The 55,914-nt window shown below is 67.4% G+C and carries 59 protein-coding genes and 1 tRNA gene (1 of these 60 cut by a window edge); 31 read left to right on the top strand and 29 right to left on the bottom strand.

Features of this window, described 5'->3' with window-relative positions:
• Window positions 1-52: 52 nt before the first annotated feature.
• Window positions 53-508, bottom strand: a complete 456-nt coding sequence (locus tag BM282_RS05450) for a DUF6789 family protein (protein WP_089877685.1) — start codon at window positions 506-508, stop codon at window positions 53-55.
• A 114-nt stretch (window positions 509-622) separates the two neighbouring features.
• Entirely contained in the window at window positions 623-841 is a 219-nt protein-coding gene (locus BM282_RS05445; RefSeq protein WP_089877682.1) for a DUF1328 domain-containing protein, read from the bottom strand.
• 111 nt (window positions 842-952) lie between these two features.
• On the opposite strand from BM282_RS05445, the gene BM282_RS05440 reads away from it, so the two are divergent.
• From BM282_RS05440 to BM282_RS05415, 6 genes are all read left to right on the top strand, one after another.
• Entirely contained in the window at window positions 953-1,816 is an 864-nt protein-coding gene (locus BM282_RS05440; RefSeq protein WP_175501395.1) for a YihY/virulence factor BrkB family protein, read from the top strand.
• 95 nt (window positions 1,817-1,911) lie between these two features.
• Window positions 1,912-3,303: an MATE family efflux transporter gene (locus BM282_RS05435; protein ID WP_089877676.1), complete on the top strand. Its 1,392-nt coding sequence runs from the start codon at window positions 1,912-1,914 to the stop codon at window positions 3,301-3,303.
• Window positions 3,304-3,457: 154 nt separating this feature from the next.
• Window positions 3,458-4,516: an ABC transporter ATP-binding protein gene (locus BM282_RS05430; protein ID WP_089877673.1), complete on the top strand. Its 1,059-nt coding sequence runs from the start codon at window positions 3,458-3,460 to the stop codon at window positions 4,514-4,516.
• A gap of 70 nt (window positions 4,517-4,586) precedes the next feature.
• On the top strand, window positions 4,587-5,342 hold the full coding sequence (locus tag BM282_RS05425) for an SAM hydrolase/SAM-dependent halogenase family protein (protein WP_089877670.1): 756 nt from the start codon (window positions 4,587-4,589) through the stop codon (window positions 5,340-5,342).
• A gap of 44 nt (window positions 5,343-5,386) precedes the next feature.
• Window positions 5,387-6,091: an HAD family hydrolase gene (locus tag BM282_RS05420; protein WP_089877667.1), complete on the top strand. Its 705-nt coding sequence runs from the start codon at window positions 5,387-5,389 to the stop codon at window positions 6,089-6,091.
• Between the two features lie 34 nt (window positions 6,092-6,125).
• Entirely contained in the window at window positions 6,126-7,043 is a 918-nt protein-coding gene (locus BM282_RS05415) for a phosphotransferase family protein (protein ID WP_089877665.1), read from the top strand.
• A 136-nt stretch (window positions 7,044-7,179) separates the two neighbouring features.
• On the opposite strand, the gene BM282_RS05410 is transcribed toward BM282_RS05415, so the two are convergent.
• A tRNA-Arg gene (locus BM282_RS05410) sits at window positions 7,180-7,254 on the bottom strand.
• Between the two features lie 107 nt (window positions 7,255-7,361).
• Here BM282_RS05410 and BM282_RS05405 point away from each other — a divergent pair.
• The 3 genes from BM282_RS05405 (at window position 7,362) to BM282_RS05395 (ending at window position 9,563) form a co-directional block, all read left to right on the top strand.
• A complete protein-coding gene (locus tag BM282_RS05405; RefSeq protein ID WP_089877662.1) occupies window positions 7,362-8,285 on the top strand; it encodes a geranylgeranylglycerol-phosphate geranylgeranyltransferase in 924 nt (307 codons plus the stop codon).
• Between the two features lie 192 nt (window positions 8,286-8,477).
• Window positions 8,478-9,089: an RAD55 family ATPase gene (locus BM282_RS05400; protein ID WP_089879418.1), complete on the top strand. Its 612-nt coding sequence runs from the start codon at window positions 8,478-8,480 to the stop codon at window positions 9,087-9,089.
• A gap of 51 nt (window positions 9,090-9,140) precedes the next feature.
• A complete protein-coding gene (locus BM282_RS05395) occupies window positions 9,141-9,563 on the top strand; it encodes a CoA-binding protein (protein WP_089877660.1) in 423 nt (140 codons plus the stop codon).
• Window positions 9,564-9,599: 36 nt separating this feature from the next.
• Here the strand turns inward: BM282_RS05395 and BM282_RS05390 are convergent, their stop codons facing one another.
• The 5 genes from BM282_RS05390 to BM282_RS05370 form a co-directional block, all read right to left on the bottom strand.
• Window positions 9,600-10,580: a PLP-dependent cysteine synthase family protein gene (locus BM282_RS05390; RefSeq protein ID WP_089877657.1), complete on the bottom strand. Its 981-nt coding sequence runs from the start codon at window positions 10,578-10,580 to the stop codon at window positions 9,600-9,602.
• 98 nt (window positions 10,581-10,678) lie between these two features.
• Entirely contained in the window at window positions 10,679-11,044 is a 366-nt protein-coding gene (locus BM282_RS05385) for a DUF5798 family protein (protein WP_089877655.1), read from the bottom strand.
• Window positions 11,045-11,121: 77 nt separating this feature from the next.
• Window positions 11,122-12,180, bottom strand: coding sequence for an ABC transporter permease (locus BM282_RS05380; RefSeq protein WP_089877652.1), 1,059 nt, complete (start codon window positions 12,178-12,180; stop codon window positions 11,122-11,124).
• Window positions 12,173-14,023: an ABC transporter permease gene (locus BM282_RS05375; protein WP_089877649.1), complete on the bottom strand. Its 1,851-nt coding sequence runs from the start codon at window positions 14,021-14,023 to the stop codon at window positions 12,173-12,175. Before BM282_RS05375 ends, BM282_RS05380 begins: the two co-directional genes overlap by 8 nt.
• Window positions 14,020-15,090, bottom strand: a complete 1,071-nt coding sequence (locus BM282_RS05370; protein WP_089877647.1) for an ABC transporter ATP-binding protein — start codon at window positions 15,088-15,090, stop codon at window positions 14,020-14,022. The genes BM282_RS05375 and BM282_RS05370 overlap by 4 nt, the downstream gene beginning before the upstream one ends.
• A gap of 107 nt (window positions 15,091-15,197) precedes the next feature.
• Between BM282_RS05370 and BM282_RS05365 the strand changes: the two genes are divergently transcribed.
• Window positions 15,198-15,410 (top strand): hypothetical protein, encoded by a 213-nt coding sequence (locus BM282_RS05365; RefSeq protein ID WP_089877644.1) that lies wholly within the window; start codon window positions 15,198-15,200, stop codon window positions 15,408-15,410.
• Between the two features lie 62 nt (window positions 15,411-15,472).
• Window positions 15,473-15,625, top strand: a complete 153-nt coding sequence (locus BM282_RS18420; RefSeq protein WP_175501393.1) for a hypothetical protein — start codon at window positions 15,473-15,475, stop codon at window positions 15,623-15,625.
• 6 nt (window positions 15,626-15,631) lie between these two features.
• Here the strand turns inward: BM282_RS18420 and BM282_RS05360 are convergent, their stop codons facing one another.
• Window positions 15,632-16,498: a 3-hydroxyacyl-CoA dehydrogenase family protein gene (locus BM282_RS05360; RefSeq protein WP_089879415.1), complete on the bottom strand. Its 867-nt coding sequence runs from the start codon at window positions 16,496-16,498 to the stop codon at window positions 15,632-15,634.
• 143 nt (window positions 16,499-16,641) lie between these two features.
• On the opposite strand from BM282_RS05360, the gene BM282_RS05355 reads away from it, so the two are divergent.
• From BM282_RS05355 to BM282_RS05340, 4 genes are all read left to right on the top strand, one after another.
• Entirely contained in the window at window positions 16,642-17,661 is a 1,020-nt protein-coding gene (locus BM282_RS05355) for a DUF7409 domain-containing protein (protein WP_089877641.1), read from the top strand.
• Window positions 17,662-17,950: 289 nt separating this feature from the next.
• On the top strand, window positions 17,951-18,850 hold the full coding sequence (locus BM282_RS05350) for a class 1 fructose-bisphosphatase (RefSeq protein ID WP_089877638.1): 900 nt from the start codon (window positions 17,951-17,953) through the stop codon (window positions 18,848-18,850).
• Between the two features lie 72 nt (window positions 18,851-18,922).
• Window positions 18,923-20,704, top strand: a complete 1,782-nt coding sequence (locus BM282_RS05345; protein WP_089877634.1) for an acyl-CoA carboxylase subunit beta — start codon at window positions 18,923-18,925, stop codon at window positions 20,702-20,704.
• Between the two features lie 135 nt (window positions 20,705-20,839).
• A complete protein-coding gene (locus BM282_RS05340) occupies window positions 20,840-21,196 on the top strand; it encodes a DUF5658 family protein (protein ID WP_089877631.1) in 357 nt (118 codons plus the stop codon).
• A gap of 134 nt (window positions 21,197-21,330) precedes the next feature.
• Here the strand turns inward: BM282_RS05340 and BM282_RS05335 are convergent, their stop codons facing one another.
• From BM282_RS05335 to BM282_RS05320, 4 genes are read right to left on the bottom strand one after another with little or no spacing between them, the layout of a single operon-like run.
• A complete protein-coding gene (locus BM282_RS05335; protein ID WP_089877628.1) occupies window positions 21,331-21,897 on the bottom strand; it encodes a PH domain-containing protein in 567 nt (188 codons plus the stop codon).
• Window positions 21,894-22,499, bottom strand: coding sequence for a PH domain-containing protein (locus BM282_RS05330; protein WP_089877626.1), 606 nt, complete (start codon window positions 22,497-22,499; stop codon window positions 21,894-21,896). The genes BM282_RS05335 and BM282_RS05330 overlap by 4 nt, the downstream gene beginning before the upstream one ends.
• A gap of 46 nt (window positions 22,500-22,545) precedes the next feature.
• Entirely contained in the window at window positions 22,546-23,007 is a 462-nt protein-coding gene (locus BM282_RS05325; protein WP_089877623.1) for a DoxX family membrane protein, read from the bottom strand.
• 43 nt (window positions 23,008-23,050) lie between these two features.
• Window positions 23,051-23,500 carry a MaoC family dehydratase gene (locus BM282_RS05320; protein WP_089877620.1) on the bottom strand — a complete coding sequence of 150 codons (450 nt, stop codon included), beginning with the start codon at window positions 23,498-23,500 and terminating at the stop codon, window positions 23,051-23,053.
• A 133-nt stretch (window positions 23,501-23,633) separates the two neighbouring features.
• On the opposite strand from BM282_RS05320, the gene BM282_RS05315 reads away from it, so the two are divergent.
• The 9 genes from BM282_RS05315 (at window position 23,634) to BM282_RS05275 (ending at window position 33,381) form a co-directional block, all read left to right on the top strand.
• The gene (locus BM282_RS05315; protein WP_089877617.1) at window positions 23,634-24,311 is read left to right on the top strand and encodes a PGF-CTERM sorting domain-containing protein; all 678 of its coding nucleotides are present in this window, start codon (window positions 23,634-23,636) and stop codon (window positions 24,309-24,311) included.
• Between the two features lie 45 nt (window positions 24,312-24,356).
• The gene (locus BM282_RS05310; RefSeq protein WP_089877614.1) at window positions 24,357-25,979 is read left to right on the top strand and encodes a hypothetical protein; all 1,623 of its coding nucleotides are present in this window, start codon (window positions 24,357-24,359) and stop codon (window positions 25,977-25,979) included.
• A 69-nt stretch (window positions 25,980-26,048) separates the two neighbouring features.
• Window positions 26,049-26,900 (top strand): HpcH/HpaI aldolase/citrate lyase family protein, encoded by an 852-nt coding sequence (locus BM282_RS05305; RefSeq protein WP_089877612.1) that lies wholly within the window; start codon window positions 26,049-26,051, stop codon window positions 26,898-26,900.
• A 244-nt stretch (window positions 26,901-27,144) separates the two neighbouring features.
• Window positions 27,145-28,446 carry a glutamate dehydrogenase GdhB gene (gene gdhB, locus BM282_RS05300; RefSeq protein WP_089877609.1) on the top strand — a complete coding sequence of 434 codons (1,302 nt, stop codon included), beginning with the start codon at window positions 27,145-27,147 and terminating at the stop codon, window positions 28,444-28,446.
• Between the two features lie 117 nt (window positions 28,447-28,563).
• Window positions 28,564-29,820 (top strand): Glu/Leu/Phe/Val family dehydrogenase, encoded by a 1,257-nt coding sequence (locus BM282_RS05295; RefSeq protein ID WP_089877606.1) that lies wholly within the window; start codon window positions 28,564-28,566, stop codon window positions 29,818-29,820.
• Between the two features lie 112 nt (window positions 29,821-29,932).
• Window positions 29,933-30,676 carry a DICT sensory domain-containing protein gene (locus BM282_RS05290; RefSeq protein ID WP_089877603.1) on the top strand — a complete coding sequence of 248 codons (744 nt, stop codon included), beginning with the start codon at window positions 29,933-29,935 and terminating at the stop codon, window positions 30,674-30,676.
• Window positions 30,677-30,785: 109 nt separating this feature from the next.
• Window positions 30,786-31,700, top strand: a complete 915-nt coding sequence (gene pyrB, locus BM282_RS05285) for an aspartate carbamoyltransferase (protein ID WP_089877601.1) — start codon at window positions 30,786-30,788, stop codon at window positions 31,698-31,700.
• Window positions 31,700-32,164 carry an aspartate carbamoyltransferase regulatory subunit gene (gene pyrI / locus BM282_RS05280; protein WP_089877598.1) on the top strand — a complete coding sequence of 155 codons (465 nt, stop codon included), beginning with the start codon at window positions 31,700-31,702 and terminating at the stop codon, window positions 32,162-32,164. The genes pyrB and pyrI overlap by 1 nt, the downstream gene beginning before the upstream one ends.
• 344 nt (window positions 32,165-32,508) lie before the next feature.
• Complete coding sequence (locus tag BM282_RS05275; RefSeq protein WP_089879412.1) at window positions 32,509-33,381, top strand: hypothetical protein; 873 nt, start codon at window positions 32,509-32,511, stop codon at window positions 33,379-33,381.
• A 268-nt stretch (window positions 33,382-33,649) separates the two neighbouring features.
• Here the strand turns inward: BM282_RS05275 and BM282_RS05270 are convergent, their stop codons facing one another.
• From BM282_RS05270 to BM282_RS05215, 12 genes are all read right to left on the bottom strand, one after another.
• A complete protein-coding gene (locus BM282_RS05270; RefSeq protein ID WP_089877597.1) occupies window positions 33,650-34,378 on the bottom strand; it encodes a ThuA domain-containing protein in 729 nt (242 codons plus the stop codon).
• Between the two features lie 92 nt (window positions 34,379-34,470).
• Window positions 34,471-35,280, bottom strand: coding sequence for an enoyl-CoA hydratase/isomerase family protein (locus BM282_RS05265; RefSeq protein WP_089879409.1), 810 nt, complete (start codon window positions 35,278-35,280; stop codon window positions 34,471-34,473).
• A gap of 65 nt (window positions 35,281-35,345) precedes the next feature.
• Complete coding sequence (locus BM282_RS05260) at window positions 35,346-36,356, bottom strand: mandelate racemase/muconate lactonizing enzyme family protein (RefSeq protein ID WP_089877594.1); 1,011 nt, start codon at window positions 36,354-36,356, stop codon at window positions 35,346-35,348.
• A 3-nt stretch (window positions 36,357-36,359) separates the two neighbouring features.
• Window positions 36,360-37,307, bottom strand: a complete 948-nt coding sequence (locus BM282_RS05255; protein WP_089877591.1) for a 1,4-dihydroxy-2-naphthoate polyprenyltransferase — start codon at window positions 37,305-37,307, stop codon at window positions 36,360-36,362.
• 59 nt (window positions 37,308-37,366) lie between these two features.
• A complete protein-coding gene (locus BM282_RS05250; RefSeq protein WP_245758311.1) occupies window positions 37,367-38,308 on the bottom strand; it encodes an FAD-dependent monooxygenase in 942 nt (313 codons plus the stop codon).
• A gap of 2 nt (window positions 38,309-38,310) precedes the next feature.
• Complete coding sequence (locus BM282_RS05245) at window positions 38,311-39,537, bottom strand: ABC transporter substrate-binding protein (RefSeq protein WP_089877588.1); 1,227 nt, start codon at window positions 39,535-39,537, stop codon at window positions 38,311-38,313.
• A gap of 214 nt (window positions 39,538-39,751) precedes the next feature.
• Window positions 39,752-40,669 carry a 1,4-dihydroxy-2-naphthoyl-CoA synthase gene (locus BM282_RS05240; protein ID WP_089877585.1) on the bottom strand — a complete coding sequence of 306 codons (918 nt, stop codon included), beginning with the start codon at window positions 40,667-40,669 and terminating at the stop codon, window positions 39,752-39,754.
• A gap of 115 nt (window positions 40,670-40,784) precedes the next feature.
• Window positions 40,785-41,255, bottom strand: a complete 471-nt coding sequence (locus tag BM282_RS05235) for a hypothetical protein (protein ID WP_245758310.1) — start codon at window positions 41,253-41,255, stop codon at window positions 40,785-40,787.
• A 45-nt stretch (window positions 41,256-41,300) separates the two neighbouring features.
• Window positions 41,301-41,555, bottom strand: coding sequence for a hypothetical protein (locus BM282_RS05230; protein ID WP_089877581.1), 255 nt, complete (start codon window positions 41,553-41,555; stop codon window positions 41,301-41,303).
• Window positions 41,556-41,629: 74 nt separating this feature from the next.
• Window positions 41,630-43,396 carry a 2-succinyl-5-enolpyruvyl-6-hydroxy-3-cyclohexene-1-carboxylic-acid synthase gene (menD, locus tag BM282_RS05225; RefSeq protein ID WP_089877578.1) on the bottom strand — a complete coding sequence of 589 codons (1,767 nt, stop codon included), beginning with the start codon at window positions 43,394-43,396 and terminating at the stop codon, window positions 41,630-41,632.
• A gap of 16 nt (window positions 43,397-43,412) precedes the next feature.
• A complete protein-coding gene (locus tag BM282_RS05220; protein WP_089877575.1) occupies window positions 43,413-44,762 on the bottom strand; it encodes an isochorismate synthase in 1,350 nt (449 codons plus the stop codon).
• A 119-nt stretch (window positions 44,763-44,881) separates the two neighbouring features.
• Window positions 44,882-45,475, bottom strand: coding sequence for a sulfite oxidase-like oxidoreductase (locus tag BM282_RS05215; protein ID WP_089877573.1), 594 nt, complete (start codon window positions 45,473-45,475; stop codon window positions 44,882-44,884).
• A gap of 182 nt (window positions 45,476-45,657) precedes the next feature.
• On the opposite strand from BM282_RS05215, the gene BM282_RS05210 reads away from it, so the two are divergent.
• The 3 genes from BM282_RS05210 (at window position 45,658) to BM282_RS05200 (ending at window position 48,001) form a co-directional block, all read left to right on the top strand.
• Window positions 45,658-45,867, top strand: a complete 210-nt coding sequence (locus tag BM282_RS05210) for a ribbon-helix-helix domain-containing protein (protein WP_089877571.1) — start codon at window positions 45,658-45,660, stop codon at window positions 45,865-45,867.
• A gap of 68 nt (window positions 45,868-45,935) precedes the next feature.
• Complete coding sequence (locus BM282_RS05205; RefSeq protein WP_089877568.1) at window positions 45,936-46,214, top strand: UPF0058 family protein; 279 nt, start codon at window positions 45,936-45,938, stop codon at window positions 46,212-46,214.
• A 131-nt stretch (window positions 46,215-46,345) separates the two neighbouring features.
• Window positions 46,346-48,001, top strand: a complete 1,656-nt coding sequence (locus BM282_RS05200) for a rhomboid family intramembrane serine protease (RefSeq protein WP_175501391.1) — start codon at window positions 46,346-46,348, stop codon at window positions 47,999-48,001.
• 39 nt (window positions 48,002-48,040) lie between these two features.
• Here the strand turns inward: BM282_RS05200 and BM282_RS05195 are convergent, their stop codons facing one another.
• The 3 genes from BM282_RS05195 to BM282_RS05185 all read right to left on the bottom strand — a co-directional run bounded on the left by BM282_RS05195 (window position 48,041) and on the right by BM282_RS05185 (window position 50,225).
• Entirely contained in the window at window positions 48,041-48,664 is a 624-nt protein-coding gene (locus BM282_RS05195) for an METTL5 family protein (protein ID WP_089877563.1), read from the bottom strand.
• Entirely contained in the window at window positions 48,664-49,065 is a 402-nt protein-coding gene (locus BM282_RS05190) for a hypothetical protein (RefSeq protein WP_089877561.1), read from the bottom strand. The genes BM282_RS05195 and BM282_RS05190 overlap by 1 nt, the downstream gene beginning before the upstream one ends.
• 224 nt (window positions 49,066-49,289) lie before the next feature.
• The gene (locus BM282_RS05185) at window positions 49,290-50,225 is read right to left on the bottom strand and encodes a lamin tail domain-containing protein (protein WP_089877559.1); all 936 of its coding nucleotides are present in this window, start codon (window positions 50,223-50,225) and stop codon (window positions 49,290-49,292) included.
• Between the two features lie 130 nt (window positions 50,226-50,355).
• Here BM282_RS05185 and BM282_RS05180 point away from each other — a divergent pair, with 130 nt between their 5' ends.
• A complete protein-coding gene (locus tag BM282_RS05180) occupies window positions 50,356-51,309 on the top strand; it encodes a transcription initiation factor IIB (RefSeq protein ID WP_089877556.1) in 954 nt (317 codons plus the stop codon).
• A 131-nt stretch (window positions 51,310-51,440) separates the two neighbouring features.
• Here BM282_RS05180 and BM282_RS05175 read toward each other — a convergent pair whose 3' ends face one another.
• Entirely contained in the window at window positions 51,441-53,141 is a 1,701-nt protein-coding gene (locus BM282_RS05175) for a flippase activity-associated protein Agl23 (RefSeq protein ID WP_089877553.1), read from the bottom strand.
• A gap of 94 nt (window positions 53,142-53,235) precedes the next feature.
• On the opposite strand from BM282_RS05175, the gene BM282_RS05170 reads away from it, so the two are divergent.
• From BM282_RS05170 to BM282_RS05160, 3 genes are all read left to right on the top strand, one after another.
• Window positions 53,236-53,526 carry a hypothetical protein gene (locus tag BM282_RS05170; RefSeq protein WP_089879404.1) on the top strand — a complete coding sequence of 97 codons (291 nt, stop codon included), beginning with the start codon at window positions 53,236-53,238 and terminating at the stop codon, window positions 53,524-53,526.
• 60 nt (window positions 53,527-53,586) lie between these two features.
• The gene (locus tag BM282_RS05165) at window positions 53,587-54,021 is read left to right on the top strand and encodes a universal stress protein (protein WP_089877550.1); all 435 of its coding nucleotides are present in this window, start codon (window positions 53,587-53,589) and stop codon (window positions 54,019-54,021) included.
• 356 nt (window positions 54,022-54,377) lie between these two features.
• Window positions 54,378-55,914, top strand: the 5' portion of a protein-coding gene (locus BM282_RS05160) for an alkaline phosphatase PhoX (RefSeq protein ID WP_089877547.1). It continues 749 nt past the right edge of the window; only the first 1,537 of its 2,286 coding nucleotides appear in the window; its start codon is at window positions 54,378-54,380; the stop codon falls past the right edge of the window.

Below are 55,914 nucleotides of genomic sequence, written 5' to 3'. Positions count from 1 at the left end.
CGGTCACATTATAAGTGCGAAGGCCGTCCTCAACTTCCGAGAACTGTCCGGGTCAGCCACGTAGTTCCGTCCCGTCGCCGAACACTTCGGTCGCCGGTTCGCGACCGGCCAGTCGGGCGTACACCGCTCCCGTGACGTAGCCGTACGCGAGGTGTGCGACGAGGGTAAGGCCGCCGAACGCGAACACGATTGCGCCGGCGAGTTCGCCGCGGCCGAGGACGACGAACGGTATCCAGAGGGCGACGCCGAGCGCCATCCCTTTCAGCGCCGGGTCGTCGCCTGGGATGCGCTCTTCGAGAGCGACGAACAGAAGCGGCCACGCGAGGACGCCCGCGGTGACGAACAGGAGGAAGCCGACGGTGGTGCTGTCGGGGACGCCCACGAAGCGTGCGACGACCTCGAACATGCCTATCTGCGACCGCGTCTCTACTTCGAACAAGAGGAGCAGGACCGTCAGGACGGTCGTTCCCGAGAGTCCGCCCGCGACTGCGGCGAGTGGTCGGTTCATTGGCTCTCGGTTCACGGAACGCCCGAATAAGCCTGACGGCGCGAGGAGAGCGCGGAGGCGAGACATCAGACGACGACGACGGCGGACGGACCGCGTCGCCTCCTGCGGGCCGAGCTAGAGGAAGAACGTGAGGATGGCCAGTACGAGGAACACCACGATGAGGAGTCTCGCGGCGCTCATCGACAGTCCCGCGACTCCGCGGAATCCCGCGAGCCCCGCGACGATGGCCAGCACGATGAACGCGATGGCGAGTGGGAGCAGTCCTCCACCCTGCAGGGGGACTGCGAGCGACGCGACTGCGACACCGGCCGTGAGCGCTGTGAGTGCGGTCATTGCACATCAGTAGACCCTCGGCCGACACATAACCGTTGTAGCCGTTCGGGAGACAGTCACCGAACGCGACAGCTGCGACGGTTGATACACGGCCGCGCCGTACCGCGACGTGTGCCCCGCGTAGAGTCAGTCGTCAGAACGTCGAAAGCCGTCGTCGCCGTCAGCCACGAGAAGAACGTCACGACGCTCGCGGCCAGCCTCGCGTACTACGTCTTCAACGCGTTCGTCCCGACGCTGTTTCTCCTCGTGGTCGGAATCGCCACGTTCGGAAGCGTCGAGACCATCTCGCAGGGGCTCTCGCGCCTCGTCGACGTCGAACCGACGCAGTTCGAACGAATCCTGAAGATGGTCGGCGCGGAGACGTCCGCGCGTCTCCGAGCGCTGTCGCTGGCCGTCGCTATCGTCGTCTGGAGTTCGCTGAAGAGCCTCCGGTCGATTCAGGACCTGTTCGCCGAGGTGTACGGGACGCGGCGAGAGACGTCGTTCTGGGGGCGTATCCGCGACACGATACTCGTCTTCGTCGGCGTGACGACAGCGCTCATCGTCGTCTCGTTCGTCTCCGTCGGCCTCTCCATCGCCCTCCCCGGTGGCTGGTGGTCCGTCGCGAGTGCGCTCCTCATCCTCGCGTCGCTCGTCCTGTTTTTCCTCCCGATGTACTACCTCTTTCCCGGCGTCGACCAGACGCTGACGGAGGCGCTCCCCGGCGCGTTCATCGCGGCAGGCGCGTGGACCGTCTCGGGCGTCGTCTTCCGCGTCTACGTCACCCTCTCGGAGAGCGTCCAACTGTACGGGCTGGCCGGTGCGCTCCTCATCTTCCTCTCGTGGCTCTACTTCGGCGGCGTCGCCATCCTCGTCGGCGTCGTCGTCAACGCGGTTCTCTCCGGCCGCGTCGACGCCGACTTGGACTGGCTTCCGAGCGTTCCGAGCACACCCGGGACGGTTTCGGACGACGACGAGAGCGAGGCGAACCCCTGAGCGGTCACCGAGGCGGATAGTAGTCATATGTCGTGATAGTTCACTGAATAGACAACCGGAACGTATTACTACACCGAATCTGTCACTTCGGTATCGTGCTGGACGTGTCCACCGAGGACATCACCGACGGACCGATTCCGCGGACGTTGGTTCTCCTCGCTCTCCCCCTCGTCGCGCAGAACTTCGCCCTCGTGGCCCAGCAGGTGATAGACACCTTCTGGCTCGGTCGGTTGGGGACCGACGCCGTCGCGGCCGTCGGCCTCGTGATTCCGCTCGGTGCGCTGTTGACCATCCCCATCACCGCCGTCTTCGTCGGGAGTCAGGTCACCGCGTCGCAACGCGTCGGTGCCGGCGACGACGCTCGGGCCCGACGCCTCCCCGTCCACGCCGTCGTCCTGATGGCCCTCGTCTCCACCGTCCTCGTCGGCGTCGTCTACTTCGCCGCCGAACCCGCGCTGAGGCTCCTCTACCCGAACACCACCGTCGTCGCCGCGGGCGCGACGTACATGCTCGGGTGGAGTCTGTCGCTCGTCATGTCCAGCGTGAGCGACGGACTGGAGAGCGGGTTCGTCGGCTTCGGCGACACCCGCGCGGCACTCCTCGTGAACCTGACCGCCGTCGGACTGAACGTCGTCTTGGACCCGTTCTTCATTTTCGGCCTGTGGGTGTTCCCCGAGTGGGGCGTGTTCGGTGCCGCCATCGCCACCGGCGTGGGCTACGCCGGCGGCGGCCTCCTCGCTCTCGGCATCGCCCTCCGCGGCCGAACCGCGTTCTCGCTCTCTCGGGACGCGTTCTGGTTCGACGCCGGGGCGTTCGCGGACATCGTCCGCACGGGGACGCCCATCGCGCTGAAGAACGCCGGACGGCAGGTGGCCCGCGCGGTGATGATATCTCTCGTGACGCTCACGGGCGGGGCGGCGGCGCTCGCGGCGTACACCGTCGGCGCGCGCCTCGCAACCGTCGCGTTCGTCCCGATTCAGGGACTCTCCGCGGCGACGACGAGCATGGTCGGGCAGAACGTGGGTGCCGACGCACCAGAGCGTGCCGCGGCGGCCACCCGCGTCGGCGTCCTCGTCGGCGCCGTCGGATTGAGCCTCGTCGGCCTCACCCAGTGGGCGATGCCGGACCTCATCGCACGGACGTTCATCCCCGAAATCGGCGCGGAGACGCTTTCTCTCACCGTCGACTACCTTCGCATCCTCGCGTACGGCTACTGGGCGTTCGCGTTCATCTACGTCATCGAAGCGGGGTTCAGCGGGGCCGGACGCACCGACCTGAGCATGTACTCGACGCTCGTGCAGTACTGGGCGGTCCGCCTGCCCATCGCCCTCGTCGGCGTCTACGTCCTCGGGATGGGCGTCCACGCCGTCTTCTGGGCCGTCACGCTCTCGAACGTCGCCGCCGCCGTCGGCCTGTTCGTCTTCTATCGCTACTCCGCGAGCCGCGGCCTGTTTCGAGCGGCGAGCAACGCGGCGTCCGCCGACTGAGTCGAACCTCGACGCCGACGGCCGAGAGACGGCGTTCCGTATTCGACGCCGTTATCTTCGGGTGGTGAGTGAACAGAGACGATGTCGGCCCACCTCGGTCCACGCTCGCTCTCCGACGCCGCGAGCGTCGGCCATTCGAGGGAGGAGAGACGCCGTGGTTGACCTCGAACTCGACGCCGTCCGGAAGTCGTACGGCGGAGCGGCGGCGCTCTCGGAGGTGTCGCTGTCGATTCGAGACGGCGAGTTCTTCACGCTCGTCGGCCCGTCCGGGTGTGGCAAGACGACGACGCTCCGTCTCGTCGCCGGACTGGAGACGCCCACCGACGGCGTCGTTCGGTTCGGCGGCGAGAACGTGAGCGACACGCCGACGGAGGACCGCGACGTTGGACTCGTGTTTCAGAACTACGCGCTGTTCCCGCACATGAACGTCCGCGAGAACGTCGCCTACGGGCTGAAGTTCCGCGAGCCTCCCGCCGGAGCGACCGTCGAGGAACGCGTCTCCGACCTCCTGTCGATGGTCGACTTAGCGGGGATGGGCGGACGCGACCCGGACGAACTCTCGGGCGGCCAACAGCAACGCGTCGCCCTCGCCCGCGCACTCGCGCCCGAACCTCGCGTCCTCCTCCTCGACGAACCGATGAGCGCGCTGGACGCCCGCCTCCGCGAGCAACTCCGGCGGAGCGTCAAAGAGATTCAACAGACGCTCGGCGTGACGACGCTGTACGTCACGCACGACCAAGAAGAGGCGCTCGCCGTCTCCGACCGCGTCGCCGTGATGAACGGCGGGCGGGTCGAACAGGTGGGGACGCCGCAGGACGTCTACCACCGCCCCGAGACGGAGTTCGTCGCCACGTTCGTCGGCGACAACAACGTCTTCGAGGGCGAGGTGGTCGCGTCGAGGGACGAATCGACCGTCGTCCGCGTCGCCGACGCCCGGTTCGAACTCCCGCCGTCGGCGGCATCGACGGGCGACAGCGTGCGGTTCTGCGTCCGCCCGGAGCAGTTCTCGGCGGTCGAAGCCGCGTCCGGAGCGTCGGGCGCGGCGACTCCCAACCGACTGACCGTCGAGGTGGAGACGACAGAGTTCCTCGGCGAGGCGACGCGCCTGTACTGTCGGTGGGCCGGTCGGCGGGTGGTCGCGCGACGGCAGACGGTGCCCGAGGCGGACCGCCTCGAACTCGGGTTCGAGCCCGCGGCGGCGACGCTCCTCTGAGCGGTTCGAGACGACGTCTCGGCCGACGGTCGAAACCGACATGGTGGACGCTTCCCGAGAGCACCGTAGGATGATCACGCTGTCTTCTGACTTCGGGACGCCGTACCCCGCCGCGATGAAGGGCGTGTTGCTCAGGCGAACCGACGCCCGCCTCGTCGACGTGGCGCACGACTTCCCCAGACAGGACGTGCGAGCGACGGCGTTCTGGCTCCGAGAGGTGCTCCCGTACTTCCCGGCGGCGACGCACCTCGTCGTCGTGGACCCCGGCGTGGGCACCGACCGCGCCGCCATCGTCGTGGAGGCGGCCGGACACACCTTCGTCGCCCCCGACAACGGCGTCGTCGTCCCGGCCGTCCGCGAGATAGCCGGCGACGACTTCGACGTGTACGAGGTGGCGTACGACGACGACGGGACGGCGAGTAACACGTTCCACGGGCGCGACGTGTTCGCCCCCGCGGCCGCGGACGTCCACGACTCGCCGACCATCGCCGGCGTCGAGCGGTTCTCGCCGACGGAGAAGTTCGTCGACCTGACGTTTCCGACGCCGACGGTGGACGAGGAGACGGCGACGGGCGAAGTCCTCGTCGTCGACGACTTCGGCAACGTCGTCACGAACCTCCCCGGGCGACTCCTCGACGGCCTCGACCGGGCGTCTGTCGACGGTGAGGTCGTCCCCGTCCGTCGGTCTTACGCCGCCGTCGACGCCGGTGACCGCGTCGTCACCGTCGGCAGTCACGGCAACGTCGAGTTAGCGGTCAACCGCGGGCGCGGCGACGACGCGTTCGGTCTCTCCGTCGGCGACAGGGTGACGGTCGACCACGCGTGAATCACGGGCGAGTCGCTTTTGCTCGCGTCGGCCCTAGACCCGTCGTGACACGATTCGACGCCGTCCTGTTCGACTTGGACGGGACGCTCTGCCGGAACGACCAGACCGGCGCGGACATCTACTTCGGCGCGTTCGACCGGGCGGGAATCGACCCCTTCGGTCGCCCCTCGGACCTCTGGTCGACGCTCGACGGGCCGCCCGCCGCGGACCCGAGAGAACGGCTCGACTACCTCCGCGAGGGGTTCCGCTCGGTCGCAGAGCGACACGACCGCACCGGCGTCGACGCGGGCGCACTCGCTCGGGGATTCTCCGAGGTGGTCGACCACAGCGCCGTCTCGCTCCTCGCGGGTGCCGGAGACACGCTCGCCGCCGCGCGGGAACGCGCCCGCGTCGGTCTGGTGACGAACGGCCCCGAGCACCGGCAGGCGGTCAAACTCGCTTCGCTCGGCCTCGAAGACGCCTTCGAGGTGGTCGTCTTCGCCGGTGATATGGAGCGCCGAAAGCCGCACCCGGACCCGTTCGACAGGGCCGTCTCGGAGCTCGGCGTCTCGCCGCCCGACGCGCTGTACGTCGGTAACTCCCTGCAGTACGACGTCGCGGGGGCGCAGAACGCAGGACTCCCCGTCGCGTGGTACGTCGGCGACGGCGGCGGTGACGCCGACGACGAAGACGCGGAGTCGTACGACCCCGACTACGTCCTCCGCTCACTCTCGGAACTGGTCGAGATACTGGACGGAGAGCACGCGTGACCCCCCCGAACCGCTCGGCCGGAGGTGCGCCGACGTGGACGAGGTGACGGCCGTCGTCGCCCGGGAGTTCCCGAACAAGCGCGTCGCGTCCGCGGTGGCGGCCCGTCGAGGGAACTCGAAAGACACCACCCTCGTCCACTTCGCCGACGGGTCGGGCGTCGTCGTCCAGTCGTCTGCCGACCGGGAGGCGTTCGAGACCGAACTCGCCCTCGCGCGCGCCGTCCGCGAGCGAACGTCGGTGCCGACGCCCGAAGTGCTCACGACGGGGGAGTTCGACGGCCGCACGTACGCCGTCGTCGAACTGGTGACGGGCGAGGACTTACACGAGCGATTCGCCGTCGTGGACGACGAGACGCGACGACGCCTCGCCGAACGGTTCGGTCGGTATCTCGCCGAACTCCACGAGACGTTCGCGTTCGAGCGGTACGGTCCGGTTCGCCGCGACGGCGACGAACTCCGGGCGGCGAACCCCTCGTGGCCGGCGTGGTTCGGGTCGCACGCGGAGGCCGGTATCGACGCGCTTCCGGCCGCGTTCGACGGCGTCCGCGAGGAACTCCGGCGGTGCGTTCGCGACGCCGACCTCCCGGCGACGCCGACGCCGCGACTCTACCCGTGGGACTTTCGCCCCGGCAACGCCGTGTACGACGGCGAGGGCGTCGCGGCGGTTCTCGACTGGGGCGCGCCGTTGGCGGCGGCGGCGGGACTGTCGGTGGCGAAAGCGGAGCACCTAGTGGCCGACTGGTACGTCGAGGACGAACGGTTGCGGGCGGCGTTCGAACGGGGGTACGACTCCGTTCGGACGTATCCCGACGTGTCCGACGTGTATCGGGTCGTCGCCGTCGTTCGCTCGGCGGTGGACTCGGGCGGCGTCGTGACCCGGCCGCGGTATCCGGAACTGGAAGGAGCGGCGGCGGTGGAGTTTCATCTGGGGCGGTTGCGGGAGTGGGTGTGAGAGAAGAGAGTACGTCGGTCTCGGGCGAGAGATGGGCGCGACAGGATTTGAACCTCGGTCGCTCACTGCGTTCGCTCCCTGATTCAAATCCCTCGCGGTAGATGATTCTCCGCTCACGTTGTTCGCGGAAGAATCATGGGCGCTACAGGATTTGAACCCGTGGCAACTTGGTCCGAAGCCAAGCACTCTGTCCAGACTGAGCTAAGCGCCCGCATTACATCGTAGCGGCCTACCCGAATTTAAACCCACGGATTCGTTTCGGTCGCGAAGTGGGAGACTCCGCGTCATTTATCTTTGCGGCACGGAGACGTACCGCGTATGCCACCCGCCGCAGAGTCCGGTTCGTCCGCGGACGACGGCGTCTCCGCGGACGACTCCGCCTCGGGCGTCGCCGAGACGGCGCGCGCCCTCCTCGAACTCACGCGTCCGGGGAACATCGTCTCGGCGGGCGTGCTGACGTTCACCGGCGCGTTCGTCGCCGCCGGCGTGTTCGGGACGCCCTCCCGTGTCCTCGCGGCGGTTCTCGCTACCGTCTTCGCCACCGGGGCGGGCAACGCCGTCAACGACTACTTCGACCGCGACATCGACGCGATAAACCGGCCGGACCGACCCATCCCGCGCGGCGCGGTCAGTTCGCGCGGCGCACTCGCGTTCAGCGTCGCGTTGTTCCTCGGAGCGGTCGTCTGTGCGGTGCTGTTACCCGTCGAAGCGCTCGCCATCGCCGTCGTGAACCTCCTCGCACTCGTCGCCTACACGGAGTACTTCAAGGGACTCCCCGGCGTCGGCAACGCCATCGTCGGCTACCTCACCGGGTCAACGTTCCTGTTCGGGGCCGCCGCGGTGGACCAACCGCTCGACGCCAGCGTGCTCGTCCTGTTCGGACTGGCCGCGTTGGCGACGCTCACCCGCGAGATAGTCAAAGACGTCGAGGACCTGGAGGGCGACAGAGAGGAGGGACTCCGGACGCTCCCCATCGTCGCCGGTGAGGGCGTCTCGCTCGGACTCGGGTTCCTCGCGATGATCGTCGCGACGGTCGCCAGCATCTACCCGTACGTCGCCGGCGCGTTCGGACCGGTCTACCTCGCGCTCGTCCTCCCGGCGGATCTCGTGATGTTGTCCGCCTGCGTTCGGTCGTTCGAGAACCCGAGTCTGGCGCAACGTCGCCTCAAGCAGGGGATGCTACTCGCGACGGTAGCGTTCATAGCCGGGCGACTCTTTATAACACCCGGCCCCGTCGCTTAGACCAGACACTGGTCGACGAGCGGGCATACGAACTGACAAGACCAAAACATCTCACTCGCAGACGATGGTCACAGAATCAAAAAGAATATTATCGGCACACAATATCGTTGTACCGTTTGATGACTCTCGGTGAGGTCACCCGCCGTGCGAACGAACGTCCACCAGTCGGCTGGCCGCCACAGAGGCACGCCCATGTATGACCTTTCACCGGCCGTCGATGCCGAGGTTCCGCCGGGAACGAACCTCCTCATCAGTGGCCCACCGCTGACCGGAAAACGGTCTCTCGCGCTCGACATCCTCGCGAGCGGAGCCGAAACGGGCGACGGTGCCATCATCGTCACCACCAAAGACGGGGCCAAGCGCGTCCTCGCGGACTTCGAGAAGCGCACACCGTACGAAGGCAAACCCGTCGCCGTCGTCGACTGCGTGACGCGACAGCAGGGCGTCGGCGAGATTCGCGACGACGACCGGATCAAGTACACCTCGTCGCCGGTCGACATGACCGGAATCGGGATCAAGCTCTCGGAGTTCCTGCAGGCGTTCTACCAGGACCGAAACATCGAGCAGAACCGCATCATGCTCCACTCGCTGTCGACGCTTCTGATGTACGCGGACCTCCAGACCGTGTTTCGGTTCCTCCACGTCTTCACCGGACGCATCCAGAGCGTGGAGGGACTCGGACTGTTCGCTATCGACGCGAGCGCGCACGACGAACAGACGATGAACACCCTCAAGCAGTTGTTCGACGGCATCATCACCACCTCCGAGGACCGCGAACCCGAGATTCGACTCGCCTCTCAGTGAGTCGGCGGCCGGTGCCGACAGTTTTTGCCCCCGGCGCGCGTCGGTCGATACATGACCAGTGACGACGAACTCAGACAGATACTCGACGCCGACACCGTCGCCGTCGTCGGCTGCTCGACGACGGCCGGAAAAGCCGCGCACGACATCCCCGCGTACCTCCAGCGCCACGGCTATCGCGTGATTCCGGTGAACCCGTTCGCCGACGAGATTCTGGGGGAGACGGCGTACGACTCGCTCGCAGACGTTCCCGAAGACGCCGAGATAGACGTCGTAGACGTGTTCCGGCCGAGCGAGGAGGCGGGCGGCGTCGTCGACGACGCCATCGACCGTCACGAGTCCGTCGGCGACGTGCGTTCGGTGTGGCTCCAACTCGGTATCACGGACGACGAGGCGGGGGAGAGAGCCGGAGAGGCCGGACTCGCGTTCGTGCAGGACAAGTGTATGAAAGTCGAGCACGCCCGGTTGCTCGACTGAACGCGGGCGCGTCGGCGACCCCGGTTCGACCCGCGCTCAGCCGTCCCAAGACTCGAAGTCGCCGTAGATACCCTTCGAGAGGTACCGCTCGCTGGAGTCGGGGAATACCGTCGCCACGCTGTCGTGGGGGGCGTCTAGCTCGCCGTCGCGGATTCGCCCGGCCACGGCGCGCGCGGCGAGACTCGCGGCGGCGGCGGACGACGCGACGAGGTGGCCCTCCTCGCGGGCGAGTCGCTGGACCTCCGCGTGGGCGTCTCGGTCGGGAATCTGGACGACTTCGTCGACGAGTTCGGGGTCGAACAGTTCGTTCGTCGCCGGGTCGTGCGTCCCGATGCCCTCCGTCTTGTACGCCTCCTCCTCGCTGTCGTCTCCTTTGAGCGTCGCGTACAGCGACCCCGCGGGTTCCACGGCGACGACGTGGGTGTCGGGGTTCCGTTCGAGGGCGTACCGAGCGATGCCCATGAGCGTCCCCGCCGTCCCGCACCCGGCGACGACGGCACCCACCTCGCCTTCGAGAGCGTCGAAAATCTCGGGTCCGGTCGTCGCGTAGTGCGCGTCGGCGTTCAGCGGGTTCGAGAACTGCTGGGGGACGACGGCGTCGTCCATCTCCTCGGCGATGGCGTGTGCGCGCTGAATCGCCCCGCCCATCCCGTCGTCGGTGGGCGTGTTCACCACCGTCGCGCCGAGCGCGCGCATCAGTTGCTGTTTCTCGACGCTGAAGCGTTCGGGCACGACGAACACCGCCTCGACGCCGAGTTGGCCCGCCGCGACGGCGATACCGATGCCCGTGTTCCCGGCCGTCGGTTCGACGACGGTGCCGCCCTCGGGGAGCGTCCCGTCTTCCAGCATCCGTTCGAGCATGTACTTCCCGATGCGGTCTTTGACGCTCGCGCCGGGGTTGAACGACTCCAACTTGGCGTACACCGGCACCTCGTCGGGCGACGCGTGAACCCGAACGAGCGGTGTCTCGCCGATGGTGTCGAGGACCGACGCCACCGGTTCTCGATGCGTAGTCATGCGCTGGCAAATGTTGCCCCCGTACCTCAAAGTTCCCATCGGCGCGTCGAGAGCGTCGAAGAATCAGCAGGACGCGCCGTCGCGTCGAACGGCGTCCGTCAGTTCGCGTTCGTCGTGTCTGCCGGTTCGTCGGCGTCGGCGTTGGCGTCGGCGTCTACGTCACCCTCCGAAGCCGTCGTCTCCTCGGCGTCGACTTTCAGCGTCGACCCGCGGCGCTCCGCCTCCGCGATGTGGGCGTTCGCCGTCACGCTCTCCACGTCGATGCCCTCCTCCTCGGCGAGTGCCTCCAGCAGCGCGCGCTGTTCGGCGTTCTCGACCTCCAGACGGTCGACGCGCGCCTTCGTCGCCTGCGTCGTCTCGCGCATCTCGGCGAGTTGGTCGCGGAGTTCGTTCAGTCGGGCGTACACGTCTTCGGCCATCTCGGCCACTTTCTGGAGCTTCTTCGCGGTCCCTCCGATTCCCATGCCCCACCGTGTGTGCCCGGGGTTTGTGTGCGTTCCGCTTCGGACGACGGGAGAGAAGAAGGCGAAGCGTCCCCGGTTCAGAGCGCGTTCGCGTCCACGTCGCCGACGAGCGACCGAAGCGCCACGTAGACGCCGACGCCGACGACGGCGTACGCGGCGACGACGAACGCCGCCGTCGCGTCCGTGCTCCCGATGGCCAACCGCGCGACGGTGTTGACGGGGTTGTTCGGGACGAGCGTCGTCCCGCCGAAGACGAACAGGACGCCGACGGAGTAGAGGAACTGCGCGGTGCGTCGCTCCGGCGAGACCAGCGCCACCGTCGCCGCGAGCGAACAGACGAGAAGCGAGAGCGCCCCCACGAGGACGACGACGGAGACGGGGTTCGCGATACGGGTGCCGTCCAGCGAGAGCAGCGTCATCCAGAGCGCCGCCTGCGCTGGCGCGAGGACGACGGCGGCGAGCAGTTTGCCGTCGACGATTTCGCGGAGCGACACGGGCGCGACGCGGAGGAGTTCGAGCGTCCCTCGTTCTCGCTCCTCGCTCAACGCGTCCACGGTGAGCGACCCGCTGATGAACACCGGCAGGAAGCACAGAAGCGGCACCAACACGGTGTAGGTGAAGCCGTAGTACGGACTCGAACTGGTCTCCGGCGGCACGTCGACGGGCCGCGTCTCCAGCCACGCCGACCGGTCTTCGCGTTCGGCGCGTTCGAGGTGCTGGAGCACCTCGCGGAGTTGGACGACGACCACCGTCGTCTGCACGTTCGAGTCCGGCACGGCCGCGGAGACGTACACCCGGCCGTCGCGCGACTCGCCCACGAGGACGGCGTCGATGCCGGTCTGTGTCGGCCGTTCGAACGCGCTCGTCGCCGTCGCTTCGTCCGGGTAGACGTGCGGGTCCACGCCGGTCACTTCGTTCGCGGCGGCGACGAGTTCGTCCGTCGCGTCGCCCGCGATGGCGACGTCAACCTCGTAACTCGCCGTCTGTCCGGGGTCGTACAGCGAGACCAGTCCCACGACGAGGAACGACGAGAACGCCGCGACGAACAGTTGCAGGACGAGAATCAGCACGATGGTCTTCTCGCGACTGAGCGAGGAGAGTTCGCGCTTCGCGATGGTCAGGCGCGGGTCAGCCAAGGACGCTCACCACCGTGAGGTTGTAGGCGGTGTGAACCGCCACCGCGACGAGGAACGAGAGGGCGTACCAGCGCCTCCCGCGGGCCGCGCCGACGGCGGAGATGCCCGCGGTGACGACGTGTAACGCGAGCGGTGCGAGCAACAAGCCGGCGGCGGAGAAGACGCCGATGCCGACGCCGGAGGGGCCGAGTGCGGCCTGTCCGAGCGTCAACTCCGGGAGGCCGACGACTTGCGCGACGGCGGTGAACTTCTCGCCGACGAAGAAGCCGAGGCCCGACAGTGCGCCGAGGAGGAGTGCCGTTCGCGTCGTCCGGGCGAACCGACCCTTCTCGAACGCCGCGAAGACGTGCAGGCTCTTTGCCGCCTCCTCGACGAGAGCGACGAGGAGGAGAAGCACCGGGACCGTCAGTTCGACCGGGAGGACGAACAGGACGGCGATGGCCAAGAGTTCCGCGACGAAGACGAACGGAATCGAGAGAAGCGAGACGAGGGCGACGTCGCGCGGGCGCGAGACGTGCGCGTCGAGGGCGTCTAAGAACTTCAGCGGCACCGAGCGCTGGGTGAACATGTCCTCCTCGCGGTAGACGCCGGAACCGAGGGCGAACAGCACGACGGCGCAGAGGAAGAACGGCCCCGTGGAGAACAGGAACTCGCCGAGGCTCACGCCCGCGCCCGACAGGTCGCGGACGACGAGCGTCAGCGGCGAGATGAGCGCGATGGGCGTCACCTGCGTGAAGATGGCCGGGACGAACGTGTAGGAGGTGAGAAACACCGATATCGCGACGGTGAGGAACGTGAGTTCCTTGAACGACCGAGCGAACATCGCGCCGACGAACGTCGCGCCCAAGAAGACGAGGCCGATGGGCAGGACGGCGGCGACGGAGACGACGCCGCCGCCGACGGCGACGGCGACGACGGCGGTGAGGCCGACGAGCGCGGTCAGATACGGGAGCGTCTTCCCGGCGACGATATCGCCCGGGGAGACGGGCGCGACGAGGAGGAGTTCCCCGCGGCGGTTGATTCGCTCGTTCAGCATCGTCCCGCCGTACGCCTGCACGACGAAGTTCATCGGCACGAGGAAGGCGAACGCGAGCACCAGCGACGCGAACGGGAACGGGGGGCTGATGTCGGCCGGGGAACCGGTCGATTCGCTCCCGAACGGGTTGATACCGCCGAGCGTCGGCACGGAGAGCGAGTCGTCGTCTCGGTCCGCGGCGTCTCCGTCGTCCGAACCGTCACCCGCACTCCTCGACGAGTCGGGTGTCGGACCCGCGGCGTCTCCGTCGTCGGAACCGGCGGACCCGGTCCGCCCGGACTCCGACTCACCGGCCGTCCCGGAAGAGGACTCCGCGGACGCTCCCGTCGTCGCCCCCGCGGGAATCGATGCGCCGCGTTGGACGTACTCCAAGGAGACGACGACGGGGAACGCCGCCGTCCGGTTCTCCTCGGCCAGCATCGCTCCCGTGTTGTACCGGCGGACGGCGTCGTTCAGTTCCGCGAGGGCGGCGCGACTCTTCTGCGAGTCGTCGGCCACGATGTAGCCGTCGCCGACGTACAGGTCCACGTCCGCCCTGTCGACGGTAGGCGGCCGTGCGTCCAACGCGGGCGAGGACGCGATGGCGTCGTAGTACGGACTCTCCGGCGAGACGCCGACGCGGTAGATGTCCCTGTCGAGGGCGACGCCGCCCGCGAGGGCACCCGTGCTCGCGACGCCACCCGCGAGGAGGAGGGCGACGAGTGCGAACGCGGCGGTTCGACGGTCTATCGTCCCGGCTGAGCGTCCGACCTCCCAGCGCGCGATGCGGCGAACCACGCGGAGGTGGTCCGAGAGCGACCGACTCACCGTGCGCCCCCGTCGTCGCGGGCGTGTCCCGAACGGTCGCCCCCGTCGCCGTCGAGAGTCTCCACGCCGCCGTCGGCCTGCGCGGCGACGGGGCGACCCTTGCCGTCGTCGCGCGTCTCGGGCGGACGACCGGCGAGGTCCAAGAAGATGTCCTCCAGACTGGGCTCTCGGGTGCGGATGTCGACTACCTCGCCGCCCGCCTTCTCGGCCGCCGACCGGACCGATTCGACGGCGTCCATGTCGGCGACGACGCTGCGGTACGTCTCCGGGCCGGCGGACGCGTCTGTGTCGGGGGTGGCGTCGACGGCGGTATCGGCGGCGACGTCGACGGCGTCGGTGACGTCGGCACCGACTACGTCCGTCTCCTCGACGGGGACGGTGGTGAACACGTGGTAGGACGTCTCGCCGTGTTCGGCGCGAATCTCCGGTACCGTCCCGCGGGCGATTATCTCGCCGCGGTTCATGATGACGACCCGGTCGCAGACGCTCTCGACGTGGTAGAGGTTGTGCGCGCTGAAGACGACGGTCTTCCCTCGTTCGGCGAGGTCACGCGTGAACTCCAACACGTAGTTCGTCGTGAGGGGGTCGAGTCCGGACGCGGGTTCGTCGTAGATGAGCAACTCCGGGTCGTTGACCAGCGACCGCGCGATGGCGACTTTCCGTTTCATCCCCTTGGACATGTCTCCGAGTCGCCTGTCGCGGTGTTCCAGTTCGAGTCTGTCGAGGGTGTCTTCGGTCCGTCGCGTCGCCTCCTCGCGCGGCACGTCGTACAGGTCGGCGAAGAACCGCAGATACGACCGCGCGGTCATGTCCTCGTACAGCGGCGACTCCTCGGGGAGGAAGCCGAGGTGACGGCGCATCTCCGCGTCGCCCGCGTCGTACTCGCCGATGGTCGCCGTCCCTTCCGTCGGTTCGACGAGTCCCGCGAGCATCTTCAGCGTCGTCGTCTTCCCCGCGCCGTTCGGTCCGACGACGCCGAATATCTCTCCGTCACCCACCTCGAAGTCGCTCCCGACGACGGCGGGGAAGTCGCCGTACGTCTTTCTGAGTCCGTCCACCCGTATCATGGGCGAGACGAAGGACGACCCCGGGTTAAGTGGTTCGCGCAGATATTCAGCGTTGATACTCAGCGCGCCGGCGAGAGGTTATGGGGGCGCGGTGAGAACGCATCGACGTGCCCGCAGACGACTATCTCGACCCGTGGACGGCGCTGTTCGTCGGCGGGTTCGTCGCCGCCCTGTTCTGGTTCGCCGCGGGCCTCGCGTTCGTCGCCGCGGGCGACGTGCTTCCGACCGTCCGCGCGTTCTCGCTCGTCTTCGTCGGTCTCGGCGGAGCGTTCCTCCTCGCGGGCGTCGTCGTCGCCGCCGTGCTTCGGGCGAGACGATGACGGACGGCCCCGAACTCGCTCGCCGACACGTTTTCGTGTCGCCGAAGTGACGATACACCCGTATGTCAGTGACTGTCGTACGCGACGCGGACGGACGGTGGCATCGCACGGACATCCTCGCCTGTACGGAGTCGTCGGTGCTGGAACTCGGCGAGGAGACGGAGACGGACCCCGACGAACTCGACGGCGAGCGGTGTTCGAACTGTACGTGGTGAGCGGCGTCAGTCGTACTCGTAGAACCCCTTGCCCGTCTTCTTTCCGAGGTCGCCCGCGTCCACCTTGCGCTTGAGCAGGTACGCCGGTTTGTAGCGGTCGCCGAGTTCCTCGTGGAGCGTCTCCGAAGCGTCCAGACAGATGTCGAGGCCGATGTGGTCCGCGAGCGTCAGCGGTCCCATCGGGACGTTGGTCCCGAGCGTCATCCCCCGGTCGATGTCCTCCTTCGAGGCGACGCCCTCGTCGTACGCGCGGATGCCCTCGTTCAACCACGGCATGAGGATGCGGTTCGTGACGAACCCGGGTTTGTCGTCGGACTCCCACGTCTCCTTGTCGAGAGCCTCGGAGAACTCGTGCGCCAGTTCGACGGCCTCGGGTGCCGTCTTCTCGCCGACGACGACTTCGACGCCCTTCATGATGGGGACGGGGTTCATGAAGTGGACGCCGACGACCTTCTCGGGGCGGTTCGTCGCCGCCGCGATGGTCGTGATAGAGAGCGTACTCGTGTTCGTCGCCAACACCACGTCCCCGTCTGTCACCTCGTCTACGTCCGCGAAGATGTCTCGCTTTATGTCCATGTTCTCGACGGCCGCTTCGACGACGAGGTCCGCGGCCGCGAGGTCCGCGAGGTCCGTCGTCCCGCGCACTCGGTCGAGGGCCTCGTCGGCCTCCTCTTGCGAGAGTCGCTCTTTCGTCACGAAACGCGAGAGAGAGTCCTCGATGCTGTCGAGGCCGCGGTCCACGTACTGCGTCTCGATGTCGCGCATGATCACGTCGTACCCGGCCATCGCCGCCACCTGCGCGATGCCGTTGCCCATCGTTCCCGCGCCGACGACGCCGACCGTGTCCACTTCGGATAACTCACGAACGTCCATGAACGTCACTGCGCGGGGGTCGGTTCTAAACGTGACGAACCGTCGGCGAATTCTGACCTTGTTTCACCGACGTGATGAGTTTCGAACATGCACGGAAACTCTCAAGTTGCAGAACGTGAAGGTAGTGCCCAACGGGTGAAAGCGTGAACGAAGGCACAGACGACGAGGAGGGGGTGGACGACGCGGGGGACGTCGAGGCGTCGTGGGACAGAGGCGACGAGGACGTCCGAGAGGCGGGCGACGGGGATGCGCCGGACTCGTGGAGTGCGGCCGCGCCCACGGAGAGCGACGGTGAGATTCCGCTTCCGTGGACCGTCGTCGACGACGAGGAGTTACGGGAGGAACGGCCCGAAGCGTTCGAGGAACTGCGGTTCGTCGGCCCGAAGACGGCCGCGGCGCTCCGCGACTCGTCCATCGACGTGGACGATATCTCGCGAAAGCGCGTCTCCTACCGCGACCTGACCGAACACGGGGTCCATCCGGGCGTCGCCGCGAAGATACGGCGCGAGCACTCGCTGTCGTGGTCGTTCGACGCCGAGGATTCGGACCTCTCGCGACGGTCCTCGCAGGTCAGAGGGTTGGACGACGACGAACGCGCGTGGGTCGCCGCGTCGTCGGGGTGGGCCGACGAGAGCGAGTCGGAAGCGGCCGAGACGGACGGGTCCGGCGACGCGACGACGGCCGAGTCCGCGTGGCAACAGCGAGGACCCGACGCTCCGAAGACGAACGCGCCGAACGGGGCGGGAACGTCGGAGGCGGACGCGGAGGCCGAGTGGCGGACGGCGGCGGCGACGACGGCCACCGACTCGCCCACCCGCGACGAGGAGGCGGCCTGGCGAGCGCGTTCCCCCGACGTCGAGTCGGGCGACGACGAGACGGCGGGCGAAGCGGCGTGGCGCGAACGAGCGACGGACCACGGCATCGAGGACGACGCCCGCGAAGAGACGGACGCGGAGGCGGCCTGGCGCGCACAGAGTGCGCCGACGCCGGTGACGGACCTCGACGACGTCGACGAGGCGTACGCCGACAGACTCGGCGAGGCCGGTATCCGGTCGGTCCGCCGCCTCGCCACCGCCGACCCAGAGAGCGTCGCCGACGCCCTCGAACTCGACCGCTCGCTGGTCGAACGCTGGTGCGAGGCGGCCCGTGCGCGCTTCGAGTGAACCGTCCGCGAGAACTATTTACTCTCCGAGTTAATTTTCGCCGTGTTTGCAGAAACTGCGTTTTCGGGCGCTCCAAACGCTATCTCCGCGAATCGTAGGACTGAACTATAGATTCTATTTAGCACCAGTTTTTTATACTTAGTGACCGGAATCAGAACTGATGAGAACGAGTGTTGCGTCCGACAGGATTCGGCTCAGCGGGTCGACCCCGCGGTTTCCGCGACGCCAACGACGCGACACGTCCCCCCTCGCACGCTCTGCGCTCGAACGCGGAGGTGCGCCCTAACCGATGGCTACGAAAGAGAACCTGACTCCGGCGGAGACGGTATCGAACGCGACGACTATCTCGCAGATTTTCGACGTCGTCGCCCGCGCGGCCCCCGAGGTTCGCGCCGGACTCCCCGGCCGCCGCGTCGCCGCCGAGGGAGAGAACCCCTCTGGCGAGTCGCAGATGGCCGCGGACGTGTTCGCCGACGAACTGCTCTGTGACCGCCTCGGCGACCTGTCCGGCGTCGGCGAGTACGCGAGCGAGGAACGCGAACACCCCGTCGACGTCGGAACCGGTCTGTCCGTCTGCGTCGACCCGCTCGACGGCTCTTCGAACCTGAAGCCGAACAACACGATGGGCACCATCGTCGCCGTCTACGACGCCCCCCTCCCGGCGACGGGCGCGGACGTCGTCGCCTCCGCGTACGTCCTCTACGGCGCGACGACGACGATGGTCACCGCCCGCGACGGAACGGTCACCGAGTACGTGATTCACGAGGACGGCGAGTACGAAGTCTGCCGCGAGGACGTACGTCTCCCCGACGACCCGTCGGTGTACGGGTTCGGCGGCCGCGTCCCCGACTGGGTGGACTCGTTCACGGCGTACGTTCGCGAGGTGGAGTCGGACCCCTCGATGAAACTCCGCTACGGCGGGTCGATGATCGGTGACGTGAACCAGGTCCTGACGTACGGCGGCGTCTTCGGCTACCCGACGCTCGCGGACGCCCCCGAGGGGAAACTCCGCGTGCAGTTCGAGGGCTACCCCGTCGCCCACATCGTCGAGACGGCCGGCGGCCGTTCCTCCGACGGGTCGCAGTCGCTCATGGACGTCGAGAAGGAGGACCTGCACGCGCGGACGCCGGTGTACGTCGGCAACGAGGCGTTCGTCGCCGGCGTCGAAGAAGCCCTCGCCGACGACTGAGAACCGACCGCCGACGCCGCCGGCGAATTCTACATAGAAAACCATTTTGAAGTACCCCACACAGTCCGGGGTATGAAGGTCCGAATCGGCGCAGACGCCTCCGACGACGAGGCGTCCGCCATCGCGGGTGCCCTCGCCCAACACCTCGCCGCCGCCGTCGAAGTGTACGCGGGCGACGACGACGAACCCGCGGCGACGGCCGAGGCACCGACGGTGGAGTACCCCCTCGAAGACGAGTTGGGACCGACAGACAGAGAGGCGGAACTCCGCGCGGAGATTCGCGATATCCTCGAAGGCGGCCCCGAGAAGTACCGCGACAGACTCTCCGAGTCGGGGAAACTGTTCGTCCGCGACCGACTCGAACTCTGGTTCGACTCGCGCGGCGCGTCCGCCGGAGAGGGGTCCGAACGGAACCAGATAACGTTCGAGGACGGCAAGTTCGCCCACTTCGACGGGTGGCACGAGAACAGCCCCGAAGTCGAGGACGCCGACGAGAACAACCGCCTCCCAGCGGACGGCCTCATCACGGGCGCGGCGACGTTCGAGGGCCGCGACATGCACTTCATGGCGAACGACTTCACCGTGAAGGCCGGGTCGATGGCCCGCCACGGCGTCGAGAAGTTCCTCCGGATGCAGCAACGCGCCCTCAAGAGCGGAAAGCCCGTGCTCTACCTGATGGACTCCTCGGGGGGTCGAATCGACCAGCAGACGGGCTTTTTCGCAAACCGCGAGGGTATCGGGAAGTACTACTACAACCACTCGATGCTCTCCGGGCGAGTCCCGCAGATATGCGTCCTCTACGGCCCGTGTATCGCCGGCGCCGCCTACACGCCGGTGTTCGCCGACTTCACCATCATGGTCGAGGGGATGTCCGCGATGGCTATCGCCTCCCCGCGGATGGTCGAGATGGTGACGGGCGAGAAGATAGATATGCAGGACCTCGGCGGCGCGCGGATGCACGCCGAGGAGTCGGGCAGTGCGGACCTGGTCGCCCGCGACGAGGCGCACGCCCGCGAACTCGTCTCGCAGTTGGTGACGTACCTCCCCGACGTGGCCGGCGAGAAACCGCCGAAATCCGAGACGGTTCCCCCGAAGTACTCGCCCGATGGCATCGACGAACTCATCCCCGAGGCACCGAACCGCCCCTACGACGTTCACGACCTGTTGGACAGAGTCGTCGACGCCGAGTCGGTCTTCGAACTCAAACCCGACTACGGGAAGGAGATAGTCACCGCTTTCGCCCGCATCGACGGCCGTCCGGTGGGCATCGTGGCGAATCAGCCGACGCAACGCTCCGGTGCCATCTTCCCCGACGCCGCCGAGAAGGCCGCGGAGTTCATCTGGACCTGCGACGCCTACGAGATTCCGTTGCTCTACCTCTGTGACACGCCAGGGTTCATGGCCGGGTCGCAGGTGGAGAAAGACGCCATCTTGGAGAAGGGCAAGAAGTTCATCTACGCCACGTCGTCGGCGACGGTGCCGAAACAGACCGTCGTCGTCCGCAAGGCGTACGGCGCGGGCATCTACGCGATGGGCGGCCCCGCCTACGACCCCGAGAGCATCGTCGCACTCCCGTCGGGCGAGATTGGCATCATGGGTCCCGAAGCGGCCATCAACGCCGTCTACGCGAACAAACTCGCCGCCATCGACGACCCCGAAGAGCGACGGAAGCGAGAGGACGAACTACGCGAGGAGTACCGCCGCGACATCGACGCCCACCGGATGGCGAGCGAAGTCGTCATCGACGAAATCGTCGCTCCCTCCGACCTCCGCGCCGAACTCGCCGGACGCTTCGCGTTCTACGAGGACGTGGAGAAGTCGCTCCCGGACAAGAAGCACGGCACCGTCCTCTGAGGAGTCTTCCCGAGGGGAGGGTGACCGCCACGCCCCGCGTAGGTAGACGTTTACCGAACGGTAACGTTCTCCTTATCGAGACTGTCTTCGTCTATGTGACAACTACTCAGGAGTACACCGCTCGACGGACGAGGTATGGCAGCGCCCAACGCTTCGAGGTCAGTCGCCTCTCTCGCTGGCTTTCTCGTCGTACTCGCGGACCGAGAGCGAACCCTCTGGGTCGCTGTCGCCGTCACGTACGTGCTCGACGTCACGCTCACCGCCTACGGACTCTCGCTCGGGTTTCAGGAGGCGAACCCCGTCGCTCGCGCGACGATGGTCGCCGTCGGTCCCCTCCCGGCGATGGTCGCGTTGAAGACGGCCGTCGTCGGCATCGCCGTCGTCTTCACGCGCGTCGCTCCGCCCGCGGGTCGACCGCTCATCCCCCTCGCCGTCGCGATGCCGTGGGGACTCGCCTCCGTGTCGAACTTCTACCTCATCTTCGGCGCCTGACGGCGGGATGCGCTCGCCGTCGGCCTGACCGCGTTCGTCGCCGTTGGTGCAGTCGTCGCACTCGCCGTCGCCCTCGGTTCTGTCGTCCTCGCCCGCTCGGTGTGGGGTTCTGGAGCCGTCTTCGGATATAAACGTCAGCGTCGCGTCTCGCGACCGGATTCCAGCGCCGTCCGAATCGCTCGGAGTTCGTCGCGGACGGCTCGCCACTGCTCGACGGACCCCGGGATGGGGTCGTCGGCCCGATGGACGAGACGGCCCACGAGGGTCGCGGCGCGTTCGGCGTCGGCGACGCCCGAGAGCGTCACCTCGTCGCCGCCGGCCACCTCGACGGTGACGGTTCCGTAGCCGAAGACGCCACCGAGGAGGGAGCGGTGGTACGAGACGTCCTGCACGCGGTCGAGTTCGACGCTCGTCACCCGTCTGGCCCGACGGCCGCGTTTCGTGTACACCGCGCGGTCGGTGACGAGGTAGGCCGTCGTGTAGACGGGGTAGACGACGCCGACGGCGAGTGCGAGGCCGACGAACAGTCCCGCGAAGACGGCGAGCGAGGGGAGTTCGAGCAGTCGCGCGACAACGACCCACCCCAGTGCGAGGGCGAACACCGACGCCGCCTGCGGCAGGACGCTCTCTAAGAGCGGTCGCTCGGACCACTCGACCCGTTCGCCGTCGTCCAAGGTGACCCAGTCGGCGTCGGTGCTCATCGGTCCGTGCTCGGTCTGTCGTCGGCGGTGTCCTCGAAGTGGTCCTCGGGCGTCGGTTCGTCGCGGAACGTCTCGTTCGGCGACGACGTCTCACGCTCGCTCTCCAAGAGCGACCGAATCTCCCGGAGTTCCGTCAGCACGTCGTCCAACACGGCGGCCTTGTCCGAGGGGGCGTCGCGGCTTCCCGTGGACCGCTTCACGTACCGGTTTATCTCTTCGGCCACCTCACGCGGGTTCTCGACGGACGAAAACTGCATCTCGACGCCGGACCCGCCCGCGGTACTGATGTCGACGTTGCCGAAACCGACGTACGACCCGAGGACGCCCTGACTGTACGAGGTGTTCTGCACCTTGTCGAAGCCCACCTTCTGCACGTCGCGCGAGAGGATGCCGGACTTGCGGTACAGTCCCGCCGTCGTGAGGACGTAGTGGGTGTTGCGGAGGGTGAGGTACGCCGAGACGACGATGGGAATGCCCACGAGGACGAACGAGAGGGGTATCCCGACGACCAGTGCGGGGACGATACTGGCGGGATGCGGCGTGTCCGACCAGACGACGTCCTCGTCGTCGTCCAGCGTCAGCCAGTCGAGTTCGGGTTCCATGCGCGGCGAGAGGACGCGCCGGGAGTTAATCGTTCGCCCGTGACAGTCAGGTCGCAGAGCGCGTCTCGACGGCGTCGACGACGACGGCCCACGCGAGTCCGGCCAACCCCACGTCGCGGACGAGGACGTCGCCGAACAGGCCGCCCTCGACGACGAAGACGACGGCGAGGTAGAGACAGGTCGCCGAGAGGGAGACGGCGGCGACGAGCGACGCAAACAGCGTGTAGCGGTCCGCGAGGAGGGCCAGACCGAACCCGACTTCGAGGACGCCGTTGACGAGCATGAACGTGAGGGGAGAGACGACCAGCCACGGTGCCAGCCAGTCGGTGACGTACGCCGTCCACGCCGTCGGCGCGACGAGTTTGTGGACGCCCGCGAGGAGAACCATCGCGCCGAGACTCACGCGGGCTATCGTCGACGCGCCGGATGACCGGTCGACGACGGCGGTGACGGCGGCGACGCCCGCAGTCGCGGCGCGACGGAGTCGCCGTCCGGTGTCGAGACTCATGCTCGAAGATACGACCCGAGAGAGAAGAGTCCGCGGGCGGCGGTCACTCAGCTTGCTTCAACGACAGCACAGTCCGGTCGAACTCGCAGACGAGTTCGTCGTCCTGGTTGAACACCTCGACGTGCATCGTGACGACGCCGCGTTCGCCGTCCGACGTCTCTCGTTTGTCCGTCACCGTCGACTGGGCGCGGACGGTGTCGCCGTGAAAGACCGGATGGGGGTGTTCGACGTTGTCGTACGAGAGGTTCGCGACGATGGTGCCGTCCGTCGTGTCGGGGATAGAGAGACCGACGGCGAGCGACATCGTGTAGAGGCCGTTGACGAGTCGGCGGCCGAACTGGGTGTCTTCGGCGAACTCGCGGTCCAAGTGCAACGGCTGTTGGTTCATCGTCATGTCCGAGAACCGCTGGTTGTCCGACTCGGAGATAGTGCGGCGTTTCTCGTGTTCGATGGTCTCGCCGACTTCGAACTCCTCGTAGTAGCGGCCGGTCATACGACTCCGTCTCGTCTCTCCCGAAAAACCGTGACGGTCTTCGGCGGGTCGGCCCCGCGGGGCCGCAAACACCTTTTCGCTCTCCTCCCAACGGTCGGGTACGCGAACGGCGACCCCGTTCGACCCGATACGCATGCACTCGAAAACTCTCGCCCTGTCTCTCGTCGTTCTCCTGAGTACCAGTCTCGTCGCCGGCGTCGCCGTCGCGGATGCGGAGGCGACGCTGGAGATTCGTCCCTCCGGTTCGGGGACGGCGACGTACGCGGCCACCGTCGGCGTCGACAACGAGTCCGTCGGTCCCCTGTCGGCGTTCGAGATGCACCTCGGCGAGGCGGGCGTGACGCCCGCGTCGGTGCCGCCGAGTGCGGTCGTGACCGCCGGAATCGACCGCGGCGGCGACGACTCGGGAACGGCGGTCGACGTGGACGTCCGCGACGACATCTCGGGCGTGAGCGTCGACGAAGACGGCGTCGTCGAGGTGTTCTTCGACGGAACGACGCAACTCGAAGCGGGCGACGAACTCGTCGTCGTCGTCGAGGGACTCCCGACGCCCGCCGCGGGGACGGACGCGGTTCCTCTCGGCGTCAACGCGCCCGGCGAACGAGCCCTGGTGAACGCGACGGTGGCCGTCTCCGACTCGGCCGCCGGCGCGACGGCGACGCCCGAGGCGGACGGTCCGGACCCGACGGAGACCGACGGCGCGGACGCCATCGACGTCACCAACTCGCCCGTCCCCGGGTTCGGCGGACCGGTCGCTCTCGCCGCCCTCCTCGCGGTGACGGCGTTTCTCGCCCGCGCCGCCCGTCGCTGAGAAATCAGGGACAAGACACAACCCCGGTCGGCGCGTCCCGACGGTATGGCCAGCCACCGGTGTTCGTTCTGCGGTTCGGCGGTCCCCGAGACTCGGTACTGCGTGAACTGCAACACGAACGTGGGTGCCGTCGACGTCCCGAGACGGAACCCGTCGTTGACGGCGCACCTGAGCGAGGTGACGGCCGACGCGGACCACGAGAGCGTCACCTTCGACGCCCTCCGGTCGCGACACGACCAGTACGACCGACCGCTCGGCGGGTATCTGTTCGCCGACGAACGACCCCGCCGGGTCCTCGACGTGGACGGCGTCACCCTCGAAGACGTGCGCGGAGAGACGTGGACGGTACGTCCGGGGTTCAGACGGCGGGGACACGCGATACTCACGGACGACCGACTCCTCCTCGTCACCCCGGCCGACCCCGGCGACCAACTGGTCGCCGTCCCCCTCGACGACGTCGTCGCCGTGGAGACCGAGTCGACGTGGTTGCGAGAGCGACTCACGTTCGAACGGGCGGACGGGTGGACGACCACCGTCTCCCTCGCGGGCGTCTCCGCCGACGAACTCGACGCCGTCGCCGCCGACGTCCGAGAACGGGTCCGCGCGACCGACTCCGCGGCGTCGCGGGCCGCCGCGTTCGAACGGGACGTCGACGCCGCCGTCGCCGACGCCGACGACGCGGAGACGGCGCTCAGAGCGGTCGCCGACCTGTTCGCGGAGCGAGACGAGACGGCCGTCTTCGACCACGTCGTGCGCGAGGCGTCGTCGGCGGACGACCTGCTCTCGGGGCTCTCGAACACGACCACTCGCCCCTCGCTTCCGACGCCCGCCGACGGTCCCAGCGAGGCTGGCGATGCCGGCGATGCTGAGGGTGCCGACGCGACGCCCGTAAACGGCGGCGACGGCGGAGGGGCTTCGTCCCTCCCCACGGCGGGGCGACCCAGTATCGAACCCGTCAGACAGCGGGTGAGTCGGACGCTCCGCGACGGCGACCCGAAGGAGGCCGGAAAGTGGGCCATCGGCGCGGGAATCGCCGGCTTCAGCGTCGCCGTCTCGCTGCCGTTTTCGACCGCCGCGGGACTCGGTGCCATCGCCCTCGGCGGCGCCGCGACGGGCGCGTACGCGAGCGCGAATCCCGAGTCCGCGGCCGCCCGCATCGACCCCATCGAACTCGCACTCGGCGCGAAGACGAGAGAGAGACAGTGGAAGCGCGGCGGCGGACCCGGCGGGGCCGCCGTCGGGAGCGTCCTCGGCGCGGCAGAACACGTCGTCGACCGGACGGACGACACCGCGTACGCCCACTGGTTGGCGAACGCCGACCCGGAACTCGCCCTCCGCGGCGCGACGCTGGGCGCGGAAGCCGCGAAGAAGTCGCCGAACGCGGACGACCCGACGACGGCCGCCCTCGTCGGCGGCGGCCTCGGACTCGCCTACGGCTACACCGACTTGGACTACGAGAGCGACGAGTTGCGCGAACTGCTCGACGAGGACGTGCGACGCCGCCTCTCCGCGGAGGGCGAGGCGGGAGAGGTGACGGGTGATGGGGAAACAGTCGCCGTCGAAGGCGGCGACCGTGACGTCGAACACGCGGATGCGAGCGGCGACCCCGACACTGACGACGACGTCGACGTCGTCGACGCGGAGTGGGACGACGAGTCCGCGGAGTGAGGCCGTCGGCGAGACGGCGAGGGTGCGGCGCGACGGTACAGTTTCAACCCGTCCCCTCGTGGGACCGGTATGGCACGACGAAGCCTCCTCTTCTCGCCGGGCGACAAGCCCGAGTTGATGCGTAAAGCGCCGAGCGCCGGTGCGGACGTTCTCTGTTTCGACCTCGAAGACGCCGTCGCACCGGCGAAGAAGTCCGTGGCCCGCGAGGCCGTCCGCGCGGTGCTCTCGGACCCGTCGTTCGACCCCGACGCCGAAGTGCTCGTCCGCGTCGCCGCCGAGACGGTCGGCGACGACCTGGACGGCGTCCTCGGTTCCGACGGCGAGGCGGACGTCCGACTGGACGGTCTCATGCTATCGAAGACGGGGTTCGCGAGCGACGTGCGAGACGTCGACGACGAACTGGCCGCACGCGGGTGGACCCTGCCGATTTTCGCGCTCGTCGAGACGGCCAGAGGCGTCCTGAACGCGCCCGACATCGCCGCCGAGGGGCCGACGACGGCGCTCGTGTTCGGCGCGGAGGACCTCGCGGCGGACGTGGGGGCGACGCGAACGCCCGAGGGAACCGAGGTGCTGTACGCCCGCGAGAAAGTAGTCCTCTCGGCGGCCGCCGAAGGCATCGACGCCATCGACACCGTCCACACGGACTTCGAGGACGAGGCGGGACTCAGAGAACAGACCGAGTTCGCGGAGACGCTCGGATACGACGGCAAGATGGCGATTCACCCCGCGCAGGTGTCGGTCATCAACGAGTCGTTCACGCCGCCCCGAGACCGAGTCGAGTGGGCGAAGAAGATTCTGCGCGCCCGCGACGAGGCGGCGGCGGCGGCGTCGGGCGTCTTTCGCGTGGAGGGCGAGATGGTCGACGCGCCAGTCGTCGCGCAGGCCGAACGCATCCTCGAACGCGCCGGAGAGTCCGTCTGAGTGGCGACTCGGCGGTGACCGCCCGCAGAGACTAAGGAGCGCACGACACTCTTCCGTACCGACTCAATGTATTAATATACCATAAGGACATTAATATTTATTAGACGCCCCTGATTACGACCTTCCGATGGCAGGTGTCGCCACTCGGCTGGACAGCACGCCGACCCACCCCTCGGCTCCGCGAACGGACTCGGACCGAAGGCGTGGTCGCTCGACGTGGGCGACGCCGCACTTCATCAGATAGATGTCTTCGAAACCAACTGCGGCCCACACGGACGAGACAGAGCACGAATCGGACACAGAACCCGCTTCCGCGTTGGCGACGGCACGACGCCAACTCGACCGCGCCGCGGCCGAACTGTCGCTCGACCCCAACATCGTCGAGCGACTGAAACACCCTGCGCAACTCCACGAGGTGACCGTCCCCCTCCGTCGCGACGACGGCACGCTCGAAGCCTACACCGGGTTCCGCGCCCAGCACGACAGCGTCCGCGGTCCGTACAAGGGCGGACTGCGTTTCCACCCGCACGTCAACCGCGAGGAGTGCATCGGCCTCTCGATGTGGATGACGTGGAAGTGCGCCGTGATGGACCTCCCGTTCGGCGGCGCGAAAGGCGGCGTCGTCGTCGACCCAAAACAGCTCTCGGACGGCGAGACGGAACGCCTCACGCGACGCTTCGCACAGGAACTGCGCGACGTGGTCGGCCCCCACACCGACATCCCCGCGCCCGACATGGGGACGAACGCGCAGACGATGTCGTGGTTCATGGACGCCTACTCGATGCAAGAGGGCGAGACGGTGCCGGGCGTCGTCACCGGCAAACCGCCGGTCATCGGCGGAAGCGAGGGCCGCGACGGTGCGCCGGGTCGCTCGGTGGCGCTCATCACCCGCGAGGCGATGGACTACTTCGACATGGAGCTCTCGGAGACGACCGTCGCCATCCAAGGCTACGGGAGCGTCGGCGCGAACGCCGCCCGCCTCCTGGACGACTGGGGCGCGAACGTCGTCGCCGTCTCCGACGTGAACGGAGCCATCTACGACCCCGACGGACTCGACACGCGCGACGTGCCGACGCACAAAGAAGAGCCAGAAGCGGTCATGAAGTACGACGCGCCGCATACCATCTCCAACGAGGAGGTCCTCGAACTCGACGTGGACGTGCTGATTCCGGCCGCCATCGGGAACGTCATCACCGCCGACAACGCCCACCGGATACAGGCCGACGTCGTCGTCGAAGGGGCGAACGGACCGACGACGTTCGCCGCCGACGAGATTCTTGCGAAGCGCGACGTCCCCGTGATTCCGGACATCCTCGCGAACGCCGGCGGCGTCACCGTCTCCTACTTCGAGTGGCTACAGGACATCAACCGCCGCGCGTGGTCGCTCGAACGCGTCCACGAGGAACTGCAGACGGAGATGCTCTCGGCGTGGAACGCCGTCCGCGAAGAGGTCGACGAACGCGACGTTCGGTGGCGCGACGCCGCCTACATCGTCGCGCTCGAACGCGTCGCCGAGGCGCACGAACGACGCGGCGTCTGGCCCTGAACCGGCGAGCGGCGGAGTCGATTCGGCAGACTGCGACCCCTTCTCTAGAGCGTATTATCATCATTGAATGATATTATTCCCGGCAGACTTAACGTGTCTCCGGGTGGTACAGTAGCCATGAGCGAGGAGGCGAATCCGTTCGAGAGTTTACAAGAGCAGATAGACGACGCCGCGGCGTACCTCGACGTCGACGACGACATCTTAGAGCGGTTGAAACATCCCGAGCGAGTGCTCGAACTGAACCTCTCGGTCGACATGGACGACGGGTCCAGACGACGGTTCGAGGCGTTTCGGTCGCAGTTCAACGGTGACCGCGGCCCGTACAAGGGCGGGATTCGCTACCACCCGAACGTCTCGCGCGACGAGGTGAAGGCGCTCTCGGGGTGGATGGTGTACAAGTGCGCCGTGGTCGACATCCCCTACGGCGGCGGGAAAGGCGGTATCGTCATCGACCCCAAGGAGCACTCCGCCGCGGAACTCGAACGCGTCACGCGGTCGTTCGCAAAGGAACTCCGCCCTCTCATCGGCGAGGACCGAGACATCCCCGCGCCCGACGTGAACACCGGTCAGCGGGAGATGAACTGGATAAAGGACACCTACGAGAAACTCGAACACACGACGGCACCCGGCGTCGTGACGGGGAAGGCCATCTCCTCCGGGGGAAGCGAGGGCCGCGTCGAGGCGACGGGTCGGTCGACGATGCTCACCGCCCGCGAGGCGTTCGACTACCTCGACAAGGAGATAGAAGGTGCCACCGTCGCCGTTCAGGGTTACGGCAACGCGGGGTCCGTCGCGGCGAGACTGCTCGAGGACATCGGCGCGGACGTCGTCGCCGTCTCCGACTCCAGCGGTGCGGTGTACGACGAGAGCGGTCTGGACGCGGTGGCGGTCAAGGAGTTCAAACGCGACACCGGGTCCGTCACGGGCTACGAGGACGCCGCAGAGGAACTGTCGAACGAGGAACTGCTGACGCTCGACGTCGACCTCCTCATCCCCGCGGCGTTGGAGAACGCCATCGACGGCGACCTCGCCGAAGACGTACGAGCGGACGTGGTGGTCGAGGCGGCGAACGGACCGCTCACGCCCGACGCGGACGACGTCCTGACGGAACGCGACGTCTACGTCCTGCCGGATATCCTCGCGAACGCCGGCGGCGTCACCGTCTCCTACTTCGAGTGGGTTCAGAACCGCCAGCGGTTCTACTGGACCGAAGAACGCGTCAACGACGAACTCGAACGCGTCATCACGGAGGCGTTCGACACCCTCACCGACGCGTACGAGTCGCACGACCTGCCGAACTTCAGAACCGCCGCCTACGTCGTCGCACTCCAACGCGTCGTCGACGCGTACACCGACAACGGCAACTGGCCCTGAACGGCCGTCGGCCGACCGTTTTCGCACCGTCTGCGACGGAGCTTCGACGCCGAGAGAGTTCTTTACGCTATACTCAGGAAAGAATTATATGCTATACCACTAAATTGCGGCCATGTCACTCACTGAACTCATCACGGGCGTCGAAGACAGCGAGAAGACACTCATCGTCCACAACGCGGACGACGCGACGGTCGAATCGGTCACGGAGCGATTCGCGGACCGCAACGTCACCGTCACCACGGCGTCCACGGCGGACGGCCCCCCCGAGTACGCCGTCCTCTCGGAGGGCGACAGAGTGCTCACGGCGACGTCGCTCTCGGAGGTGCTCCCGGACGGCGGCCACCCGAGACAACCCGAGTTCACGTCGAACCCGTACAAACCGATACTGGACAGACTGGACGAGACGATGTTCACGTCGTTCGACCCCTCGCGGATGCTGTCGGCGTCGCGGGAGATAGAGGACAGAGCCTGGCGTGCGGGTGAGGGAACGCTGTACGCCGGCTTTCAGCACTACTCGACGCTGGAGAAGCAACTCGGGACGTACGAGCAGTTGGGGACGAAGCCGGAACTGGACGTGACCGCTATCGCGTTCCCCGACGCGGAACTCTCGGACCACGACGGGACGTTCGAGGTGTACCCCGACCGGTCCCGCGAGATACGCGACGTGTGGTTCGTCGCGTACGACGGCGGCGGCGACGACGACGCGAAGTGCGCGCTGGTGGCGGAGGAACGCGAGCCGAGACGGTTCTACGGCTTCTGGACGTACGACCCGCGGACGGTGGACTACATCTTCGACTACGTCGACGACAGTTACCTCAGCGGTCGGTCGGACCGCCGCCGAATGACCGGGTGCTGACCGACGCGCACGACGCACCGCGCGCGGAGGAACTGTCCACGAACGTGCTGTTTTTCGCGCCGGTCCGAAGCCGAGTGATTCAAGTTGGTCCCACGCACCTGTTCCGACGATGCGTCAGGACCACCTCATCTCCGCGGCCCAACTGTCGCGGACGGACGTCGAGGCGGTGCTCGACCGCGCGGCGGACATCGACGCCGACCGGGAGGCGTGGCGGCGGCGACACGCCGGGACGGTGCTCGGACTGTGCTTTTTCGAACCCAGTACCCGCACGCGGATGAGCTTCGACACCGCCATGAAGCGGTTGGGCGGCAGAACCGTCGACATGGGACCGGTCGACTCCACGTCGGTGAAGAAAGGCGAGAGTCTGGCCGACACCGTCCGCGTCGTCGAGGGGTACGCGGACGCCATCGTCCTCCGGCACCCGCTCGAAGGCGCGGCGAAGATGGCTTCCGAGTTCGTCGACGTGCCCGTCATCAACGCGGGCGACGGCGCGGGCCAACACCCCACGCAGACGCTCCTCGACCTCTACACCATCCGCGAGAACGCCGGACTGGACGACCTCACCATCGGAATCATGGGCGACCTGAAGTACGGCCGAACCGTCCACTCGCTGGCCGAAGCGCTCACCAACTTCGACGCGCGACAGCACTTCATCAGCCCCGAGAGCCTGCAACTGCCCCGGAGCGTCCGCTACGACCTGCACGCCGCGGGCGCACAGGTGCGAGAACACACCGCGTTAGACGAGGTGCTCTCGGAACTCGACGTCCTCTACGTCACGCGCATCCAGCGCGAACGGTTCCCCGACGAGAACGAGTACCGGAAGGTCGCCGGGCAGTACCAGATAGACGCCGACGACCTCTCGGTCGCGAAGGACTCGCTGACCGTGATGCACCCCCTGCCGCGCGTCGACGAAATCGCCCCCGACGTGGACGACACACGGCACGCGAAGTACTTCGAGCAAGCGCACAACGCCGTCCCGGTTCGAATGGCGCTTCTGGATATGCTCATCGGAGGTGACGACTGATGGGTGAGAAGGAACTCCGCGTCTCGAAGATTCGCGACGGCACCGTCATCGACCACCTCACGGCGGGACAGGCGCTGAACGTCCTCGCTATCCTCGGTATCGACGGGTCCGGCGGCGAGAGCGTGTCCATCGGCATGAACATCCCCTCGGACCGCCTCGCTCGCAAGGACATCGTCAAGGTCGAGGGACGGGAGTTGAGCCAGTCCGAAGTCGACGTGCTCTCGGTCATCTCTCCAGAGGCGACCATCAACATCGTCCGCGAGTACGAAGTCGTCGACAAGAAGCGCGTCGAACGCCCCGAGGAGGTGACCGGCGTCGTCTCCTGTCCGAACCGCAACTGCATCACGAACGCCGACGAACCGGTCGCCTCCCGGTTCGAGGTGCTCTCGGACGGCCTGCGCTGCGGCTACTGCGGCGAAATCGTCCGGGAGGACGAAGTCGCGACCAACCTCGACGTGAACTGACCGCGAGTCCGTCTCGTCTCCACGAATCGGCGACCACCTCGCACCCGTTCGGACGAGGGGAAATCACTTTGTACCGAACCGCCGTACGGTAGCGTATGTCCGGAAAAGCCAAACTGCTCTTCGCGCTCGCACTGGTAGCCGTCGTCTACGTCCTCGTCTCCGGCGGGAGCGAACCCGTCGAAGTGGAAGTCGAAGAGTAAGCCGCGACCGACGAACCGCCCGACGAACGCATCCTCCGTTCTTTGGTCGTCGCGTCCACGAGTGACGACGCCGGGACGCGGCGCTCACCGACGTTGACCGACGTCGAACGAACGACTCATGACGCTCCCGAGACTGTTTCGAGTATGTACGGCGTCGTCACGCGCAACCCCGACGAGGTGGAGTGGCCGGACTTCGACAGAGCGTTCTACGAGGTCAAAGACGTCACCGGCCGGGCGGCCGAACCGCTCCCGGACGCGGTGAACATGGTGTCGTGCTTCGGCGACACCGCCGCCGCGAACTCGAACCCCGAACTCGTCCCCGTCGACGACGAGGGCACCCTCGCGACGCGCGACCAACGTTACTTCGACTGGGCGTACATCTGCCCGACGAACGAGGAGTACCGCGCCGGACTCCTCGAGATAGTCGAGGACTGCGCCGCCGCGAACGACGCCGTCCGACTGGACGACGTGGGCTTTCCCCGCGAGGGGTACTGCCGGTGTGACCGCTGTGACCGACTGTTCGCGGCGTGGGCCGACGAGAACGACAGAGACGGCGACGAAGACGACTGGTTCGAGTGGCGCGCCGAGGTGATAACCGAGTTCGTCGCCGAGGCGGCCGAGAAGATTCCGGGGACGACGTACCTGACGCTCTACCCCGACCCGTATCCGGGACATCTCTACCGTCGCGCGGGCCTCGACATCGACGCCCTCTCACGGTACGTCGACGAGTTCGTGGTCCCACTGTACGACGTCCACTACGGAACGACGTACTGGCTCGAAACCATCGCGAAGGGGTTCCAGTCGCTCTTAGAGCCGCTCGACACGCCGTTCGCAATCGAACTGTACGCCGTCGACGCCGAGATGGAACTCGACGACCTCATCCACGCGACGGAAGTCGCGGAGGCGTACGCCGAGAACGTGTTCTTCGGCTACGACGCCTCCAACGCCGCCGCCGCTCTCCGACGGAAGCGCGCGGACGAACAGGACGGCGTCACGCACCGCCCGGACGACACCTGAACACTCGGTCGTACTCGTTCATCCGCGGCGACGCCCGCGCGTCGACGGTCAGATGACTCCCGAGAGGAACGCGACGACGACGATACCACCGACGAAGACGAGGAACGCGAAGACGAACAGGCCGAATATGAGACGGCGCTGTCCCGCGGTCGGGTCTGCCATAGTCGTCTCGTAGGACGCCGGCGGTTTAGGTTGACCGGCGGTCGCGGCACGTCGACGGTTGCGGTGTCGGCGGCCCCAGCACCGAGAGAGCGTCCGAGAGACCGATTCAGTCGTCGAGTTCTTCGAGTGGGTCGGCGTTCCCGAAGAACGGTTCCGGTCCGCCGGCGGGGGCGGCCCACTCGACGGCGTTCGCGAGGACGTCGCAGACGTCGTCGCGGTAGTAGATGGGGTACGTCTCGTGCCCCGGTCGGAAGTAGAATATCTTTCCCGACCCGCGGGTGTAACAACACCCCGAGCGGAACACCTCGCCGCCCTCGAACCAACTGGTGAAAACGAGGTCGTCGGGCGCGGGCACGTCGAACCGTTCGCCGTACATCTCCGCCCGCGGAATCTCGATGTGTTCGTCCACGCCGGCGGCGATGGGGTGTCCGGGTTCGACGACCCAGAGACGCTCTCTCTCGTCGGCCTCGCGCCACTTCAGCGAACACGACGTGCCCATGAGCGACTTGAACGGCTTCGAGTAGTGCGCCGAGTGGAGGACCAGCAGTCCCATCCCCTCGCGGACGCGTTCGACGACGCGTTCGACGATGTGGTCGGACACCTCGTCGTGCGCGCGGTGCCCCCACCACGTCAGCACGTCGGTGTCGGCGAGGACGCCCTCGGTCAGGCCGTGTTCGGGGTCGTCCAGCGTCGCCGTCCGGGTGTCGAACCCGCGTTCTTCGAGGCCCTCGGCGATGACCGCGTGGATGCCCTCGGGGTACACCTCGGCCACCTCGTCGCTGTCGCGTTCGTGTCGATACTCGTTCCACACCGTGACGGAAAGCTCCGAACTCATACCGTGGCCGACACGGGGACCCGCAAAGTAGCCACCGTTCGCGGCGCGTCTTCCTCGCACGACGCCGACGCGCACGCCGGACGGACTCGCCGTTAGCGCCCGCCGAACTCGGGGTCACGACGCTCCAAGAACGCGTCGACGCCCTCCTCGTGGTCCGCCGTCTCGAACAACGCGCCCTGCGCGGCCGCCTCGTGCTCGATAGCGGTATCTAACGACACCTCGAACCCGCGCCGGAGCAGTCGCTTCGAGGTTCGGAGGGCGGCCGTCGGCCCCGAGGCGATGTCGGACACGAACGACTCGAACTCGGTCTCGAAGTCGTCGCCTCCCTCCGTCCCGAAGACGCGGTTCGCGAGGCCGAGTTCCGCCGCCCGGTCCGGGCCGAGCACTTCCCCCGTGTAGACGAGTTCCTTCGCCACGCCCGCGCCGACTTCGCGCGGCAGGAGGTAGGAGACGCCGGAGTCGACGGCCAGACCGAGTTGCTCGAAGCCGAAGCCGATGCGGCCGTCGTCGGAGAACACCCGCAGGTCGCAGGCGAGAGCGAGTGCGCCGCCCGCGCCGATGGCCGGGCCGTCTATCTTCGCGACGGTGGGGTACTCGCAGTCGTAGACGCGTTTGACGACGTCGGCGGTGTCGTTGATGACGTGCCGAACGGCCTGGTCCGTCGTCCACTCGTCCGCGCGGAGTTGCAACATCGCGTTCACGTCGCCGCCGGCGCAGAAGGCCCCGCCCGCGCCTTCGAGGACGACGCAACGCGTGTCCGCGGAGAGCGAGTCGAGGGCGTCGCGAACGCCCGCCGTCAGGTCCGACGTCAACGCGTTCCGGACGTCCGGTCGGTCGAGCGTCACCGTCACCACGCCCGACGCTTCGGACACGGACACCGAGTTTTCAGTTTCTTCGGTCATAGCGTGGACGACGGAGTGCGGGGACAAAAGTTCACGGTCGTCCACGCGGGCGAGAGGTTCGGGTCTCAGAAGTATAGCGGGTCAAGCGCGTCGCCCGCGAGTCCCGGCCCGTCGGGGACGCGCATCGCCCCCGAGGCGACGGGTGCCGGGTCGTCCGCGAGGTCCGCTGCGAGCATCGACCCCGTCGCGAGGCCGCACGCCGGTACGTCGGGAATCACGGCGGCGACGTGGAGTGCGCCCAGTCTGGCGACGACGGCGTCTATCGTCGTGGTGACGACGGCGTCGACGCCCGACGCTCGGGCCCGCCTCGCCGCCGCGAGCGTCCGGTCGGGGCCGCCGAGCGCCATCGGCTTGAGTACGAGGACGTCCGCCGCGTCCGCGTCGAGTACCTCGCCGACGCCGTGCGAAGCGAGCGTCTCGTCGAGTGCGACGTCGACGCCGCGGCCGCAGAGGGCGGCGTGGCCCGACAGGTCGTCCGCCGGGAGCGGTTGTTCGACGTACGCGACGTCGAGTTCGGCCGCGACGTCGAGCATCACTTCGGCCGTCTCGCGGGTCCACGCGCCGTTCGCGTCCGCGCGGAGTTCCGCGTCGGGAGCGACGGCTCTCGCCGCGCGAAGCCGTCTCTGGTCCGTCTCGGGGTCCTGCGCCCCGACTTTCAGCTTCACCGTCCCGAACCCGGCGTCGACGGCGTCTCGGACGGCCTCCTCCGTCTGCTCGACGGACCCGTCGCCGACGGTGGCGTTCACGGGGACGGCGTCGGCCGCGTGGTCGCTTTCGAACCCCTCGGCGGCGAGTTCGTCGCAGAGTCGGACGCCCGTCTCTCGCGCGCGGGCGTCGGCGCGGGCCAGCGAGACGCCGTGTCGCGCGGCGGGCGTCGCGTCGTCCGGGTCGCCGCGTTCGAGGGCGTCTCGGCAGTCGTCCAGCGACTCGGTCCACCCCGGAAGCGGCGTCGCCTCGCCGAGTCCGGTGGCGTCGCCGTCGCCGACGCGGACGAGAAAGCCCTCGCGGCTATCGATGGGACCGCGTGCGGTATCGAGCGACTCCGACAGCGAGACGGAGAACGGTTCGAAGCGCATGGTTCAGAAGAAGCCGCCGAACGCGAGACCGAACCCGAACAGGACGGCGTGCATCGCGAGCAGTTTTCCGGTGCGTTCGAGCGCGGGGTTCAGCGCCCCCCCGCCCGTCTCGGTGAACACCGTTCGCGCGATAGAGAGCGCGTACGGGAGCGTCACGAGGGGGAGGAGGACGGCGACGCCGAACCCCTCGCGCGCGAGGAACCAGACGGGGACGAGGTACGCGAGAGCGAGCATCGCGGCGTACTCGATTCGCGAGAACGCGTAGCCGAATCGGACGGCGAGCGTCCGCTTGCCCGTCGTCGCGTCCTCCTCTTTGTCGCGGACGTTGTTCACGACGAGGATGTTCGTCGAGATGGCGGCGACGGCCAGCGACGCGACGAACGCGTCGAACGGGAGCGTGCCCGCCGGGATTCCGACGGTGAGCGGGGCGGCGAGGACGGACGCCGCTTGCACGTAGTACGTCCCGGTGACGGCGACGACGCCGAAGAAGAGGAAAACGAACACGTCGCCGAGGCCGTGATAGCCCAGCGGGTACGGGCCGCCGGTGTAGGCGATTCCGGAGACGACCGACAGGAGACCGACGACGAGGATGGGGACGCCGCCGACGTAGACGAGGTAGGTTCCCGAGAGAACGGCGGCGGCGAACGTGAGATACATGGCACGCTTGACTTCGGCGGGGTCGATGAGGCCGCCGGCGGTGACGCGGGTGAACCCTTCTCTATCTTCCGTGTCCGCGCCCTGCACGGCGTCGTAGTAGTCGTTCGCGAAGTTCGTCCCGACCTGGATGAGCGCCGCGCCGACGAACGCGGCGAGGGCGGGCAGAGCGGCGAACACGCCGTCGTGGAGCGCCAAGCCGACGCCGACGAGGATGGGCGCGGCGGCGGCGGGCAGCGTCTGCGGCCGCGCGGCCATCAGCCACGCCTTCGTCCGCGAGATGTCCTGCGTACTCATTGTGTGAGTTCGAGGGCGCGAGAAGTGAGTAAGTTCCTATCGAACCCGCCGAGTTCGACTCAGCGACCGGGCGACTGCTCGACGCTTCGTCCCTCGCCGTCGTCGCCCGCCTCGAGGTGTTCGGCCAGTCGCTCGTGGGCGTCCCGCGTTCGCTCCTCGACGTCCTCCTCGGAGAGATACGTCGAGAGTCGGCGGTCGATGTCCGCCTCGCGAAGTTCGCGTAGACGCGCCTCGTCGACGTCGCAGTCCTCCGGCACTCGGTCGTCGAACCACTCGCGCCAGTCGTCTCTGTCGGGGTCGTCGCCCGCGAGTTCCGCGTCCCGTCGCATCCAGTCCCAGTGCGCCGCGAGCGGTTCGGGGTAGCCCTGTTCACGGCGGACGTCCGCGATGACCGTCCGGGCGACGCGTGCGCCGTGACCGGCCGAGCGTATCGCCTGCACGTTCGCACCGGGCACCGGCGCGGCGACGTACAGTCCGTCGAACGGCGTCCGTCCGTCGTCGTCGGGGTACTCCCGGTCGAATCGTTTGCGAGTCTCGCCGTCGCGTTCCTGAGTGACGAACATCGACTCGTCGCCCAGCGGTTCGAGACAGTCTCCGCCGTACCGGGCTGCCGCGACGACTCGCCTGGCCGTGGCCGTCCGGCCGTCGCTCGTAGTGACGGCGTATCCCGTCCCGTCGCGTCTGACTTCGGCGACGTGTTCGGAGACGACGTCGCACCCGGCCGCTTCGGCGTGGTCGTGCATGAGGCCGTACAGGGTGTCCACGTCGATTCCGCCCGGGAATCCGAGGTAGTTCTCCAGATACGCACACTGCCGGAGCGACGAGCGACCCCGGTCGAAGACGACGGTGTCGAGTCCGTACCGACCGGTGAAGACGCCCAGCGAACACCCCGTCGGACCGCCACCGACGACGACCACGTCGTGGTCGAACGCCGCGTCCGCCTCCGACGTCGCGTCCTCCGCGCGCTCTGCGTCCGTCTCCGCGTGTTCGTCGGCGCCCATTCTCAGACGTCTCCCGCGACGATGTCGGCGACTCGCTGTCGGTCGAACAACTGAGTGTCGCTCGTCACGTCGCCGAACTCCTCGGGGAACAGTTGTTGCGCGCCGCGTTCGGTCAAGAAGAGGTTCTGAATCGGCCCCTGGTACAGGTAGCCGCCGCGGTAGACGCGTCCGTTCTGTACCGCCGTCAGTTCGCTCGCGACGGGGTGCGAGCGCATGAATTCGAGGACGGTGTCACGGAACTCGGTCGCCGACTTGCGCTCGTGCGCGCGCAGGAGGATGACGTCGGGGTCTATCTCCAGCATCGTCTCGTAGTCTATCTTCCCGCGGTCGGTGGTGCTGAGACCCTCGACGCCGGTCCCGGCGAGCGCGTCGCTCACGCCGAGGTCGCGCCACTGCTTCTTGCTCGTCCCCTTGTCGTTGAGGCGGTACGGCGAGAACTTCTCGGGTTCGTCGCTCCCCGCGTACACCAAGAGGACGTTGGGTCGTTCGTCCGCCGGCGGCAGACGGCTCTGGATATCGGCGATGAACTCGTCGTGAAGCGACTCGAACGCCTCGTAGCGCTCCGTCTCCTGAAAGACGCGTGCGACCTTCTCGAACGCCTCGTACAGCGTGTAGTAGCGGTAGTCGTGCCACTCGTCTTCGCGCCGGAAGACGAGGTTGCCCACGAACGGCGCGACCTGCTCCGTAATCTCGTCGACGTCCTGTGGTTCCCACCCGAACCAGTTGACGAGCATCTTCGGGTCCATCAGATGGACGTCGTTGTTCAACTCGTAGAACGCCTCTTTGGACATGTCGGCGTCCGACAGTTGGTTCGCTTCGAGTTTCTCGCGGTCGACGCTCACGCCCGGCAGTTCGTCGTAGACGTACGTGTAGTACCGGTCTGCGCTCCCGATGCCGGTCATCCCGTCGCCGACGCCGAGAGCGACACCCATGTCGGCGTAGCCGCCGTCGTACGCGACCCACGAGTCGGGGACCGACTCGAAGGTGACCTCGCCGACCGGCGCCATCGACACCGAGTACGAGGTGTCCGTTTCGGTCGTCTCGGTCGCAGTCGCTTCGGTCGCAGTCGCCTCGGGCGTCGACGTCGCGGCGTCGGTGGTCGCTCCGGACTCGTCGTCGGTCGAACTGCCGGTGCATCCCGCCAACAGCGCTCCGCCGAGCACTGCACCGCCGTACTTCAGATAGTCGCGTCGAGTCGGTGCGTCGGGTGCTGCATCCTCTCCAGCCATATTTTTAGGCCAGCCTAAAGTCATAAAGCTGTTCCGACTTTTCGGCGACCCTAAAATGAACGCCGAATAGGGAGTCCGCTCACGAGTGCTTCAAGCTTACTGTCCCGCGCGAGCGAACGACGTGAGCGAGGCGCGGCTTTTTTCCCTCCAGGTTTTTGCGGGGGTTCGAGGCGACGGCGAAGCCGTCGCCGAGGACCCCCTGGAAAAAGGTGGGTTAGTAGAACCAGGGATACTCTCTAAATTCGGGGTCGCGCTTCTCCAAGAACGCGTCTCTCCCCTCTTGAGCCTCCTCGGTCATGTAGCCGAGACGCGTCGCCTCGCCCGCGAACACCTGTTGTCCGACGAGGCCGTCGTCGGTCATGTTGAACGCGTACTTGAGCATCCGCATCGCCATCGGCGACTTCTTCGTCATCTCGTCGGCCCACTCCAAGGCCACGTCCTCTAACTCCTCGTGCGGAATCGCCTCGTTCGCCATCCCCATGTCGACGGCCTCCTCGGCGGAGTACGTCTTCCCGCGGAAGAACACCTCTCTGGCCTTCTTCTGGCCGACCTGTTTCGCGAGGTAGGCGGAGCCGAACCCGCCGTCGAACGAGGCCACGTCGGGGTCCGTCTGGAGGAACTTCGCGTGTTCCTCGGAGGCGAGCGTCAGGTCGCAGACGACGTGCAGGGAGTGGCCGCCGCCGACGGCCCATCCGGGGACGACGGCGACGACGGGTTTGGGCATGAACCGGATGAGTCGCTGGACTTCGAGGATGTGGAGTCGCCCCGCCTTCGCCTCGCGGACGAGTGGGTCGTCGCCCTCGTCGGCCGCGTCGTCGTCGCGGTACTCGTAGCCCGACCCGCCGCGGACGGACTGGTCGCCGCCGGCGCAGAACGCCCACCCGCCGTCCTTCTCGGAGGGGCCGTTGCCGGTGAGGAGGACACAGCCCACGTCGGCCTGTTTGCGGGCGTGGTCGAGGGCGGCGTACAGTTCGTCGACCGTACCGGGGCGGAACGCGTTCCGTTTCTCGGGTCGGTCGAAGGCGATGCGGACCGCCGGGACGTCCACCGCCCGGTGGTAGGTGATGTCGTCGAACTCGTCGGAACCGGCGACGGGTTCCCACCGTTCGGGGTCGAAGATGTCCGAGACCATACCGACGAGGCGGCCGGTGCGCGCAAAAAGATTCGCTTACCGCGCGGGGACGGGCCGCGGAACCCGTCGCCCGCGAGACGCGGAGGACGAGAGCGGGGGAAAACCGTTCGACCGGTCAGAGTCGTCGCGCGGACTCGACGCCGTTGGCGACGAACGGGAACGCGAGGAGGCCCGCGGTGCCGACGACGAACCCCGCGACGATGGCCGCCGCGAGGTCGGGCGGCGTCGGCGAGAACACGCCCGCGCCGACGGTTCCGAAGACGGCGACGAGGTAGACGACGTTGTACCAGAGCGTTCGGACGGCGGCGTAGAACACCGAGAACGGGGGCCACTCCGGCCCGAGGGAGAGGCGGCCGTTTCGGTACGCGGCGACGCCGACGGAGAGGGCGACGGCCGCACCGAGGGCGGCCGAGGAGGCGACGAAGTCGCCGGAGAACGCGGCGACGACGAGGGCGGGAAGCCCCAACACCGTCGCCTCCGCCGTCCCGTCGAACAGGTCTTCGAGCCAGCGGCCGAGTTCGTCGTTATCCTCGCGGGGACGGACCTGCCTCGCCTCCGTCTCGGAGTCGGTGGCACCTCGTGACATGTACGTCACGTCGGCGGGCGGCGTGAAAAACACTGGGTCCCGGACTCAGTACGCGAGGACGCGCCACGCCCACTCGGACACCGACGGTGCTCCGAGCGAGTCCGGTCGGTCGACGGCCACGTCGACGCGCACCTCGTACCGGAACTCGGTCTCCCAGCGACTCGTCACCGCGCCGGACTCGTTCGTCCGCGTCGCCCTGACGTGCCCGGAACCACCGGCGACGACGCCGCGGTCGGTGTCGAGTGTCATCCGCATCCGGGCGTCTTCGACGGCGAGTGCGCCGGGGCGAGAGAGCGCCACGCGGGCACCCGCACGGAGGGCGGAGGCGGAGGATACACCCGTTCTTCGCCGAACCGATTAGAAAAATGTACTGTTCACTCTGTGAGTTCGCCGACGATTCGGGCGCGAATCTCGTCGCGGAGGCGGTGACTCTCCTCGGCGTCGGTGACGACTTCTATCACGTGCGACCCGTCCTCCTTCGTCGCCGTCTCGTACGCCTCGCGGAATCCGTCTCTGTCGTCGCCGGCGACGCGGGCGAACGAGAGGCCGTAGAGGTCGGCGCTCGGTTCGAAGTCGAGGCCGTGCGGCGTCTTGAACTGGGCGGTGAAGGGCGGGTCGAACCGCTCGATGGGGAGCATGTGGAAGATGCCGCCGCCGTCGTTGTTGACGACGACCACGGTGGCGTCCACGTCCGAACGACCGATAGCGAGGAGGCCGTTCATGTCGTGGTAGTACGCGATGTCGCCGGTGACGAGCGTCAGGTCGTCCGTCGTCGCCGACCCCGCGCCGAGCGCCGTCGACGTGATACCGTCGATGCCCGAGGCACCGCGGTTGCCGAGGACGGTCAGATTCTTCGTCGTCGGCGCGGCGAACCGGTCGGCGTCGCGGACGGGCATGGAGTTCGATACGAACACCGTCGCCGGGTCGGGGGCGAGTTCGAACACGTCGGCGAGGATGCGACCCTCGAACCCGGCGGTGTCGGCGTCGGTCGCGAAATCACTCACGACGGATTCGTGCGTCGCGTCGGCGTCCTCCCAGCGCCGCCGCCAGTCCGGACTCCCCGGCCCGGCGAGGAGACGAGAGAGGCGGCCCATCAGTCGCGACGGGTCGGCGACGACGAGGTCGGTGGCCGTGAACTCGGCCTCGCGCCACCCCGCGGCGGGGTCGACGACGAGTTGCTCGGCGTCGACGCGGGCGAGGTACTTGCGGAGCGGTTTCGACGTGGGCGACGCGCCGAAGCGGAACACCACGTCCGGGTCGGGCCACGACGCGGTGACCGACTCGTCGAGGAAGTCGTCGTAGCCGCCGACGACGGGCGCGACGCGGACGTGCCCGCCGAAGCGAACGCCGGAGAGCGGGTCCGCGAGGACGGGGAATCCGGTCGCGTGCGCGAACGCCGCGAGCGCCTCGCGTTCGACGCCGGGAGCGTCCGCGGGGCCGGCGACGACGAGTCCTCGGGGCTTCGACAGTCGCTCGGCCACCTCGCGGAGCGTGTCGTCGTCGAGTTCGGGCACGCCCGCCGTCGTCCGGACGAACGCGCCGTCGCGGCCCGACGCGGCGAGTTCTGGCAGGTCGTCCGGTACGTCGCCCGCCACCTCGACCGGTTCGAGCGGCTTTCTGAACGGGAAGTTCAGGTGGACCGGTCCGGCGGGCGTTCCCGTCGCCTTCGCGAGTCCGCGTGCGGCCGTGGTTCGGAGCGAGCGGAGTTTCCGCGGCGTCGCCTCCGGTTCGGCCACGTCCTTGTACCACCGGACCGAGTCGCCGAACAGTTTCGCTTGGTCGATGGTCTGGTTGGCCCCCGAATCTCTGAGTTCCGGCGGGCGGTCCGCGGTGAGGAGGAGCATCGGGACGCGCGACTGCGACGCCTCGATGACCGCGGGGTGGAAGTTCGCGACGGCGGTGCCCGAGGTACAGACGAGCGGTGTCACGTCGCCCGTCCGACGGGCGCGGCCGAGGGCGAAGAACGCCGACGAACGCTCGTCTAAGTGCGAGAACACGTGGACGTCGTCGTGTCTGTCGAACGCTTCGGTCAGGGGTGTCGAACGGCTTCCGGGCGTGATGCAGACGGCGTCGACGCCGGCGTCGGCCAGTTCGTCGACGACGGTGCGAGCCCAGAGGACGTTTCGGTTTGGTGCGGTCATATCTGTGAGCGAACAGCTATCGGCGTTCGAGTTCGTCGAGGAGGGCGCGATACTTCAGTTGGACCTCGTCCCACTCGCCGTCGGGGTCCGAGTCGGAGACGATGCCGACGCCGGCGAACAGCGTCGCCGTCGCGCCGCGGACGACGGCGGACCGGAGGGCGACGGCGAACGACCCGTAGCCCGCGGCGTCGATCCACCCGACGGGCGAGGCGTACCACCCACGGTCGAACGGTTCCGTCTCGCGGATGGTCTCTAAGGCCTTCGCGGGCGGGAGGCCGCCGACGGCGGGCGTCGGGTGAAGCGCCTCCACGAGCGAGAGGACGTGTTCGTTCCTCGCGAGCGTCGCCGTGATTGGCGTCCAGAGGTGCTGGACGGTCGCGAGGCGTTTGACGCGCCGTTCCGGGGCGTTGACCGACGAGGCGAACGGCGAGAGTTGGTCGCGTATCGTCTCGGCGACGAGTGCGTGTTCGTGGACGTTCTTCTCGTCGCCCAGCAGTTCGCGAGCCAACCACTCGTCTTCGGCGGGCGTCTCGCCCCGGCCCGTCGTCCCCGCCAGCGCGTCCGTCTCGACGGTTCGCCCGCGGAGGCTGACGAGTCGTTCCGGCGTCGCGCCGAAGAACGACGCCTGCGGCCGGTCCGCCTCGGGTTCGGGTTCGACGAGGAAGCGATAACACTCGGGGTAGGAGTCGCCGAGTCGTTCGAGGACGTCGGGAATCGAGAGGTCCGTCTCCAAGTCCGCCTCCAGCGCCTGCGCGAGGACGACCTTCCGAAGGTCGCCGTCGCGGATGCGTTCGACGGCGGCGTTCACGCTCGCGTTCCAGTCGTCTCTGGCCGTCGTCCGGCGCCTGTCGACGACGCCCGGCGGGTCGGCGACCGGACCGGGGTCCGGCAGCGACGCGATGCGTTCGCGTTCGGTCGCGAGACGCTCTTCGACCGCGTCGGCGTCGGCGTCCGGGCCGACGGCGTTGACGGTGAGCCACGTCCCGTTGTCGGCGTAGGTGACCTGCACGCGGGGGAAGACGAACCGCGCGCCGGGGAAGTCCTCCCACGGCGACCCGTCCGCGCTGTCGGCGTGGAAGGCGAACCCGCCGAACAGACGCGGACGGGCCGCTTCGGTCCCCGCGTGGACGTCGCCCGAGGAGAACAGGTCCTCTGCGGCCTCGCGGACGCGGTCGAATCGGTTCGGCCCGTCCGCGGTCACCGTCGCGGCGGCCCCGCTGCCGACGACTGTCGCCTCGTCGGGCGCAGACCAGACGGTACGCGGCGCGTCGGCGGCGCGGAGGACGGCGCGAAACGACGGTGCCGACACGGGAACCGACCTGCTGACGAGGTGTGTCTCTGCCTCGTCAGTCCGCAGCGATGCCATTTGCTGGAGATGAGGAGGCCACAGTCTTTTACCTGACTATCCCGGAACGGCGGCGTCCGAGAACGAGCGTCGCCGAGAATCGCAGAGAGAGGGCGCGTCGAGGCCGACGCCCAGCGCGTCTAACTGTACCGTTCCTCGTTCCACGGGTTCGCCGTGTTCGAGTAGCCGCGCTTCTCCCAGTAGCCGCGTTCGGGTTCGGTGAGGAACTCGACGCCCGAGACCCACTTCGCGCCCTTGTAGGCGTACTTGTGCGGCGTCACGACGCGGAGCGGTCCGCCGTGGTCCGGCGGCAGGAACTCGCCGTCGTACTCGTAGACGAACAGGACTTCGTCGCGCATGCAGTCTTCGAGCGGGAGGTTGGTCGTGTAGCCGTCGAGGGCGTGGAACATTACGTGAACAGCGTCCGGGTCGACGCCAGCCATCTCCGCCAGCGTGGGGAAGGTGACGCCGGTGAACTCGCAGTCGAACTTCGACCACCCGGTGACGCAGTGGAAGTCCTGCACCTGCGTCTCCGACGGGAGGTCTTCGAACTCCTCGTACGAGAACGTGAGTTCCTCGTCGACGGCACCCCACACCTCGAACGTCCAGTCGGCAGGGTCCCACGACGGCGTACCACTCTTCGAAAGCACCGGAAAGCGCGACGTCTCCCGCTGGCCGGACGGCAGTCTGTCGTCGCCGAACTCCTCGTAGAGTCCCGTGACGTCCTTACTCATGTTCGTACGTTCGTCGGAGCGTACCTAACGGTGACGACTCCGGAGCATCCGTGCTATCGGCTCGACGAACATCGGTTCGCACGGAAGAAACGAAACGTAAGAACGAGGGAGTAGACGTTCGTCGAATGCGAAAAGCCGGGCGCAGGAGTTAAATAACCCGCCTTCAAACCCCCGGGCGTTAGATGCCGAAAGTTAATATCAACGTTCCCGAGCACATCGAGATGCAGATTGCGCAACTCGTGGAACAGGGAGAGTTCGTGAACCGCGAGGAAGCCATCGAAGAACTCCTCTCGACGGGCATTCGCGCGTTCAAGACGAGCGGTCCGATGGACGAGGAGGACCGCTTCGAGGACGACGGGATGATGGGCCACGAAGACGAGTACGTCTTCTGAGACGCCCGGACTCGCGTGTCAGCCAACCCCAATAATCCTTAAATCGACCTCTCGCATAACCCACGACAATGCACAAAGACGAACTCCTCGAACTTCACGAGCAGATGGTGACCATCAAGGACCACTTCGCTGCTCAAGAGCACGTCAACGGGGAGCTCTTCGAACCGTACGAACAGCTCGCCGTGGAACCGTCGCACGTCCACAAGTCCAAGAGCGAGCACAAACACGCCGTCTTCGTCCTCGGCAACGCGCTCGCGGCGGCGATGAGCGAGGACGAGTTCTCCAACGCCGGCCGCGTCGGCAAGCGGATGGAGGAACTCGCCGAGGACGCCGAGTCCAAACTCTGAACGGGACTCGTTCTCCGGGGGCCGCCCACCGACAGCGTCATGGCAGCGAGAGCCGTAGCCGTGTCAGTCGTCGGCCACGCACACGCTCACGGGCGGCAGGAGTTTCATAACGCCGCCGGCGAACTACGCTCATGATGGACACTCCGGGAACACTAGCGGTTCAGCGTGCGCTGCTCGTCGCCGCCGTCGTCTTCTCCATCGCCGTCGTTCTCCTCCTCGACCGGTCGACGAGTCGCGCTCGGTCGGCGCTCCGCGAACGATTCCTCCTCGGCGTTCCGTGGGGGACGGTCGTCAGCGTTCTCGGCGTCCTCGCCGTCTACCTGTTCGTCCAAGGGGGGCTCGGGTACTGGAACCGCCCGGTGACGCTCCCGTTCCGGGCGTGGTCGTACTTCTACCCGCTCGGCGTACTCACCGCGGCGTTCTCGCACGGCGGACCGGGTCACCTCCTCGGAAATCTCATCGGGACGGTGACGTTCGCCCCCCTCGCGGAGTACGCGTGGGGTCACTACGCGCGAGAGCGCGGGAGCACGTCGTTCGGGTCGTGGCGGACGAACCCGTACGTCCGCGCGTTCGTCGTCTTCCCCGCCGTCGTCTTCGTCGTCGGCATCCTCACCTCCGCGTTCGCGCTCGGCCCCATCATCGGCTTCTCCGGCGTCGTCTTCGCGTTCGCGGGGTTCGCACTCGTCAACTATCCGCTCGCGACGGTCGTCGCCCTCGCGGCCGGACGCGTCGTCCGCGTGTTCTACAACGCCGTTCAGGTCCCGCAACTCACCGCCAGCGGTCACCCCGCCTACGTCACGCCGTGGTGGGCCGACATCGCGATTCAGGGCCACGCGCTCGGTCTCTTCCTCGGCGTGCTCCTCGGGTTGGCCGTCGTACGGTCCCGACCGAGAACCGCGCGGCCCTCGGCGGCCAGACTGTGGGCCGGAACGCTCCTGTTCGGCATCCAGCAGTCGATGTGGGCCGTCTACTGGTACCGCGGCGGCGAGACGTACGTCCTCTACCGGGCGGTCGGCGTCGCCCTCGTTCTGGCGCTCGCGACGGTGGTGACGTTCACCGTCGTCGCCTCCGACCGCATCATCTTCGCGGACCTCTTCGACGGTGCCTTCTCGCTCCGAAAGTGGCAGGCCGGGGCGGCCTGTCTCGTCCTCGTCGCCGCCGCCATCTCCGGACCCGCGGTGCCGTACAACCTCTACACCGCCGACGACGGCGAACTCCCCGGCGAGGAGATGACCGTCCGCGACTACGAGGTGACGTACGCGGAGAACGTCTCGAACGGGATGACCGCCGTGTTCGACGTGGAGGCGTTCGGGGAGTCGACGGCGGTGACCACCTCGGGCGTCATCGTCAGGAGCCAAGAGCGGGGAATCTGGACGACGGCGGTGTCGAAAGGGCGACTCGCGTTCGACGGACAGGTCCCCGTTCTCGTCGGCGGCCCCGGGTGGCGCGAGACGGTGTTCGCCGTCCGCGACGGCTGGGTGACCACCGGCGGCAACACCACCTACCGCGTCCTCTTGAGCCACGACGAACGCGCACGCGTCGTCTACACCGCCGAACCCGCACGCGCCGGACCGGTCGTCGGCGGGCGGAACATCAGCATCGAGGCGGCACCGCAAGGGTACTACCTCCACGTCGCGCGGCAGAACAACTCGGTGAGCGCACGCCTCCCCGCGGAGAATCAGACCGCGACGCTGGACGGCCTCACGTTCACGCGACAAAAGAAGAAGCTGTTCGTCGAGTACGGCGATACGAAGCTCCAGATAGCGAGGCGAGAGCGGTACAAGTGACCGGCCTCGTTCGGTCGATGACCCACCTCGGGCAGTCGGTCAGCGCCACTCGATTCGGAACACTTCGGTCTCGATGTCCCGCGACTCGGACTCGTGGAACTCGAACTGCCTGTCGAGGTTGAACGTCGCGCGGAACGCGTGCGTCACCTCACCGCCCTCGTCGGCGGCGAACGCCTCGACGAACTCCTGTGAGCCCTCGTTGTGGACGGAGTACGACACGTCGGCGAGCGACGACGCCGTCTGCAAGAACGCTCTGTCGGCGTGTTCGTGGCCGTGTTGCGCGCCGAACGGCGGGTTCATGAGCACCGTCACCGGGCCGTCGATACAGAGCGGTGCGCGCGTCGCGTCGGCGCGGACCCAGTGGATTGGGGTGGTCGTCCCGACGCGGACGCGGTTCTCGCGTGCGGTTCCGAGCGCTTCGGCGTCCACGTCGACGCCGACGACGCGCGCCGGGCCCCGGAGGGCGGCGCCGAGGGCGAGCATCCCCGTTCCGGTTCCCAGGTCGACCACCGTCTTTCCCTCCACATCCCCGTTCAGGTCGGCGACGTGGACGACGTGGGCGGCCAGCGTCGGCGGTGTCGGGTACTGTTCGAGTTCGACGCGGGGGTTCTCGAACCCCGCGACGACGGAGAGCTGTGTTTCGAGCGCGGACTTCGTCGCCATCAGGCGGATATCGCGCCGGACACCGAAAAAGCGACCCCCTCGCGGTGCGCTCGCTCTTCGAGTGCGCGGAGCGCCGTCCGAACGGCCGCTTCGTCGGCCGCCTCGTCGACGGTGACCTCGACGCGGGCGGTCCCGAGGAACGACGCGGCGCGGACGTACGCTCGGAGTTCGTCGGCGACGTCCTGCGTCGCCAGCGGACAGTCCTCACCGAAACAGGCGTCGACGGTCAGCACCGTCGGATGATAGCCGTCTCCGACGAGTTCAGCCTTCACGTCGCGCAGGTAGTCCGGGGCCGTCGAGTCGAGACTCGACGCCGAGACGACGATTGGCGTCACGTCGCTGACGGTGTCGGTGGCTATCTCGTGGGGCGCAGACGCGTTCGAAGTGGGGGTCGTGCTCATGACACTAGCACATACCTGCTAATCATACAAAAGCCTTGTTGAATGTCCAATAGTAATATTATCGGGAGATTATCGAAGGACGGAGAAGAGTTGTGCGCGGGAGATGAACGGCCCGAGGGACTGAAGCCTCTCCGTGTGATACCAACGCATGGGGTCGCACGCTCCGCGTCCCCCATTCCCCCATTCCTCCCCCCTCGGACGCGGGTACTCGTCGTCGAGTCGCGTCAGTACCGACGCTCGGCCTCGACGACGCCGCGTCCGTCCCGAAGTTCGACCGTGTCCCCGCCGTTGTTCCACACCGCGGACTCGCGGCCCCAGTAGAGCGTCTCCCGACTGTCGGTTCCCCGTCCGGTCACGAGCGTCAGTTCCGCGCCGGGTTCGAGCGTCGTCCCCGGCGGGAAGTCGTACTCGTTGCCCGCCGCGTCGACGACGGACCAGCCCGTGAGATTCACCGACTCCTCGCCCTCGTTTCGGAAGACGACGTACTCGTCGTCGAGATTCTCGTTGTCGTCGCCCGCGGCGTCGGGGTGAATCCGAACGACGTCGATGGAGGCGTCGTCGGCGCTCGTTCCCGTCGTCGTCCGGTCGGCGCACGACCAGAGGCCGCGCCCCGCCGCGCGGGCGTCCGCCTCGGCGGCGCGATAGCGTTCACGTTCGGTAAAGGTACTGTCGTACACGCGAGCGTGTCCGGATTCGAGGAGTGCGAGGTTGAACGACCTCCCGTCGACGGAGACGTACGCGAGGAGACGGCCGTAGTAGCCGCGGCGGTCCGCCGTCTCGTCGAAGACGAGGGTGACTTCCTCGCCGGAGAGTCGCTCTCTCGCGTACGCGGAGGCGTCTTCGCCGGCGGCGTCGAGACAGGCGACGCCCGCCTCGGTGTCAGGGACGCCCTCGAACTCGCCCGGCGCGTTCGACCCGTACACCTCGGGCGTGTCGACGCCGAGGAGGCGAACGGTGTCGCGCGACCCGTTGGCGTATCGGACTTTCACCGTGTCGCCGTCCACGACTTCCGCGACGGTCACGGTGACGCTCGGACCGCCGAAGTCGGAGGTTCCGTCGGCGTCCGACGTCTCCGTCGGCGACGCGCCCGGAGAAACAGCCCCGAGACAGCCCGAGACGACGAGTACGGCGAGAACCACGAATACGGTTCGGCTACGCATACAGTTCGTTTCGACCGGTTACCGGATAATCAAATCGGTGTATGAACGGTCGTTACTACCATCTAATCATCGTATTCAGCCGACACGATAGCACAAAGACTTAAATGCATCCTCCACCACAAACCTTATAATGGAACGTCCGAGCCGCCAGCGTCAGCAGGAGCAGGAAGTGGAGCAGAGTTCCGACGAGCGGATTGCGTGCCCGGAGTGTGAGTCCACCAATATCATCACGGACGCTGACCAGGGGGAGTTAGTGTGCGACGACTGCGGCTTGGTCTTGGACGAGCGACAGATCGACCGCGGCCCGGAGTGGCGGGCGTTCAACCACTCCGAACGGCAGTCGAAGTCCCGCGTCGGCGCGCCCATCACCGAGACGATGCACGACCGCGGACTGACGACGACCATCGACTGGAAGGACAAAGACGCCTACGGACGCTCGCTCTCCTCGGAGAAGCGCTCGCAGATGCACCGACTCCGAAAGTGGCAGGAGCGAATCCGAACGAAGGACGCGGGCGAGCGAAACCTGCAGTTCGCGCTCTCGGAAATCGACCGGATGGCCTCCGCGCTCGGCGTTCCGCGCTCGGTTCGTGAAGTCGCGTCCGTCATCTATCGACGCGCGCTGAACGAGGACCTGATTCGCGGGCGCTCCATCGAGGGCGTCGCCACCTCCGCGCTCTACGCCGCCTGCCGGCAGGAAGGTATCCCCCGTTCGCTCGACGAAGTCGCCGAAGTGTCCCGCGTTCCGCAGAAGGAGATTGGACGGACGTACCGCTACATCTCCCAGGAACTCGGTCTGGAACTGAAGCCCGTCGACCCCAAGCAGTTCGTCCCGCGCTTCGCCTCCGCACTCGGTCTGAGCGAGGAGGTGCAGGCGAAGGCGACAGAGATAATCGACGTCTCCGCCGAACAGGGCCTGCTCTCGGGCAAGTCGCCCACGGGATTCGCGGCCGCCGCCATCTACGCCGCCTCCCTGCTCTGCAACGAGAAGAAGACCCAGCGCGAAGTCGCCGACGTCGCGCAGGTGACGGAAGTCACCATCCGCAACCGGTATCAAGAGCAGATCGAAGCGATGGGCTTCCGGTAACCCGACGACAGAGACGAAGCATCCTGTTCTTTCGACGCTGACGGCTGAGCGACGGCGTTCGGACTCCGCTTCTCGTCCGTTCGACGACTCCCGTACGCGACGACTCCCGCACGGTCACGGCTAGCGCGCGACTACGACTGCCGCACGAACACGACGGCGCGCCGGTCCCACAAGCCGAGGTGGTACCGAGTCGCCGCGTACTCGTCGCCGAGTCTGTCTCGCATCGCCCCGGAGAGACCAGGTTCGGTGACGACGATGGGCGGCGTCGAGTGGTTCCGCGCCCGTCGGTCGAACGTCGTCACGTTCTCCGTGCTGATGGTGTCCGCGTCGGCCCGTTCGAAGTACCACGGGAGGGGGAGTCGGTTCCCCCAGTTCTGGACGACCGGCGGCCACTCGTTTCCGGGGTCCCACGCCGTGTAGTAGTCGGGACCGACGTACAGCACCTCGGGCGTCGACGGGTCGTCGTCGGCGACGGCGGTGGCGTTCCGGAAGAGCGGAGTCAGGTCGTCGCTCGGTTGGGCGAACTGCGCGAGGTCGTTCGACCGGTCGGACGGGCCGTAGACGCCCGTCGCGGTGACCGCGCCGGCCTGCGCGACGACGGCGACGAGGAGGAGCGTCGTGGCCGCCACAGTCGCAACGTCCCGGTCGTCACCGCCGGCGACGGAGACGGTGTAGCGAAGCAGTGCCGCGCCGCCGACGGCCGCGAGGAGCGTGAGGGGGAGGACGACGTGGAGTGCGACCCACGGCGCGGACACCTCGGTCACGACGGGGAACACCGCGACGGCGACGGCGGCCCAGTAGACGAACGCGTCGACGAGGGGGCGACCGGGCGAGGTGACGTACCGGTTCCACGCGAAGACGGCGACGGCCGCGAGGAGAATCGGGAGGGCGACGTAGCCGAGCGTATCGAACAGGTCGCCGACGTAGGGGAACAGTTCGTGCGTCCAGTACGGCCAGCGGCGAAGGACGCGAACGCCGACGAACGACCAGAGGGCGCCGACGGTGGACTCGTAGAGGACGAGGTGCCACGTCGTCGGCCTCGTGAGACCGACGTCGACGTTCGGGCCGGCGCGCGGGGCGAAGAGGAGTACCGTCGTCCCGAGAAAGAGGAGCGAGGCGCGGACGGCGGACGCGGTTCGGCCCGCGACGCGCGAGCGAACCGACCCGAGGAGACGGCGGGCGGACGCACCTCCGTCGAGGACGGCGCTCGGTTGGTCGACGAGGAGGACGGCGACGGCCGCCCAGCAGAGGAGGTAGGCGGCCGCGAAGCCCGACGACCCGAGCGTCAGAGCGAGTGAGACGGCCGCGGCGTACGCGTCGCGTCTGCTCCGGCGGTCGTACGCGCGGAGCGAGAAGCCGACGAACGCGAGGGCGAACAGCGCGAGGGGAACGTCGCCGCGGAGGAAGCGCGAGTAGTAGACGAAGAGCGGGTTGAACCCGAGGAGCGCGGCGAACACCAGCGTCTCGGCGTCGTCGAGTCTGTCCCGGAAGAGCAGCGCACAGAGCGGCAGTGCCGCGCCGAGGACGGCGACGGGGAGACGTGCGAGCGCGTCGGAGACGCCGACGAGGGCGAATACCAGTCTGTCGAGGTGATAGAGGAGGGGACCACCGGCGAGGGGGCGGTATTCGAACGCACCGGTCTCCAGATAGCGGAGCGTCCAGTAGCCGACGCGGGCCTCGTCCCAGTGGAACGGCCGAGCACCGAGGCCGACGAGACGGACGAGGAGGGCGAGTGCGGCGAGGAAGACGACGGCCGCGGCGACTCGGTCCCCGCGGAACCGGAGGCCGAATCGAGTCGCGGCGCCGTCGTCGGCCGCGTCTCCGAGAGTCATGGGAGAGACTCCCGCGTAATCCCGTAGAAGCTTTTTGGTCGCGGTGGGCGGACGGTTCGGAAGGCACAAGCACCGCGACGGCCGAGCGACGACCATGGCAATCGTGGAGTCGCTTCCGCCGAGACCGCTGTCAGCGAAGGAACTCGTCGACCTCAACCACTCGGAGGCCGTCGAACTCGCGAGCCCCATCCGCGAGGAGGGCGACGCGAGCGCCGTCATCCTCGCGACCGAATCGTGGGTGAAGGGACTGGCGTTCGACGAGAGCGACGGCTGGACCGTCGTCGAGACCGTCTCGCTCGACGAGACCGCCCGAATCGACGGGTTACAACGGTGCGAAGAGGCGCTACTCGCCTTCCGCGGCGAGTCCGTCGAAGACGTCGAATAGCCGAGAAACACCCCTCTTCGGCGAACAGTTTCTAACCGCGTCGCGTCGTATCGGCACTCGATGTACGAACGCATACTCGTGCCGACGGACGGGAGTCAGGCGACGGACCGTGCGGTCGAACACGCGGTCGACCTCGCGAAGCAGTACGGTGCGAGCATCCACGCGCTCTACGTCGTGGACTCGGGCGCGTACGCCTCGCTCGAGGCCGGTGCGGACATCGTCCTCGAAGCCCTCGAAGACGAGGGGAAACAGGCCGTCGACCACATCGTCGAGGCCGCAGAGCGCGAGGGCGTCGACGTGACGGCGAGCGTCCAGACGGGGACGGCGTATCAGACGATTCTCGACTACGCCGACGAGGAGGACTGCGACGTCGTCGTGATGGGGACGCACGGCCGGAGCGGACTGAACCGCTACCTCCTCGGGAGCGTCACGGAGAAAGTCGTCCGGAGTTCCGACGTCCCCGTGCTGACGGTTCGGACGCACGACGACGGGTAGCGACCGACGCGAGACTGTCTCGAACTCGTGGAATTCGTGTCGAAAAACGTGTACAACGGCTACTCGACGACTTCGGAACGGACGCCCCTCATAGAGGCCGGACTCCGAGGGGAGCGGAAATCTTCGTCTTTGGAGACATAGATAGTTGTACAGTGCGTTCACAACACCCCAATCTGCGTTCACTAAGCATCTGACATTCTCTAGAAGATAGCAGTCTCCAGAAGCAATATTTCGCCGCTCAGAGGTCTTTCTGCAACGTACTGCTACGTATTACTACAGGCTATGTCTAGATTGTTATTCCCTTATATATCCCAATTATAAATGCTCATTAGCGAGACAGCTACTCGTGTACTCAGATGGTTGACCTAAGCAGACGAAAGCTGATGGCGAGTTCCGTGGCCGCCACACTCGGAGCGAGTGTCGCGGGGGCCGCGAGTGCAGACGAGGTAGAGGAGTCAGACACACCGGGGGCACCCAGCGTCAAGGGGAGCCTCAAGCGCCACTCGACGACGGCGTTCGGCGCGGAGATGACGGGGCCGTTCGTCTTCCAGGACGGGTCCCTGCTGTACAGTCTCCAGCATCCCGCCGAGGAGAACCCCGAACCGTTCGGCCGGGCCGGCGTCGGTTACTTCAGCGGATTCCGGTTCCAGTTCGACGGGAACAACGACGACTTCGAGGAGGTCGGTATTCCGGAGACAGAAGAGGAACAGCGAGACGTTCGGGCCGCGAACGGGAACTACGAACTCCTCTTCTACGGGCGTCAACCCATCAACGGCGGCGACGAACTGCTCGGCGTGACGCAGACGCCCGACGGGGACGAAATCATGCGTCAGAGCCCCGAGGACCCCGAACGAGAGGAGCGACCGTACTTCGCGGGCACGCAGTACGGACTCGCCGCGAGCAACCCCGACTGCAACCAGTTCGTCTCCACGAACGACGAGGGGACGGAGGGCTATCTGTTCACGAACTGGGAGAACAGTCCCGGGTGCGTCTCGCGGGTTCCGCTCAGTCAGGACGACGACGGGGAGTGGCAGGCCGACATGGAGAACGCGATGAACCTGACGAACACCGAGTCGCTCCGCGCGCACGGCGGGACTCGAATCAACTGTTACGGCGACCTCAGCCCGTGGGAGACGATGATTTCGGCCGAGGAGAACTACTCGCATCCGCGCGTCAACCTGACGGCGACGGTGAGCGACATCGTCGAGGCCGGGTCCGGTCTGGGACTCGTCGGCGCTTGCCAGTTCTGGAACCGACCGAATCCGAGCGAGATATCGAACGCGATATCGACGTACGCGGAGAAGGACCACCTCGCGGAGGACTTCGAACCGCAGGGCTACTGGTCGCTGACCGGGGTCGAGTTCCTCGCGTACTACCTCGGGTCCGACCAGAACGACCAGGTCGACGACCAGAACCTCGCGACGACGCCGATAGACGACGTCTACCCGAACCCGTACCGCTACGGCTACTTCGTCGACTTCCGCGAACCGGCGGCCGACGAACCCGAAGCCGTCAAGTACTACGTGATGGGTCGGGCCTCGTGGGAAGCGCCGGACATCCTCGGCGACGAGAAGACCGTCTACGGCTGTTCTGACGGCGACAGCAAGGGCATCTACAAGTTCGTCGCCGACTCGCCCATCCCGTGGTTCGACGACCCGATGCGGGTGTCGGGGACGCTGTACGCGCCGAAGATAACGAACGACGCGGCGAACGCCGAGGAGGCCGGCCAACGGAACTCTCCCGCGGACGTCCCCCTCGAAGTGGAGTGGATCGAACTCGGGCACGCGACCAACGCGGAAGTCGAGTCGTGGGTCGCCGAGTACGACGACGTCACGCAGGTCGACTACCTCGAATCGCACGCCGAGACGAACTGGGCCGACGACCCGGCGGCGG

This window comes from Halogeometricum limi (assembly GCF_900115785.1).
GTDB lineage: Archaea > Halobacteriota > Halobacteria > Halobacteriales > Haloferacaceae > Halogeometricum > Halogeometricum limi.
This window is presented reverse-complemented; position numbering and strand designations above follow the sequence as displayed.

Coding starts and splice junctions, on each gene's coding strand:
- BM282_RS05370 (WP_089877647.1), bottom strand. CDS start 15,090: ATGATACGGGTGGACGGACTCAGAAAGACGTACGGCGACTTCCCCGCC.
- BM282_RS05200 (WP_175501391.1), top strand. CDS start 46,346: ATGATGGACACTCCGGGAACACTAGCGGTTCAGCGTGCGCTGCTCGTC.
- BM282_RS05445 (WP_089877682.1), bottom strand. CDS start 841: ATGACCGCACTCACAGCGCTCACGGCCGGTGTCGCAGTCGCGTCGCTC.
- BM282_RS05260 (WP_089877594.1), bottom strand. CDS start 36,356: ATGCGCTTCGAACCGTTCTCCGTCTCGCTGTCGGAGTCGCTCGATACC.
- BM282_RS05315 (WP_089877617.1), top strand. CDS start 23,634: ATGCACTCGAAAACTCTCGCCCTGTCTCTCGTCGTTCTCCTGAGTACC.
- BM282_RS05210 (WP_089877571.1), top strand. CDS start 45,658: ATGCCGAAAGTTAATATCAACGTTCCCGAGCACATCGAGATGCAGATT.
- BM282_RS05185 (WP_089877559.1), bottom strand. CDS start 50,225: ATGCGTAGCCGAACCGTATTCGTGGTTCTCGCCGTACTCGTCGTCTCG.
- BM282_RS05385 (WP_089877655.1), bottom strand. CDS start 11,044: ATGGGAATCGGAGGGACCGCGAAGAAGCTCCAGAAAGTGGCCGAGATG.
- BM282_RS05340 (WP_089877631.1), top strand. CDS start 20,840: ATGGCAGCGCCCAACGCTTCGAGGTCAGTCGCCTCTCTCGCTGGCTTT.
- BM282_RS05255 (WP_089877591.1), bottom strand. CDS start 37,307: ATGAGTACGCAGGACATCTCGCGGACGAAGGCGTGGCTGATGGCCGCG.
- BM282_RS18420 (WP_175501393.1), top strand. CDS start 15,473: ATGTCAGTGACTGTCGTACGCGACGCGGACGGACGGTGGCATCGCACG.
- BM282_RS05450 (WP_089877685.1), bottom strand. CDS start 508: ATGAACCGACCACTCGCCGCAGTCGCGGGCGGACTCTCGGGAACGACC.
- BM282_RS05240 (WP_089877585.1), bottom strand. CDS start 40,669: ATGGTCTCGGACATCTTCGACCCCGAACGGTGGGAACCCGTCGCCGGT.
- BM282_RS05400 (WP_089879418.1), top strand. CDS start 8,478: ATGTATGACCTTTCACCGGCCGTCGATGCCGAGGTTCCGCCGGGAACG.
- BM282_RS05165 (WP_089877550.1), top strand. CDS start 53,587: ATGTACGAACGCATACTCGTGCCGACGGACGGGAGTCAGGCGACGGAC.
- BM282_RS05325 (WP_089877623.1), bottom strand. CDS start 23,007: ATGAGTCTCGACACCGGACGGCGACTCCGTCGCGCCGCGACTGCGGGC.
- BM282_RS05275 (WP_089879412.1), top strand. CDS start 32,509: ATGTACGGCGTCGTCACGCGCAACCCCGACGAGGTGGAGTGGCCGGAC.
- BM282_RS05320 (WP_089877620.1), bottom strand. CDS start 23,500: ATGACCGGCCGCTACTACGAGGAGTTCGAAGTCGGCGAGACCATCGAA.
- BM282_RS05245 (WP_089877588.1), bottom strand. CDS start 39,537: ATGGCTGGAGAGGATGCAGCACCCGACGCACCGACTCGACGCGACTAT.
- BM282_RS05350 (WP_089877638.1), top strand. CDS start 17,951: ATGGCTACGAAAGAGAACCTGACTCCGGCGGAGACGGTATCGAACGCG.
- BM282_RS05405 (WP_089877662.1), top strand. CDS start 7,362: ATGCCACCCGCCGCAGAGTCCGGTTCGTCCGCGGACGACGGCGTCTCC.
- BM282_RS05175 (WP_089877553.1), bottom strand. CDS start 53,141: ATGACTCTCGGAGACGCGGCCGACGACGGCGCCGCGACTCGATTCGGC.
- BM282_RS05345 (WP_089877634.1), top strand. CDS start 18,923: ATGAAGGTCCGAATCGGCGCAGACGCCTCCGACGACGAGGCGTCCGCC.
- BM282_RS05290 (WP_089877603.1), top strand. CDS start 29,933: ATGTCACTCACTGAACTCATCACGGGCGTCGAAGACAGCGAGAAGACA.
- BM282_RS05235 (WP_245758310.1), bottom strand. CDS start 41,255: ATGTCACGAGGTGCCACCGACTCCGAGACGGAGGCGAGGCAGGTCCGT.
- BM282_RS05390 (WP_089877657.1), bottom strand. CDS start 10,580: ATGACTACGCATCGAGAACCGGTGGCGTCGGTCCTCGACACCATCGGC.
- BM282_RS05180 (WP_089877556.1), top strand. CDS start 50,356: ATGGAACGTCCGAGCCGCCAGCGTCAGCAGGAGCAGGAAGTGGAGCAG.
- BM282_RS05360 (WP_089879415.1), bottom strand. CDS start 16,498: ATGGACGTTCGTGAGTTATCCGAAGTGGACACGGTCGGCGTCGTCGGC.
- menD (WP_089877578.1), bottom strand. CDS start 43,396: ATGACCGCACCAAACCGAAACGTCCTCTGGGCTCGCACCGTCGTCGAC.
- gdhB (WP_089877609.1), top strand. CDS start 27,145: ATGTCTTCGAAACCAACTGCGGCCCACACGGACGAGACAGAGCACGAA.
- BM282_RS05265 (WP_089879409.1), bottom strand. CDS start 35,280: ATGACCGAAGAAACTGAAAACTCGGTGTCCGTGTCCGAAGCGTCGGGC.
- pyrB (WP_089877601.1), top strand. CDS start 30,786: ATGCGTCAGGACCACCTCATCTCCGCGGCCCAACTGTCGCGGACGGAC.
- BM282_RS05205 (WP_089877568.1), top strand. CDS start 45,936: ATGCACAAAGACGAACTCCTCGAACTTCACGAGCAGATGGTGACCATC.
- BM282_RS05195 (WP_089877563.1), bottom strand. CDS start 48,664: ATGGCGACGAAGTCCGCGCTCGAAACACAGCTCTCCGTCGTCGCGGGG.
- BM282_RS05190 (WP_089877561.1), bottom strand. CDS start 49,065: ATGAGCACGACCCCCACTTCGAACGCGTCTGCGCCCCACGAGATAGCC.
- BM282_RS05330 (WP_089877626.1), bottom strand. CDS start 22,499: ATGGAACCCGAACTCGACTGGCTGACGCTGGACGACGACGAGGACGTC.
- BM282_RS05170 (WP_089879404.1), top strand. CDS start 53,236: ATGGCAATCGTGGAGTCGCTTCCGCCGAGACCGCTGTCAGCGAAGGAA.
- BM282_RS05305 (WP_089877612.1), top strand. CDS start 26,049: ATGGCACGACGAAGCCTCCTCTTCTCGCCGGGCGACAAGCCCGAGTTG.
- BM282_RS05220 (WP_089877575.1), bottom strand. CDS start 44,762: ATGGCATCGCTGCGGACTGACGAGGCAGAGACACACCTCGTCAGCAGG.
- BM282_RS05310 (WP_089877614.1), top strand. CDS start 24,357: ATGGCCAGCCACCGGTGTTCGTTCTGCGGTTCGGCGGTCCCCGAGACT.
- BM282_RS05425 (WP_089877670.1), top strand. CDS start 4,587: ATGATCACGCTGTCTTCTGACTTCGGGACGCCGTACCCCGCCGCGATG.
- BM282_RS05215 (WP_089877573.1), bottom strand. CDS start 45,475: ATGAGTAAGGACGTCACGGGACTCTACGAGGAGTTCGGCGACGACAGA.
- BM282_RS05395 (WP_089877660.1), top strand. CDS start 9,141: ATGACCAGTGACGACGAACTCAGACAGATACTCGACGCCGACACCGTC.
- BM282_RS05250 (WP_245758311.1), bottom strand. CDS start 38,308: ATGGGCGCCGACGAACACGCGGAGACGGACGCAGAGCGCGCGGAGGAC.
- BM282_RS05295 (WP_089877606.1), top strand. CDS start 28,564: ATGAGCGAGGAGGCGAATCCGTTCGAGAGTTTACAAGAGCAGATAGAC.
- pyrI (WP_089877598.1), top strand. CDS start 31,700: ATGGGTGAGAAGGAACTCCGCGTCTCGAAGATTCGCGACGGCACCGTC.
- BM282_RS05335 (WP_089877628.1), bottom strand. CDS start 21,897: ATGAGCACCGACGCCGACTGGGTCACCTTGGACGACGGCGAACGGGTC.
- BM282_RS05270 (WP_089877597.1), bottom strand. CDS start 34,378: ATGAGTTCGGAGCTTTCCGTCACGGTGTGGAACGAGTATCGACACGAA.